General features: G+C 71.2%; 53 protein-coding genes and 1 pseudogene (1 of these 54 only partly in view). 11 read left to right on the plus strand and 43 right to left on the minus strand.

Annotated elements, in window-relative coordinates:
- Positions 1-224: 224 nt before the first annotated feature.
- The 7 genes from JW613_RS26560 to JW613_RS26590 all read right to left on the minus strand — a co-directional run bounded on the left by JW613_RS26560 (position 225) and on the right by JW613_RS26590 (position 9405).
- Positions 225-371: a hypothetical protein gene (locus tag JW613_RS26560; protein WP_209213438.1), complete on the minus strand. Its 147-nt coding sequence runs from the start codon at positions 369-371 to the stop codon at positions 225-227.
- A 105-nt stretch (positions 372-476) separates the two neighbouring features.
- Complete coding sequence (locus tag JW613_RS26565) at positions 477-1241, minus strand: metallophosphoesterase (protein ID WP_209213506.1); 765 nt, start codon at positions 1239-1241, stop codon at positions 477-479.
- Between the two features lie 165 nt (positions 1242-1406).
- Positions 1407-2396, minus strand: coding sequence for a phosphotriesterase family protein (locus JW613_RS26570; RefSeq protein ID WP_209213439.1), 990 nt, complete (start codon positions 2394-2396; stop codon positions 1407-1409).
- Positions 2393-2983: a TetR/AcrR family transcriptional regulator gene (locus JW613_RS26575; RefSeq protein WP_245226321.1), complete on the minus strand. Its 591-nt coding sequence runs from the start codon at positions 2981-2983 to the stop codon at positions 2393-2395. Before JW613_RS26575 ends, JW613_RS26570 begins: the two co-directional genes overlap by 4 nt.
- Before the next feature lie 221 nt (positions 2984-3204).
- Positions 3205-4659: an aldehyde dehydrogenase family protein gene (locus JW613_RS26580; protein ID WP_099884656.1), complete on the minus strand. Its 1455-nt coding sequence runs from the start codon at positions 4657-4659 to the stop codon at positions 3205-3207.
- A 264-nt stretch (positions 4660-4923) separates the two neighbouring features.
- Complete coding sequence (locus JW613_RS26585; RefSeq protein WP_209213441.1) at positions 4924-7047, minus strand: PucR family transcriptional regulator; 2124 nt, start codon at positions 7045-7047, stop codon at positions 4924-4926.
- Positions 7048-7119: 72 nt separating this feature from the next.
- Complete coding sequence (locus tag JW613_RS26590) at positions 7120-9405, minus strand: type IV secretory system conjugative DNA transfer family protein (protein WP_209213442.1); 2286 nt, start codon at positions 9403-9405, stop codon at positions 7120-7122.
- 419 nt (positions 9406-9824) lie between these two features.
- On the opposite strand from JW613_RS26590, the gene gabT reads away from it, so the two are divergent.
- A complete protein-coding gene (gene gabT, locus JW613_RS26595) occupies positions 9825-11183 on the plus strand; it encodes a 4-aminobutyrate--2-oxoglutarate transaminase (protein ID WP_209213443.1) in 1359 nt (452 codons plus the stop codon).
- Positions 11184-11828: 645 nt separating this feature from the next.
- Positions 11829-12401: a phosphatase PAP2 family protein gene (locus JW613_RS26600; protein ID WP_209213444.1), complete on the plus strand. Its 573-nt coding sequence runs from the start codon at positions 11829-11831 to the stop codon at positions 12399-12401.
- A gap of 37 nt (positions 12402-12438) precedes the next feature.
- Here JW613_RS26600 and JW613_RS26605 read toward each other — a convergent pair whose 3' ends face one another.
- The 7 genes from JW613_RS26605 to JW613_RS26635 all read right to left on the minus strand — a co-directional run bounded on the left by JW613_RS26605 (position 12439) and on the right by JW613_RS26635 (position 21178).
- The gene (locus JW613_RS26605) at positions 12439-13863 is read right to left on the minus strand and encodes an NAD(P)/FAD-dependent oxidoreductase (RefSeq protein WP_307866043.1); all 1425 of its coding nucleotides are present in this window, start codon (positions 13861-13863) and stop codon (positions 12439-12441) included.
- A 214-nt stretch (positions 13864-14077) separates the two neighbouring features.
- Positions 14078-14866, minus strand: a complete 789-nt coding sequence (locus JW613_RS26610; protein ID WP_307866050.1) for an ABC transporter permease — start codon at positions 14864-14866, stop codon at positions 14078-14080.
- A gap of 140 nt (positions 14867-15006) precedes the next feature.
- Positions 15007-15990: an ABC transporter permease gene (locus JW613_RS26615; protein ID WP_209213447.1), complete on the minus strand. Its 984-nt coding sequence runs from the start codon at positions 15988-15990 to the stop codon at positions 15007-15009.
- Positions 15987-17159 carry an ABC transporter ATP-binding protein gene (locus tag JW613_RS26620; RefSeq protein WP_209213448.1) on the minus strand — a complete coding sequence of 391 codons (1173 nt, stop codon included), beginning with the start codon at positions 17157-17159 and terminating at the stop codon, positions 15987-15989. Before JW613_RS26620 ends, JW613_RS26615 begins: the two co-directional genes overlap by 4 nt.
- A gap of 72 nt (positions 17160-17231) precedes the next feature.
- Positions 17232-18473 carry a polyamine ABC transporter substrate-binding protein gene (locus JW613_RS26625; RefSeq protein WP_209213449.1) on the minus strand — a complete coding sequence of 414 codons (1242 nt, stop codon included), beginning with the start codon at positions 18471-18473 and terminating at the stop codon, positions 17232-17234.
- 94 nt (positions 18474-18567) lie between these two features.
- Positions 18568-20091 (minus strand): gamma-aminobutyraldehyde dehydrogenase, encoded by a 1524-nt coding sequence (locus JW613_RS26630; RefSeq protein ID WP_209213450.1) that lies wholly within the window; start codon positions 20089-20091, stop codon positions 18568-18570.
- Between the two features lie 331 nt (positions 20092-20422).
- Positions 20423-21178, minus strand: coding sequence for a DUF4190 domain-containing protein (locus JW613_RS26635; RefSeq protein WP_209213451.1), 756 nt, complete (start codon positions 21176-21178; stop codon positions 20423-20425).
- 83 nt (positions 21179-21261) lie between these two features.
- Here JW613_RS26635 and JW613_RS26640 point away from each other — a divergent pair, with 83 nt between their 5' ends.
- The 3 genes from JW613_RS26640 (at position 21262) to JW613_RS26650 (ending at position 23514) form a co-directional block, all read left to right on the plus strand.
- Complete coding sequence (locus JW613_RS26640) at positions 21262-22335, plus strand: adenosine deaminase (RefSeq protein WP_209213452.1); 1074 nt, start codon at positions 21262-21264, stop codon at positions 22333-22335.
- Positions 22332-23084, plus strand: a complete 753-nt coding sequence (locus JW613_RS26645) for a glycerophosphodiester phosphodiesterase (RefSeq protein ID WP_209213453.1) — start codon at positions 22332-22334, stop codon at positions 23082-23084. The genes JW613_RS26640 and JW613_RS26645 overlap by 4 nt, the downstream gene beginning before the upstream one ends.
- Before the next feature lie 73 nt (positions 23085-23157).
- Entirely contained in the window at positions 23158-23514 is a 357-nt protein-coding gene (locus tag JW613_RS26650; protein ID WP_209213507.1) for a zinc-ribbon domain-containing protein, read from the plus strand.
- A 148-nt stretch (positions 23515-23662) separates the two neighbouring features.
- Here the strand turns inward: JW613_RS26650 and JW613_RS26655 are convergent, their stop codons facing one another.
- Positions 23663-25096, minus strand: coding sequence for a gamma-aminobutyraldehyde dehydrogenase (locus JW613_RS26655; protein WP_209213454.1), 1434 nt, complete (start codon positions 25094-25096; stop codon positions 23663-23665).
- Between the two features lie 171 nt (positions 25097-25267).
- Here JW613_RS26655 and JW613_RS26660 point away from each other — a divergent pair, with 171 nt between their 5' ends.
- The 4 genes from JW613_RS26660 (at position 25268) to JW613_RS26675 (ending at position 29371) form a co-directional block, all read left to right on the plus strand.
- Entirely contained in the window at positions 25268-25756 is a 489-nt protein-coding gene (locus tag JW613_RS26660; protein ID WP_099884642.1) for an Lrp/AsnC family transcriptional regulator, read from the plus strand.
- A complete protein-coding gene (locus JW613_RS26665) occupies positions 25741-27147 on the plus strand; it encodes an aspartate aminotransferase family protein (protein WP_209213455.1) in 1407 nt (468 codons plus the stop codon). Before JW613_RS26660 ends, JW613_RS26665 begins: the two co-directional genes overlap by 16 nt.
- Positions 27148-27341: 194 nt before the next feature.
- Positions 27342-28121, plus strand: coding sequence for an ABC transporter ATP-binding protein (locus JW613_RS26670; RefSeq protein WP_209213456.1), 780 nt, complete (start codon positions 27342-27344; stop codon positions 28119-28121).
- Positions 28103-29371 carry a hypothetical protein gene (locus JW613_RS26675; protein ID WP_209213457.1) on the plus strand — a complete coding sequence of 423 codons (1269 nt, stop codon included), beginning with the start codon at positions 28103-28105 and terminating at the stop codon, positions 29369-29371. Before JW613_RS26670 ends, JW613_RS26675 begins: the two co-directional genes overlap by 19 nt.
- 58 nt (positions 29372-29429) lie before the next feature.
- Here the strand turns inward: JW613_RS26675 and JW613_RS26680 are convergent, their stop codons facing one another.
- The 9 genes from JW613_RS26680 to rpsB form a co-directional block, all read right to left on the minus strand.
- Positions 29430-30509, minus strand: a complete 1080-nt coding sequence (locus tag JW613_RS26680) for an ABC transporter ATP-binding protein (RefSeq protein WP_209213458.1) — start codon at positions 30507-30509, stop codon at positions 29430-29432.
- A complete protein-coding gene (locus JW613_RS26685) occupies positions 30510-32171 on the minus strand; it encodes an ABC transporter permease (RefSeq protein WP_209213508.1) in 1662 nt (553 codons plus the stop codon). It lies immediately after the preceding gene.
- A 116-nt stretch (positions 32172-32287) separates the two neighbouring features.
- Positions 32288-33364, minus strand: coding sequence for a thiamine ABC transporter substrate-binding protein (locus JW613_RS26690; RefSeq protein WP_209213459.1), 1077 nt, complete (start codon positions 33362-33364; stop codon positions 32288-32290).
- A 226-nt stretch (positions 33365-33590) separates the two neighbouring features.
- Positions 33591-34703, minus strand: a complete 1113-nt coding sequence (gene rlmN, locus JW613_RS26695) for a dual-specificity RNA methyltransferase RlmN (protein WP_099884635.1) — start codon at positions 34701-34703, stop codon at positions 33591-33593.
- A gap of 144 nt (positions 34704-34847) precedes the next feature.
- Entirely contained in the window at positions 34848-36047 is a 1200-nt protein-coding gene (locus tag JW613_RS26700) for a phosphatidate cytidylyltransferase (RefSeq protein ID WP_209213460.1), read from the minus strand.
- 39 nt (positions 36048-36086) lie between these two features.
- Positions 36087-36644 carry a ribosome recycling factor gene (gene frr, locus JW613_RS26705; RefSeq protein ID WP_209213461.1) on the minus strand — a complete coding sequence of 186 codons (558 nt, stop codon included), beginning with the start codon at positions 36642-36644 and terminating at the stop codon, positions 36087-36089.
- Positions 36645-36871: 227 nt separating this feature from the next.
- Complete coding sequence (pyrH, locus tag JW613_RS26710) at positions 36872-37627, minus strand: UMP kinase (RefSeq protein WP_209213462.1); 756 nt, start codon at positions 37625-37627, stop codon at positions 36872-36874.
- Positions 37628-37824: 197 nt separating this feature from the next.
- Positions 37825-38661, minus strand: coding sequence for a translation elongation factor Ts (gene tsf / locus JW613_RS26715; RefSeq protein ID WP_099884629.1), 837 nt, complete (start codon positions 38659-38661; stop codon positions 37825-37827).
- Positions 38662-38830: 169 nt separating this feature from the next.
- Positions 38831-39727, minus strand: coding sequence for a 30S ribosomal protein S2 (rpsB, locus tag JW613_RS26720; protein WP_209213463.1), 897 nt, complete (start codon positions 39725-39727; stop codon positions 38831-38833).
- A gap of 410 nt (positions 39728-40137) precedes the next feature.
- Here rpsB and JW613_RS36635 point away from each other — a divergent pair.
- Positions 40138-40818 (plus strand): annotated as a pseudogene (locus JW613_RS36635) (peptidoglycan DD-metalloendopeptidase family protein); the annotation flags it as partial.
- On the opposite strand, the gene JW613_RS36640 reads toward JW613_RS36635, so the two are convergent.
- From JW613_RS36640 to JW613_RS26805, 17 genes are all read right to left on the minus strand, one after another.
- Entirely contained in the window at positions 40747-41133 is a 387-nt protein-coding gene (locus tag JW613_RS36640) for a hypothetical protein (RefSeq protein ID WP_307866045.1), read from the minus strand. The pseudogene JW613_RS36635 and the gene JW613_RS36640 sit on opposite strands and share 72 nt — an antisense overlap.
- 79 nt (positions 41134-41212) lie before the next feature.
- Positions 41213-41752, minus strand: coding sequence for a TetR/AcrR family transcriptional regulator (locus JW613_RS26730; protein WP_209213509.1), 540 nt, complete (start codon positions 41750-41752; stop codon positions 41213-41215).
- A 101-nt stretch (positions 41753-41853) separates the two neighbouring features.
- Entirely contained in the window at positions 41854-42708 is an 855-nt protein-coding gene (whiG, locus tag JW613_RS26735) for an RNA polymerase sigma factor WhiG (protein WP_099884626.1), read from the minus strand.
- Between the two features lie 298 nt (positions 42709-43006).
- On the minus strand, positions 43007-44206 hold the full coding sequence (gene dprA, locus JW613_RS26740; RefSeq protein ID WP_209213464.1) for a DNA-processing protein DprA: 1200 nt from the start codon (positions 44204-44206) through the stop codon (positions 43007-43009).
- Complete coding sequence (locus tag JW613_RS26745) at positions 44203-45819, minus strand: YifB family Mg chelatase-like AAA ATPase (RefSeq protein WP_209213465.1); 1617 nt, start codon at positions 45817-45819, stop codon at positions 44203-44205. Before JW613_RS26745 ends, dprA begins: the two co-directional genes overlap by 4 nt.
- Positions 45819-46175, minus strand: a complete 357-nt coding sequence (locus JW613_RS26750; protein ID WP_209213510.1) for a YraN family protein — start codon at positions 46173-46175, stop codon at positions 45819-45821. Before JW613_RS26750 ends, JW613_RS26745 begins: the two co-directional genes overlap by 1 nt.
- Before the next feature lie 452 nt (positions 46176-46627).
- Positions 46628-46951, minus strand: a complete 324-nt coding sequence (locus JW613_RS26755; protein WP_027735391.1) for a DUF2469 domain-containing protein — start codon at positions 46949-46951, stop codon at positions 46628-46630.
- Positions 46952-46990: 39 nt separating this feature from the next.
- A complete protein-coding gene (lepB, locus tag JW613_RS26760) occupies positions 46991-47731 on the minus strand; it encodes a signal peptidase I (RefSeq protein ID WP_209213466.1) in 741 nt (246 codons plus the stop codon).
- 86 nt (positions 47732-47817) lie between these two features.
- On the minus strand, positions 47818-48885 hold the full coding sequence (lepB, locus tag JW613_RS26765) for a signal peptidase I (protein ID WP_209213512.1): 1068 nt from the start codon (positions 48883-48885) through the stop codon (positions 47818-47820).
- Complete coding sequence (gene lepB / locus JW613_RS26770; RefSeq protein ID WP_209213511.1) at positions 48770-49768, minus strand: signal peptidase I; 999 nt, start codon at positions 49766-49768, stop codon at positions 48770-48772. Before lepB (JW613_RS26770) ends, lepB (JW613_RS26765) begins: the two co-directional genes overlap by 116 nt.
- 403 nt (positions 49769-50171) lie before the next feature.
- Positions 50172-50888, minus strand: a complete 717-nt coding sequence (lepB, locus tag JW613_RS26775) for a signal peptidase I (RefSeq protein WP_209213467.1) — start codon at positions 50886-50888, stop codon at positions 50172-50174.
- Positions 50889-50932: 44 nt separating this feature from the next.
- Complete coding sequence (gene rplS, locus JW613_RS26780) at positions 50933-51283, minus strand: 50S ribosomal protein L19 (protein ID WP_209213468.1); 351 nt, start codon at positions 51281-51283, stop codon at positions 50933-50935.
- A gap of 186 nt (positions 51284-51469) precedes the next feature.
- A complete protein-coding gene (trmD, locus tag JW613_RS26785; protein ID WP_307866047.1) occupies positions 51470-52378 on the minus strand; it encodes a tRNA (guanosine(37)-N1)-methyltransferase TrmD in 909 nt (302 codons plus the stop codon).
- Positions 52375-52980, minus strand: a complete 606-nt coding sequence (gene rimM, locus JW613_RS26790) for a ribosome maturation factor RimM (protein ID WP_209213469.1) — start codon at positions 52978-52980, stop codon at positions 52375-52377. The genes trmD and rimM overlap by 4 nt, the downstream gene beginning before the upstream one ends.
- A gap of 130 nt (positions 52981-53110) precedes the next feature.
- Positions 53111-53350 carry an RNA-binding protein gene (locus tag JW613_RS26795; RefSeq protein WP_099884612.1) on the minus strand — a complete coding sequence of 80 codons (240 nt, stop codon included), beginning with the start codon at positions 53348-53350 and terminating at the stop codon, positions 53111-53113.
- Between the two features lie 2 nt (positions 53351-53352).
- Positions 53353-53820: a 30S ribosomal protein S16 gene (gene rpsP, locus JW613_RS26800; RefSeq protein ID WP_209213470.1), complete on the minus strand. Its 468-nt coding sequence runs from the start codon at positions 53818-53820 to the stop codon at positions 53353-53355.
- A 274-nt stretch (positions 53821-54094) separates the two neighbouring features.
- The gene (locus JW613_RS26805) at positions 54095-54766 is read right to left on the minus strand and encodes a hypothetical protein (RefSeq protein WP_209213471.1); all 672 of its coding nucleotides are present in this window, start codon (positions 54764-54766) and stop codon (positions 54095-54097) included.
- 396 nt (positions 54767-55162) lie between these two features.
- Here JW613_RS26805 and JW613_RS26810 point away from each other — a divergent pair, with 396 nt between their 5' ends.
- Entirely contained in the window at positions 55163-56005 is an 843-nt protein-coding gene (locus tag JW613_RS26810; protein ID WP_209213472.1) for a class I SAM-dependent methyltransferase, read from the plus strand.
- A 56-nt stretch (positions 56006-56061) separates the two neighbouring features.
- Here the strand turns inward: JW613_RS26810 and JW613_RS26815 are convergent, their stop codons facing one another.
- A complete protein-coding gene (locus JW613_RS26815; protein WP_245226327.1) occupies positions 56062-56580 on the minus strand; it encodes a GNAT family N-acetyltransferase in 519 nt (172 codons plus the stop codon).
- Positions 56581-56612: 32 nt separating this feature from the next.
- Positions 56613-57671: the 3' portion of a signal recognition particle protein gene (gene ffh / locus JW613_RS26820; protein WP_099884603.1), read on the minus strand. It continues 501 nt past the right edge of the window; the window shows 1059 of its 1560 coding nt (coding positions 502-1560); its start codon lies beyond the right edge, outside the window; the stop codon is at positions 56613-56615.

The raw sequence follows: 57671 nt of genomic DNA on the forward strand, positions 1-57671 counted from the left end.
CCGGCGGCGCCCTCATCCACCGGACGCGCTGTGTGGGACACCGGCTGCCTACCGCGGTGGTACGACATGGGCAGTCGGCTACCGCAGAAGGACAGGTTCCACTTACCGCCGTGCGGTGACGACCCGCGGACGCCCGCGGCGTACCTTCGGAAACCAGGAAGAGCGCCACGCCCCGGGGGACGGGGGTGGGTCACGGTCGGGGGGGCCGTGGCCGCGAAGCAGCCTCAGGGCGTGGCGCTGTTCGACGCCGCCGCGTGACCGCTGAGCATCAGCACCACGGTGACGACCAACAGCAGCAGTGCGACAACCGCGACGACGACGGTCAGGGTGCGGCCGATCCGTCGCCGCTGCCACTCCTCGCGTAGGCGCATGGACCCACCTCCCCTGCGGGCTACCGCCCCGCGTGCGCGGACTTCCGATCTCGCGAGTCGCACACGAGTACCTCGGAATCACATTCCCAGGCACTGTAGTCGCGCTCAGGGGACGACGCGGAAATGGGTCGTCAGCCTGCCCTCGTCATGGATGTGGAAAGCGATCATCGGCGGCAGCCCGTAGTCGATGGGCCCGCCTTCCTCGCCCTCCCAGGGCATCTTCAGGGTCGAGACCACACCGGGCGCCGCCACCAGCGGCAGCCCGGCGAAGGAGGTCACGGCCGGGGTGTGGCTGTGACCGCACAGCAGCCCTGCCACATGGCCGTGCCTGCCGACCACCTCGGCCAACCGCTCCTCGCCAAACTGCCGGATCGGATCGACGTACTGGCCGTGCAGCGCAACGGGCGGGTGGTGGAAGCAGACGAAGGCCGGCTTGTTGGCCGGCGCCCCGGCCAGCGCCTGGTCGAGCCAGGTGAGGGTGGCGTCGTCGAGATAGCCGTGCCCCTTGCCCGGCACGCTGGAGTCGCACATCAAGAACGTAGCGCCCAGCAGTTGGTGCACCTGGTTGACCGGTGAGACGTCGGCCGCGTCTCCGTTCAGCAGTACGGAGCGGTAGGGGCCGCGCGCGTCGTGGTTGCCCGGGCAGATCAGCGGGAGCACCCCGTGGTCGGCGAAGAGCTTTGCCGCCAGGGTGTATTCGGCCTCCTCACCGTGATCGGCGATGTCCCCGGTGAGCAGGACGGCGTCGAGTTGGCCGGGCAGGCCGGCGAGACAGGCGAGCACGCGCTCGGCGCGCTCGCGGGCACGGGCTCCACCGTCGCCCCGGTCCTGGCCCAGGTGGATATCGCTGAACTGCGCGAAGGCGAACATCAAATGGTCCTCGCTGGGTCGATTGTTCCTGGTCACTGTGGTGTACCGCTCGGTCCTGCGCTGCTGGACCCCCATGCCGACCTTCCGGGCCCCTCATGCCGACTTCCAGGCCGGCTCGGGATCAGTCGTCCGCGTCCGTGTGTGTTGCCCGTCGGCCTGTCTTTGTCAGCTCTTCCAGTGGACGGCGAAAGCGCGAGCCGGGTTGTCCACGAAGAGCTGCCGCGCCGCCGCCTCGCCCAGCTCTCGGGCGACCCGCGGCCGCAGTACACGCGTGATGTACGGCACCCCCGTCTCCGCGCGGGCCGTCGCGGTGACCGTGTCGCCGCCCAGCAGCAGGCGGTCGCCGTAGCCCTGCTCCAGCAGCCGGCTCAGACTGTCGAACAGGCGCCAGTCCGTGGCGTGATGAGTGCGCGAGGGACCGTCGAAGACCAGCCACGCACCGGACCGTGCGGCCTCGCGCTGCATCCGCACATCCGGGCACCGCCCCAGATGCCCCAACAGCACGCTGGAGGGCGGCACCTCCCCCTGCTCGCACAGAAGCTCCAGTACGTCCGTCGCCCCGGTGCCCAGTTCGAGGTGTACCGCGATCGGCGCACCGGTCGCGTGGTGCGCCTCGGCCGCGGCAGCCATCGTCCGCCGCGCGTACGGGCCGAGCCCGTGGAAATCTCCCGCGACCTTGATCAGTCCGGCACGCGGTGGCTCGCCGCAGACACCACCGCGCACACCGCGCGTCAGCTCCTCCACGAACAGCTCCGCCGGATCGGACGGCAGCTCCTCGGTGTAGTGCTGAGCCTGGTGCAGCCCTGTCGCGGCGACGAGCCGCACTCCGGTGCGCCTGGCGAGCTCCACCAGCGCGCCGGAGCGCCGCCCCATCCCGTAGGGCGTCCACTGCACAAGGCTGCTCCCCCCGTGCTCGGCGAACGCGCGCAACTGCTGCTCGGCGGCTTCGGCGTCGGACAGCTCCTGACCGGGCAACCGGGGGCTGCGCAGGAACAGGTGGTCGTGGGCGTCGCAGACGCCCAGCTCCGAGCCGGGCAGGTCGCCTTCGACGGTACGGACAGCAGCACTCCGGGTCGGCGGGGCAGCCGCTGAGGGCGTGGATATGCGGGTGCCCTGATGAGAGGCCCGTACCGCTCGGCCCCCGTCGCGCGTCATGCGGGAGAGCCCGGTTCGGCGGCGTGGGCGTCCAAAAGCCGCAGCAGGCCGTCCACCGCTTCGTGGAAGGGCCCCGGATCCCCGGCCGAGCGGGCGAGCACATAGCCGCCCTGGACGACGGCGACGACGGTGGCGGCCGTACCGGCCGGGTCGAAGGCCGATCCGAACTCGCCACCGTTCTTCCCCTCTTCGAGCACCTCCGCCAGACGGGACCGCAGCCAGTCGAAGGTCTCCTGCAGCGGGGCGCGGAGCGCGGGGTCCGCGACCACGTCCGGGTCCTGGGCGAGCCCGCCGATCCGGCAGCCGCGCAGCACCGAGCGCTCGCGGCTCAGATAGGCGCGTACGCGCTGCCGGGCGCTCCCCTCGCAGGAGAGATCCGCGTCGGCCGTCGCGCGCATCTCCTCCGCGCTCTTGCGCACCGCGGCGCGCGCCAGGTCGGGCTTTCCGCCGAAGTGGTGGTACATGCTGCCTTGACCGGCGCCCGCCCGCTGTTGGATGGCGCGGGGGCTCGTCCCCACGTAACCGCGCTCCCACAGGAGCTCCTGGGTTGCCTCGATCAGTTTCCCGGCCGTGTCGGTCCCACTCATGAGCACACTGTACATACTAGTAGGTACGGAACTCCAGGAGTGGACGGTCCGGTCCGGCCACCGGAACACCACTGCCGGGCGCCCCGACAGCAGTGCGCTGTGCGAGACACCCGGCAGCAGTGCGCCCGGGGGAAGGAACGGGCTGGGGGGAGGGCTGAGGAAGAGGGAGGGCTGGAGCGGGGAGGCCGGGGCTGCGGACAGCCGGCCGGCCTTCCCCGGGCTCAGAGCGCGAGGCCGGTGAGCACCATGACGCGCTCGTAGGTGTAGTCCTCCATCGCGAACCGCACGCCCTCGCGGCCCACACCGGAGTCCTTGACACCGCCGTACGGCATCTGGTCGGCGCGGTAGGACGGTACGTCGCCGACGACGACACCGCCGACCTCCAGCGCGCGGTGCGCACGGAAGGCGGCCTGCACATCGTGGGTGAACAGCCCGGCCTGCAGGCCGTACTTGGAGTCGTTGACGGCCGCGAACGCCTCCTGCTCGCCGTTCACCTTCACGAACGACATGACCGGGCCGAAGACCTCCTCGCAGCCGATCTGGGTGTCGGCGGGCACGTTCTCCAGGACCGTCGGCTCCACCGTCGCACCGTCCCGCTTGCCGCCCGTGAGCACCTTGGCCCCGGCGGAGACGGCCTCGCCGATCCAGGACTCGACCCGGCGCGCGGCGTCCTCGCTCACCAGCGGACCGACGTCGGTGGACTCGTCCGAGGGGTCACCGGTGTTGAGCGCCTCGACAGCCGCCACCACCTTGGGCACCAGGCGGTCGTAGACCGAGGCGTCCGCGACGACCCGCTGCACGGAGATGCAGGACTGACCCGCCTGGTAGTTGGAGAAGGTGGCGATCCGCTGCGCGGCCCAGTCCAGGTCCGCCTCGGAGGAGTAGTCGCCCAGCACGACAGCCGCGCCGTTGCCGCCCAGCTCCAGGGTGACGCGCTTGCGCGGCGCGGAGTCCAGGATGGACCAGCCGACCGGCGCCGATCCCGTGAAGGAGATGATCGGCAGCCGCTCGTCCTGCACCAGGCCCGGCATCTGGTCGTTCGGCACCGGCAGCACCGACCAGGAGCCCGCCGGCAGCTCCGTCTCCGCCAGCAGCTCGCCCAGGATCAGCCCGGACAGCGGGGTGGCGGGCGCGGGCTTGAGAATGATCGGCGTACCGACCGCGAGCGCCGGGGCGACCTTGTGGGCACACAGGTTGAGGGGGAAGTTGAACGGCGCGATGCCCAGGACCGGGCCATAGGGGAAGCGGCGGGTGAAGGCGAGCCTGCCCGTGCCGCCCGCGTCCGAGTCGAGGCGCTGGGCCTCGCCCCCGTTGAAGCGGCGGGCCTCCTCCGCCGCCCAGCGGAAGACGGAGATGCAGCGGCCGACCTCGCCGCGCGCCCACTTCATGGGCTTGCCGTTCTCCGCCGAGATCAGCTGCGCGATCTCGTCCGTGCGCTCCACAAGACGGCGTGTGATGTGGTCGAGTGCCGCCGCGCGGACGTGCGCCGGGGTGGCGGAGAACTCGTCGGCGACCGCGGCGGCAGCGGCCACGGCCTCCTCCACCTGCTCGGGCGTGGGGATGCTGACGGTGCCGACGTTCCTGCCGTCCCAGGGCGAGGTGACATCGAGCGTGCTGTCGCCGGTGGCCTTGCGGCCGGCGAGCCAGAATGCGTGAGGAGAAGTCGCTGTCGTCACTGCGGATCGCCTTCCGGATGCGGGAGAGTGGCTCGGTTCGAGCTCCACGGTAGGGCGTCGGAGCCCGCCCGCTTCTTCGCCGGGATGGAGCACTTGCGCGGCGCGGTGCTACGGATTGTCGCTGTACGGCTTGTCCCCGTACGGCCGGAGACATGTGGGATGCCCGCGCCGAGGCTGCCGCGCAGGGGCTCCGCAGCGTACCGGCGTCTCACGGGCGCCGGTGAGGCGGCTGCCGCCGCCCAGCGGCAGCCGCAGCTTCCGGCCTCAGCCGGTCGCCTTCAGCGCCAGCCAGAGCTCCATGCGCACGTCCGGATCGTCGAGAGAGCGGCCCAGGATCTCCTCCACCCGGCGCATGCGGTAGCGCAGCGTGTGACGGTGCACCCCGAGTTCGGCTGCGGCGGCGTCCCACTGGCCGTGCCGCGACAGCCAGGCGCGCAGCGAGGCCACCAGATCGCCCCTGCCGTTGGCGTCGTGCTCGCGCAGCGAGCGCAGCAACCCGTCGGCGAAGGCCCGGACGGCGTCGTCGGCCAGCAGCGGCAGCACCGACCCGGCGGCGACGTCCTCGTGCTCCACGAGCGCCACACCACGCCGTCTGGCGACGGACAGCGCCTGGTCGGCCTGTTTGAAGGCGACAGCGGCGGCGGACAGCCCCACAGGTGCGGAGACACCGATCGCCAGCCCCTCGTCACCGCCCCCGCCGGGGCGCCGCCCGGGTTGTGCGGCGGACGCCGTCGCGGCGAACTCCGCGCACGCGGCCGCCGCGGCACCGCCGTCCGAGGCCAGCACCACCAGGCGGGCCCCGTCGGGCACCACGAGCACCGCCTCCCCGTTCCGCGCGGCAGCCGTCTCGACCGCGTCGGCCAGCTCCTCCAGCGGCCAGACGATACGGCTCAGCCGCCCCGTGTCGGACGCCTCGGCCTGCGGGCCACCGCCGCCCGCGCCGACCACGACACCGGAGGCCACCGAGGTCCCGGTCGGGGCGGAGGGGGAGGACACCGCCGCCGCACCGTCCCGGCCGACGGCGGCCGACGCCTGCACGGCGGATCTGGCCCCGCCGGCCTGGCCGGTACCGGCTCTCGCTCCGGTACCGGCTTTCGTGCCCGTTCCCGCTTTCGGGTCCGTTCCGGATTTCGGGTCCGTTCCGGCTTTCGTGGCGGACGGCTTGGCGGTCGGCCTCCCGGTCGGCTTCCCGGTCGGCTTGGGGACGGTGGACCGCGCCGTATCGGCCGTGGTGGAAGCGGTAGCCGACGTGCCGGTCGTGGCGGCCAGGTCGGACAGCCCGCACGGCTCCCCCGCCCGCGCCAGATAGCCGCTGGGCATCTGCGACGACGGACGTGCCGCGGACGCTGTGGGCACCGACGGCGCCGCGGCGGACCCCACCATCTGCGACGTGTGTGCCGCCGCGATGGACTCCTGCGCGAAACGCGCCGCCGCGGCCGACGCCGGCTCGGCGACGATCACCCGCATCGGAGCGTCCAACAGCCCGCCATACAGCTGCCCCGCCACGGCCCGCGCGTGCTCGCCCTCGCCGACGAGCAGCATCTTGAGCACGGCCGCACCCAGCCGCTGCTCGGCCTCCTGCAGCGCACGCGAACGCTCCATGGTGAGGGTCAGCAAGGCTATGGCCGAGTTCACGGCGTACCGCTCCGCCGTGCCGAGCGGCGCCGCCGTACCGACGGCCAGCACCGCCTTGGCGCGTCTGCCGCTGCCGATCGACTGGAGCTCGACGCGGTCGTCCCCGCTGTCCGCCTCGCTGACCACCGCGCTGGCCGGCGTGGGCCGGTCCCGCAGCCGCTCGGCGTCCCCGACGAAGCGGGCCGCCCGGCGCACCGCCCAGGCCGGAGCCGTGGCGACGACCGACCCGGAGGCGTCGTAGAGCGCGGCCCAGCCGTCGACCTGCGAGGCCAGCCTGGCCAGCAGCGCCGAGGGACCCTCCCGGGAGAGCGCGGCGCGCGTCATCTCGCGCTGCGCGTCGAACCCGGCGGTCACAGCGCGGTACTGCTCGGCGGCGATGTCCGCCGAGACCGCCTTGCTGATCGCGATGAAGGGGGTGCGTCTGGGCACCTCCAGCAGCGGGAGGTGCGCGCCCCGGCAGGCGTCGACAAGAGCCTGCGGTACCCCCTCGTAGTTCACGCCCGCCGCGAAGCCGAGCCCCACCACACCCTTGCTGACCAGCTTCTCCACGTAGGCGTGCATCGTCTCGGGGTCGGCCGCGTCCAGCTTGAGCCCCGTGAAGAGGATCAGCTCCCCGCCGTCCATGTACGGCGTCGGGTCGGCGAGCTCACTCGCGTGCGCCCACCGCACGGCGGAATCCAGCCGGTCGTGCCCCGCGAGCACGGAGAGGCGGAGCGCGGAGTTCTGGACGAGCGTGGCAAGAGTCGGTGGCATAACGCACTTCACCGTACAGCCGTCGGCCCGTATTCGGTCCCTCACACATGTGGCACCGTTCGGGGCCCGGGGTCACTCCCCCAGCTTTGTCAGGATCGGCGGCGTACGTTCCCCCCGGACCGTGGTGACGGAGAGCACAGCGTGCTCCGGCTGCAGCTCGTTGGCCAGGTCGGAGGCCGACCAGCGCTCCCGCTGCTCGCTGCGCACGGTCACCGACTCGGCCGTCACATGCTTGCCCGTCGCCAGCCGCCGCACCGCGTGCAGCACGCGGGTGACGGGCTCGTCCGAGACCAGCTGGCGATTGGTGACCGTACGGGTCTGCACCCACTCGGTGCCCCACACCTCGGCGAACCGCTCGGCATCCCACGGCGTGACCCCGGCGCACACCATCCGGCACCCGACGGCACCCAGCAGCGGACCGCGCAGCGGCTCGGGTACGTCGTCCAGCGCCCGCAGCGTCAGCAGGACACCCGCGTGCACCGAACGTAGCCGCTGAAGGCCGCGCAACGCCTGCGGGGTGATCGTCTGAGCCGCGTCGTCCAGCACCAGACAGGCGAACAGCGACTGGTCGCCGCGCGCCACCGCGCACTCGGTGAACTGCGCCAGGATCAGCCGGGCCAGGATGCGCGACGCCTCCGCGTGCCCCCGCTCCGGCAGATCGATACGGACCCGCAGCGGATGCTCCAACGCCCGCAGCGAGAACGGGCGCCGCCCCTCCGCGCTGGGGCTTCCCTCGGGCAGGAAGAAATCCGCGAAGGCGGGCCTGTCCAGCAGCGCGATACGGTCCGCCAGCAGCGCGGCCACGTCCCCCGCCCGCCCGGACTGCCGCTCGAAGGCGTCCAGCTCGCGCAGCTGGGCCTGCCGCCCGTCGGCGCGCAGCGCCTCCCGCAGCGCATCGAGGGCGCCCGGAGCGCCGTCCAGCAGCTCGCGCAGCTCCGGAACGGCGGGGAACCGGCCGTGCACCACGGCGAACGGCCCGATGAGCTGGGCCAGCGACGTCGCCGCGCGCCGGCTGTCGCCGCCCGGCAGCGCGGCCACCAGATCCCCCACCAGCGCCTCGGCCAGCATCCCGGCCGCCTCGTCCGGATCTGTCGTACCGCCGTAGAGGTCGAGATCATGACTGGAGCCCGGGTGCCCGAGCCGGACGACGAGATCGAACGAGTCGTCGGGCACGAAGTGCGAGCCCGCCGGACTCACCGCGATCACGGCTGTCTGACCGGCCAGCGCCTGCAGACACAACGACTCCACCACCGGGCGGGCCAACTTGCTCGTCTTGCCCGTACCCGGCGGGCCGACCGCCAGCGCGGACGTACCCAGCAGCGAGGGATCCAGCGCGATACCCGCGCCCCGGTACTCGTGCGGATTGCGCTCGGAGTCGGCCGCCCTGCCGATACGGACCTGGCGCAGCGGCAGATCGTGCCGCGCGGCACGCACCGGCAGGTCCCGGGCGCCCGACGGGTGCCCGCACGCCGCCGCCCCCTGCGCCAGCACACTCTCCACGAAAGCCTCCAGCCGCTGCGGCCGGGCCCGCACCGCCTGCCACGCCCGGTCGATACGGGCATGGTCCACATCCGTCATCCGCCCCGTCAGCAACTCCTGCGCCAACCGCTCGGCCGCCTCACCCGCACCCCCGGCACGCAGCTCGGGCCACTGGACGGGGTCGAGGTGGGGCGGGGGGACGGGCGCCTGCTGCGGCCCCGCCGCGGCCATCTCGTCCGGCACGAACCCACCCGACTGCGGCCCCCGATCCCCCTTCACCCGCGCCCAGACCCGCCGCGCGAGCTCGTCCCAGCGACCGATGCGGCCGAAGAAGATGGCGAGACCCAGCAGGATTGCGCCGCTGTACAGGTAGGTCGCGAAAAGATACAGCGTGTTGTCGGCCTCCCTCTCCCGCCAAGATTCAGGCATGACGGCAAGCAGGGGCCACCTCCAATAGCTGCCCAAATACCCGTTCCACAGCAGCGACCACAGCAGCCAGCCCATCAAGAACGAGATCAGGGCGCCGCTGACAAGTTGGCGGGCCGGGGTGCGTTCGGGGTCTTCCGGGGGGCGTTGCTTGTAGCCGCAGCGCCAGATGCCGGGGGCCGCCTCCGGGCGGGGCAGTCGCAGCCAGTCGGCCAGCGGGGGTCCGGCCTGCGGGGCGCTCGGCGGCATGGGCGGCGGCCCCGCCGATCCGGCCTCCATGCCGCGCGGGGCAGGAATGCTGCCGCTCCCGCCGGGCGGTGCAGTGGGCGGTGGGGGCAACGGGGCGGACGGCGCGGAGGGAGGGTGCGGCGTCGGGGGCTGACTGGTGGGGGCGGGGGCAGTGTGGTGCGTGCTGCCTGTGCCCTGCTTCCGGTGGGGAAGCCCCATGTCCATGTGCTGCCTCAGCTCCCTGACGCCCCGACGCGCCGGCCCTCGCGGGTCGACGCCCTCCTGCACCCAATCTAGCGGCCGACCACGTCAGTTGGCCCATGGCCGCGTCCCGCACTACGAGACAGCCCGCGCAGCAGACGCCGCAGGTACCCGAAGAGACCGAATAGACCGCCCGGCCCCCCGCCCCCCCGAAGGGCCGGGGGAGCGAGCCCCCGGGCGCGAGGGGCCGGCGGGAGGCACATGGAGCTGCCGTTGTGCGACATGGGGCGGAAGGCAGGCGGGGTCGGGGGTGGGACGGCGGGGCGTATGTCCGTGGTGGCCAACATGCGGGGCGTAGTTCTCCGGAGCGGTGCATGTGTCGGCCGTGCGCGTGCCCCTAGCCTGCGAAGTGCCAGACCCCCGTTCCTCCCGAGGAGTGCGCTATGACCGGAAAGACGGAATTGTCCGGAGGGCCTTCCCTCCCCCAGGAGCGGCGTGTCGTCACCGCCGTCCCCGGGCCCAAGTCGCAGGAGCTGATGGCCCGCAAGCAGGCGTCGGTGGCCAACGGCATCGGGACGGTGCTGCCGGTCTTCGCGCGGCGGGCGGGCGGCGGCGTGCTGGAGGACGTGGACGGCAACTCGTTCATCGACTTCGGCTCCGGTATCGCCGTGACCTCCGTCGGCAACAGCGCGGAGGCGGTCGTACGCCGGGCGACGGAGCAGCTCAACGATTTCACCCACACGTGTGCGATGGTCGTCCCCTACGAGCCGTACGTGCAGGTCTGTGAGGAGCTGGCCAAGGTCACGCCGGGCGACCACGAGAAGAAGAGCGCGCTGTTCAACTCGGGCGCCGAGGCGGTGGAGAACGCCGTCAAGATCGCCCGCGCGCACACCGGCCGTCAGGCCGTCGTGGTCTTCGACCACGGCTACCACGGGCGCACCAACCTCACGATGGCGCTCACCTCCAAGAACATGCCGTACAAGCACAGCTTCGGCCCGTTCGCGCCGGAGGTGTACCGCGTCCCGGTCGCCTACCCCTACCGCTGGCTGACCGGCCCGGAGAACTGCGCCGAGGAGGCCGCGGCCCAGGCCATCGACCAGATCACCAAGCAGATCGGCCCGGACAACGTCGCGGCGATCATCATCGAACCGGTGCTGGGCGAGGGCGGTTTCATCGTCCCGGCCAAGGGCTTCCTGCCGCGGATCCAGCAGTTCGCGCAGGACAACGGGATCGTCTTCGTCGCCGACGAGATCCAGTCCGGCTTCTGCCGTACGGGCCAGTGGTTCGCCTGCGAGGACGAGGGCCTGGTCCCTGACCTGATCACCACCGCAAAGGGCATCGCGGGCGGTATGCCGCTCGCCGCCGTCACCGGCCGGGCGGACATCATGGATTCCGCGCACAGCGGCGGCCTGGGCGGCACCTACGGCGGCAACCCGGTGGCCTGCGCCGCGGCGCTCGGCTCCATCGAGACGATGCGCGAGCTCGATCTGCCCGCCAAGGCGCGCCGCATCGAGGAGGTCATGAAGCCGCGGCTGGAGAAGCTGGCGGAGAAGTCCGACATCATCGGTGACGTCCGCGGCCGGGGCGCCATGCTCGCCATCGAGCTCGTGAAGCCGGGCGGCAAGGAGCCCGACCCGGAGGCCACCGCGGCGCTCGCCAAGGCCTGCCACCAGCAGGGCCTGCTCGTGCTGACGACCGGCACCTACGGCAACGTGGTGCGCTTCCTGCCGCCGCTGGTCATCGGTGAGGACCTGCTCAACGAGGGCCTCGACGTCCTGGAGGAGGCCGTCTCGGGCCTGTGACGACCCTCTCGCGGCTCTTATAGAGCCAAGCCTTGGAGCCTCGCGGGGGCGATGGTAGCCCCCGCGAGGTCCATGTCACCCGAAGTGCGGGCGTTCCGACGCCCGCTCTTTCGCGTTTCCGCTGCCCGCACTTTCGCGTTTCCGGCGCACCCAGGCGCCACTTCGACCACCCCTCTCCCGCGTCCCTCTCCCGTGTCCCCGTGGCCGGTAGCGTGGGGCCGCGGCAGCGGCGCGCACGCTACTCGATCGCGGGCCGAAGTGGGCGGTGACCAGCGAAGGAGCGGGTACCGGTGAAGAATGTGTGCGGGGGCGATGTTCGGTACGTAATGTGCCTGTCGGGTCCTGCTGTCCTGCCGTACGGTTTCTTGAGTCGCCGGGAGGCACGGAGGGCCACCTCCAGCATCCCGGCCCGAGCCGGTCTTTCCCCAAGGCGGGCCCGGTCGTGCCCTCGCGCACGTTCCTCACCGATCGGATAGCCGCTTGTCCCACACCCCCCGGGACCGGCGGGAACCCGGTCGACACGGCCGCCCTGGAACTGTCCCCCCGGTTCCCGGGCGGCCGGCCACGTCCGCGCCCGCGCCCCGTCCGCCGCGTACCCGCTCGCCGCGCACCCGGTCGGTGTTGTCGGCGGTCTGCTGTCTCTGCGTGCTCGTCCTGATCCTCGGCACCTGGCAGGTTCTCGTTCGAGGAGCGCTGGTCGACCGGGACGAGGACCTGGGCGTTGCCCTGCGCGACGCGGCTCCACCACGGGCCCTGGCCGAGGCGCTGGCGGACGTGGGCAACTTGGAGGTGGCCCTGCCGCTGCTCGCTGTGGCGATGGCGCTGTCCCTGTTGCGCTCTCGGGGCCGCACCTGGTGGCCGGTGCTGTGCTACGCGCTGGCGACAGGGCTGCTGGCGCCGCTCGTCTCAGCCGTGAAGGCGTGGACGGATCGCACCGGCCCGCTGGGCGGCGGAGGGTTCTACCCCTCCGGGCATGCGACCATCACGGCAGCGGCCCTGGGCGCCGCGCTGCTCCTCGTCCACTGCGGGCTCTCCCGTGCCGCCCGCTCGTCCGCGTACGTGGTGGTTGCCGTGCTCGTCCTCGGCAACGGGCTCGGGCTGGTGTGGCGGGGCTACCACTGGCCGCTGGATGTGGTGGCCGGCTGGTGTCTGAGCGTGCTGCTGCTGTGCGCGGCCTTCGCCGCCTCCGGTCGGGGACCCGGACGGCTGTCCAGCTGACCACCACGGCTGCCCGCCGGGCGGACGGCCGTGGTGGTCAGCTGTCGAAGCCCAGGCCGACCTTGTCCATCGTCTTCAGCCACAGATTGCGCCGTCCCGCCTGGGCGTCGGAGCGGGCCAGCGACCACTGGGTGAGGCCGATTCCGGCCCAGCGCACCGGCTCCGGGGGGAACGGGAGCGGCTTCTTGCGCACCATCGTCAACGCGGTGCGCTCCGTCCGTTCGCCCGCGAGCAGGTCGAGCATCACCTCGGCGCCGAAGCGGGTCGCGCCGACGCCGAGCCCGGTGAAGCCTGCCGCATAGCTGACGCGGCCGTCCATGGCGGTGCCGAAGAAGGGGGAGAAGCGGGAGCAGGTGTCGATGGCGCCGCCCCAGGTGTGGGTGAAGCGAAGGCCTTCGAGCTGCGGGAAGCAGCGGAAGAAGTGCTGGGCGAGCTTGGCGAAGGTCTCGGGGCGCTGGTGGTAGTCGCGGGAGATGCGGCTGCCGTAGTGGTAGAGGACGTCGTAGCCGCCCCACAGGATGCGGTTGTCCGTGGTGATGCGGAAGTAGTGGAAGTGGTTGGCGTTGTCGCTGAGGCCTTGGCGGTTGTGCCAGCCGATTGCGGCCCGCTGCTCGTCGCTGAGGGGCTCGGTCATCAGCGCGTAGTCGTAGACGGGGACGACGTACGGCCGCACCCGGCGCAGCAGTGAGGGGAAGGCGTTGGTGCCGAGCGCGATGTGCTGGGCGTGGACGCGGCCGTACGGGGTGGCGACGGCGACCTCGGCGTCGCGGGCGCCCAGCCGGGTGGCCGGGGTGTGCTCGTAGACGCGGACACCGGCCTGTTCGCAGGCCCGCTTCAGGCCCCAGGCGAGGCGTGCGGGGTTGACCATGGCCACGCCCGTACGGTCCCAGAGTCCGGCCAGGAAGGTCGGGGAGTCGGCCTCGGCGCGTACCGCGTCGCGGTCCAGCAGGGTCAGCCCGTCCCCCACTCCGAGGGCGTGCGCCTGCTGCTCCCATTCCTCCAGTTCGGCCACATGGTGGGGTTCGGTGGCCACGGCGATCTCGCCGGTGCGTTCGAAGTCGCAGTCGATGCCGTAGCGTTCGACAGCTTCCTCGATGGCGTCCAGGTTGCGCCGCCCCAGCCGCTCCAGTTCGGCGAGTTCGTCGGGCCAGCGGGCGAGGCCGTTGCCGAAGCCGTGGGTGAGGGAGGCCGCGCAGAAGCCGCCGTTGCGCCCGGAGGCGGCCCAGCCGACCTCCTCGCTCTCGACGAGCACGACGTCGCGTCCGGGGTCGCGCTCCTTGGCGAGCAGCGCGGTCCACAGTCCGCTGTAGCCGCCCCCGACGACCAGCAGGTCGCACTGTTCGTCGCCGACGAGTGCCGGGCGGGGGGCGGGGCGGTGGTCGGGGTCGTCCAGCCAGAAGGGGGTGGGCCGGGCGTCGGCGAGGGAGCGGAGGGCAGCTTGAGAGGCCACGGCATCGCTCACGGTTATCGGCTCCTCGTTGCACTCACGACAGTACTCATGGTCATCGGCCAGGCAGTCCTTGTCGCCTTCGTGGTTCGGGCTCGTTCGGGGTTCGTGGTTCGGGGTTCGTGGTCGTTCTTCTGCGCCGCTCGCCATTCATCGCGGCTCATCATCATTTTTCACTGTTCGTCATGTCCGCTTCCCGCCGCGGTGGCGTGGTAGCGCGGCGGCGCGGTCACGACTTCTTGCGGCGGTTGGCCGCGATCTGCCCTCCCAGCACGATGGCGAGCGCCAGTACGAACATGGCCGAGCCGATCACGTTGACCTGCACCGGAACCCCGCGCTGTGCCGCGCCCCAGACGAACATGGGGAAGGTCACCGTCGAGGGGCCGGCGTTGAACTGGGTGATGATGAAGTCGTCGAACGACAGGGCGAAGCTGAGCATGGCGCCGGCGGCTATTCCGGGGGCGGCGAGCGGCAGTGTGACGCGCCAGAACGTCTGGAAGGGCCCCGCGTACAGATCGCGAGCGGCCTCTTCGAGGCGGGGGTCCATGCTCATCACGCGCGCCTTGACGGCGACCACGACAAAGCTCAGGCAGAACATGACGTGCGCGATCAGAATGGTCACGAACCCGAACTGCACACGTGTATTGAGGAAGAGGGTGCCGAGCGAGGCGCCCATCACCACCTCGGGCATGGCCATCGGGAGGAAGATGAGCGCGTTGGTGGTGCTCTTGCCGCGGAAGCGGTAGCGGGCCAGCGCGAAGGCCGCGAAGGTACCGAACGCGGTCGCGAAGAGCGTGGCCAGCACCGCGATCCGCAGGCTGAGCCCCAGCGAGCCGCACAGGTTGGCGACGCCGCACGGGTCGGTCCAGGCGTCGGTCGAGAAGGTGCGCCAGGCGTAGTTGAAGCGACCGGCGGGCTTGTTGAAGGAGAACGCCAGTACGACCAGGTTGGGCACCAGCAGATACGCCAGGGCGGCGCACCCCACCAGGACGACGGCATTTCTGCGCAGCCAGCGCACCGGCGCGGGCGACGGCCGGGAGCGTCCCCCGGACCCGGACCCAGCGCCGGAGCCGGAGGAGCCGGACCCGGCACCGGAACCGGGGGCGGACCCGGAGCCGGCGGAATCGGAGCGGGGGGAGACGCGAACGGTGGTGGACATCAGACGAGCTCCTCCGTTCCGGCCTTGCGCATATAGACGCTGACCATGATCAGGATGAGCGCCATCAGGATGAAGGACATCGCCGCAGCCGTCGGGTAGTCGAGGACGTTGAGGAACTGCTTCTGGATGGCGTTGCCGACCATCTGCTCGTTGGGGGAGCCCAGCAGTTGGGCGTTGATGTAGTCGCCGGACGCCGGGATGAAGGTGAGCAGCGTGCCGGCCACCACACCGGGCAGTGACAGCGGGAAGGTCACCTTACGGAAGGTGGTCGCGGGCTTGGCGTACAGGTCGCGGGCCGCTTCGAGCAGCGAGGTGTCGATCCGCTCCAGCGAGCTGTAGAGCGGCAGGATCATGAAGGGCAGGAAGTTGTAGGTCAGCCCGCAGACCACCGCCAGCGGCGTGGCCAGTACGCGGTCGTCCGCGGTCAGCCCCAGCCAGCTGGTCACATCGAGGACGTGCAGGGAGCCGAGGGCACCGACGACCGGGCCGCCGTCGGAGAGGATCGTCTTCCAGGCCAGGGTGCGGATGAGGAAGCTGGTGAAGAACGGCGCGATCACCAGCACCAGCAGCAGGTTGCGCCATCGGCCGGCCCGCAGGGCGATCATGTAGGCGAGCGGGTAGCCGATGAGCAGGCACAGCCCTGTGGCGACGGCCGCGTAGCCGAACGAACGGACGAAGTGCTCCCCGTAGGTCCCCAGCGCGTCGGTGTAGTTCGAGAACTGCCAGGTGACGCGGAAGCCTTCCTCCAGTGAGCCGCTCTGCACGGAGGTGGACGCCTGGTAGAAGAGCGGGGCGACGAAGAAGACCGCGAGCCAGAGCCCGGCGGGCAGCAGCAGCCAGTACGGGGTCAGCCTCCGGCGCGACCTTCTGGTGCCGGTTCCGGTGCCCGCGCCGTCCGGCTCCTTGCCCGGGCCGGACGCGGCCTCGTCGGCCGCGCCGGTGGGAGGCCGCCCGGAGGGCGAGAGCGGTGCCACGGCGGTCATACGGCCTCCTCGCCGGCCGCCGCGTCCTGGGTCGCGTCCAGCGCGAAGGTGTGCTCGGGCCGCCAGTGCACCACGACCTGTGCGCCGGGCGTGAGGCGGTCGTCGCGGGAGACGTTCTGCTCATAGACGGTGAGTTCGGAGCACGCCGGGGTCTCGACGAGGTACTGCCACGAGACGCCGAGGTAGCTGGCGTCGGTGATCCGTCCCGTGAGCCGGTTGCGGCCCTCGGGAACGCCTGCCCGGCCGTCCGCCGAGCCGCCCTGAGAAGCGGAGTCCGCGCCGTCGGTACGGGTCAGGGAGATCTTCTCCGGGCGCACGCCGACCAGCACCTTCGTGCCGGCGTCCACGCCTTCGGCGGCGCACCTGGCCCTCGGCAGCCGCAGGGTGGCGTCGTCGCCCACCACATGGACCCGTAGCTCGTCCGGTTCGTCGGTGCCTTCGGAGTCCACCTCCGCCTCGATGAGGTTCGAGGTGCCCAGGAAGTTGGCGACGAAGGTGGAGCGGGGGTTCTCGTACAGCTCGGCCGGCTCTCCGAGCTGCACGACGCGTCCGCCGTACATCACGGCGACGCTGTCGGCCATGGTCATGGCCTCTTCCTGGTCGTGGGTGACGTGCACGAAGGTGATGCCGACCTCCGTCTGGATGCGTTTGAGTTCCAGCTGCATCTGGCGGCGCAGCTTGAGGTCGAGGGCGCCCAGCGGTTCGTCGAGGAGGAGGACCTGGGGGCGGTTGATCAGTGCGCGGGCGAGGGCGACGCGCTGCTGCTGGCCGCCGGAGAGCTGGCGCGGCTTGCGGCGGGCCATGTCGCCCAGCTGGACGAGGTCGAGCATCTCCTCGACCTGTTTCTTCACCGACTTCACTCCGCGGCGGCGCAGCCCGAAGGCGATGTTCTCGGTGACGTCCAGATGCGGGAAGAGCGCGTAGTTCTGGAAGACCGTGTTGACGGGGCGCTTGTGGGGCGGGAGGTGGGTGATGTCGTCGTCGCCGAGCAGGATGCTGCCGGACGTCGGCTCCTCCAGCCCCGCGATCATGCGCAGCGTGGTGGTCTTGCCGCAGCCGGAGGCGCCCAGCAGCGCGAAGAACGAGCCCTCGGGGATGGTCAGGTCGAGCGGATGGACGGCGGTGAAGTCGCCGAAGGTCTTGGCTGTACCGGAAAGAGTGATGGTCATGGCCGGTCCTCGGGGAGGCGGGGCCGGTCCCGGCGGAGGGGAGCAGGCCCGGCGGGCAGGGACTCGGGCGGCTCAGGCCCCGATGAGCTTGGAGAACTTCTCCTCGTACCGTGCTTCTTCCTTGGCGCTCATCGGCCGGAAGTTCTTGCCCTTGGCGATCATCCGCGCGTCGGGGAAGATCAACGGGGCCTCGGCCAGCTCCTTGTCGATCTTCTCCATCTCGGCCTGGGCGCCCGAGACCGGGCAGATGTAGTTGACCCACGCGGCCAGTTCGGCGGCTTCCTTGGGCTGGTAGTAGTAGTCGATCAGCGCCTCGGCGTTGCTGCGGTGCCGGGCCTTGGCGGGTACGAGCAGGTCGTCCGTACCGAAGAGGTAGCCGCGTTCCGGGACGGCGAACTCCACATCGGGGTTGTCCATCTGGAGTTGCACCACGTCACCGGCCCAGGCCAGACAGGCGGCGATGTCACCGGAGTTGAGCTCGTCCATGTAGTCGTTGCCGCTGAAGCGGCGGAGCTGTTTGCGGTCGACGGCCTTCTGGATGCGGGCGATGGCCGCGTCGAAGTCGTCCGCCGAGAAGTGTTCGGAGTCCACACCCATGTCGAGCATGGTCAGACCGATGGTGTCGGTCATCTCCGTCAGCATGGATATCCGGCCCTTGAGGGACTCGTCCTCCAGCAGCTGTGTGACGCTGGTGACCTTTTTCCCCTTGGTGGCCTTCTTGTTGTACGCGACGATGCAGGCGGTGCCCGCCCATGGATAGCTGTACTGCCGCCCGGGGTCGTGGGCCGCGGCGCGGAAGCGGTCCTCCAGATTGGTGACGGCGTGCGGCAGGTTGGCCGGGTCGAGGCGCTGCGCCCAGCCCTGCCGGATGATGCGGCCCGCCATCCAGTCGGAGAGGCACACCAGATCCCGGCCGGTGTCCTGTCCTGCGGCGAGCTGCGGCTTGATCTTGCCGTAGAACTCGTTGTTGTCGTTGATGTCCTCGACGTACTTGACCTTGATGCCGCTCTCGCGTTCGAAGCGGTCGAGCGTGGGGCGCTTCTTCTTGTTCTTCTCGTCGACGTCGATGTAGAGCGGCCAGTTGGCGAAGTTGAGGACCTTCTCCTCGCGGGAGTGGTCGGGGGTGTCCTCGGGGCCGTTGCCGCCCTTGTTCCCCGCCGCGGGCGGGATTCCGCAGGCGGCGAGGGTGGAACCGGCCGCTGCGAGGGAGGCGGCTCGCAGCAGTCTGCGCCGGGACATCGCGGCGCGGCCACTGGTCAGACCGCGTTCCCACGCCTTGGCGACGGGCTCCGGCAGTCCTTCGTACAGGTCCATGGGGAGCGCCTTCCTGAAGGGAGAACGGGGAAGGGGTGCGGGGGTGCGAAATGCGGGGGGGGGAAGAGGGAGGGGACGGGTGCGGCGGATGCTGTCAGCGGTCGCCGAAGACGGTGCGGTGCCAGTCCTTGCGCACCACGCCGGTCGTCTCCGACATGACGTGCTTGACCTGCGTGTACTCCTCGAAGGAGTAGGCGGACATGTCCTTGCCGTAGCCGGAGGCCTTGTAGCCGCCGTGCGGCATCTCGCTGATGATCGGGATGTGGTCGTTGAGCCACACACAGCCGGCCTGGAGCTCCCGCGCGGCGCGCCCGGTGCGGAAGACGGAACGGCTCCAGGCGGAGGCGGCGAGTCCGTAGGGGGTGTCGTTGGCCAGGGCGATGCCCTCGTCGTCGGAGTCGAAGGGGAGAACGACCAGGACGGGGCCGAAGATCTCCTGCTGGACGACCTCGCTGTCCTGCGGCGCGTCGGTGATGAGCGTCGGCCGGTAGTACGCGCCCTTGGCCAGTTCCCCGCCAGGAGCCTCACCGCCGGTGACGACGGTGGCGTAGGAGCGGGCCCGGTCCACGAAACCGGCCACCCGGTCGCGCTGTGCGTGGGAGATGAGCGGCCCCAGGTCCGTACCGTCGGCGAACGGATCACCGACGCGCACGTCGCTCATGAGGTCGGCGACGGCGGAGACGAACGCGTCGAACAGTGGGCGCTGGACGTAGGCGCGGGTCGCCGCTGTGCAGTCCTGCCCGGTGTTGATCAGCGCACCCGCAACCGCGCCGTGGGCCGCGGCCTGGAGGTCGGCGTCGTCGAACACCAGGAAGGGGGCCTTGCCGCCCAGTTCCAGATGGAGGCGCTTGGCGGGCCGGGAGGCCGTGGTGGCGATCTCGGCGACGCGCCTGCCGACCGCGGTGGAGCCGGTGAAGGAGGTCATGGCGACGCCGGGATGCGCGACGAGCGCCTCACCCGCGTCCCGGCCCGCGCCCGTGACGATGTTGATGACACCGGCCGGGATGCCCGCCTCGTGTGCGGCCTGCGCGAACATCAGGGAGGTGAGCGGGGTGAGCTCGGAGGGCTTGAGGACGATGGTGTTGCCTGCCGCCACAGCCGGGAGGATCTTCCAGGCCGCCATCTGGAGCGGATAGTTCCACGGGGCGATGGAGCCGATGACGCCGAGCGGTTCCCGGCGGATGGAGGAGGTGTGTTCGCCGCTGTACTCGGCCGCCGCCGCACCGGTGAGGTGACGGGCGGCGCCCGCGAAGAAGGCGACGTTGTCGAAGGAGCCGGGGACGTCGAACTCGGCGGAGAGCTTGAGCGGCTTGCCGCACTGGAGCGACTCGGCGTGGACGAACTCGTCGGTCAGCTCCGTCAGCCGGGCCGCCCAGCGGTGCATGGCCTCGGAGCGCTCGGCGGGGGTGGCACCCGCCCAGCCGGGCAGGGCCTCGGCGGCCGCGCTCACGGCGGTGTCGACGTCGGCTGCGCCGGCCAGCTCGTACGTGTGGAGCTCCTGGCCGGTCGCCGGGTCGACGACCGCGTGCGTACGGCCGGAGGTGCCGGGCCCCAGCCTGCCCGCGACGTACTGGGCGCCCGCGGCGAACCGTTCGGACACATCGAAGCGCTGGACCATCGGGACTCCTGACCACTACGGCGTACGGCGTGCTCCGGCGGCCTCAGGCCACGGTTCCCCTGACACGGCACCGTGGCCCGGACCACTGTTGGCAGCCGATCCTGACAGGGGTTCGACCATCCAACAAGGGATTCCGTAGTTATCTTTTGATTACGCCACGGAATCGATACTCCGGCGGAGCTTTCACCTCGCGATGGGAGAGCCCGCGGCGGCGCGAGGGCGGATTCCGGCCCGGCACATACGAAAGGCGGCCCTCCCCGCATCCAGCGGGAGGGCCGCCTCTGGCACAACTGGCGTACGGCTGCTCGGCGTTGGAGCGGCGGCTCGGCCTCTACAGCGTCAGAGCCGCCGGAGCCCGCGCGCCCCGCGCATCGTAGGAGTCACCGCTGCCGCCGCCGCCCGAACCACTCCCCGAGTCGTCCGACCAGACCGTCAGCCCGAGGATCAGCAGCGTGCTGATGACCACCGAGAGCACGAGTCCGACGATGCCGAGGATGAACCCGGCCGTCGCCTGTCCGCCGCCGCCCAGCTCGCCCCGGTCCACTCCGCGCCGGGCACTGACGCCCAGGACCAGCGCGACGACGGAGGAGAAGACGGCGAGGAAGCTGCCCCAGCAGGTGATGACGAGCACCACGCTGGCGATGCCGACCACCATTGCCGCCACGGACTTGCCGACCGGCGGAGGCGGCCCCTGCCATCCGTACCCGTAGGGCCCGTACGCCCCGGCACCGTAACCGTCGTGACCGGGCCGGCCGCCGTAACCGGCCGGGCCGCCCTGACCCGCGTAACCGCCCTGGCCCGCGTAGCCGTCGTAGCCCCCGGTCCAGCCGGTGGCTCCAGGCCCGGGATGTCCGGGGTAGCCGGGGTAGCCGACCGGTCCGCCGCCGTATCCGTCCTGCGCCCCCTGTCCCGCCGAGCCGCTCTGCGGGCCGTGGCCCGGCGTGTACCGACCGCCGTAGGAGCGGCCCGGTCCGTCCGGCGCGGTCGGTATCGGGGGCGGTTTCTCCTCCCCCGGGCCGGCGCCGTTGCCCGCGCCCCCGTGCCCGGGCGCTCCGGCGGACGGCATCTGCCCTGCCCCCTGGTCCATCGCGTCCCCCCTCCTGTGCTCCGTTCCCTGTCCCTCATGCTAAGCGGCAGCTCGGACATCACTCGGTGCGGCAGCCGCCTACGATGTTGCGGACCCGCAACCAGCCGGAGGCCCCCTTGTCCCATCCTTCCGACGATCTGGCCGCCTTCATCGCAGGGCTGCCCAAGGCGGAGCTGCACGTGCACCACGTCGGCTCCGCCTCGCCACGGATCGTGGCCGAGCTCGCGGCCCGCCACCCGGAGGCGGGAGTGCCGGCGGACGCCGACGCGCTCTCGGAGTACTTCACCTTCACCGACTTCGCCCACTTCATCCAGGTCTATCTGTCGGTCGTGGATCTGATCAGGGACGCCGAGGACGTGCGCCTGCTGACGTACGAGATCGCCCGCGACATGGCGCGGCAGTCGATCCGGTACGCGGAGCTGACCGTCACCCCCTACAGCTCGGTGAGCCGCGGCATTCCCGACGGCGCCTTCCTGGAAGCCATCGAGGACGCCCGCCGCGCCGCCGAGCGGGAGCTCGGCGTGGTGCTGCGCTGGACGTTCGACATCCCCGGCGAGGCCGGACTCGCGGCGGCGGAGGAGACCACCCGGATCGCCACCGAGCTGGCACCGGACGGGTTGATCTCCTTCGGACTCGGCGGACCGGAGATCGGTGTGCCGCGGCCGCAGTTCAAGCCCTACTTCGACCGTGCGCTGGCCGCCGGGCTGCACAGCGTCCCGCACGCGGGCGAGACGACGGGGCCGGGCACGATCTGGGACGCGCTCACCTCGCTGCGTGCCGAGCGCATCGGCCACGGCACCAGCGCCGTCCAGGACCCGCGGCTGCTGGAGCACCTGGCCGAGCGCGGCATTCCGCTGGAGGTCTGCCCGACCTCGAACATCGCGACCCGGGCCGTGGACACGCTGGAGAGCCATCCCATCGGCGAGATGGCCAAGTCGGGCGTGCTGGTGACGGTCAACAGCGACGACCCGCCGATGTTCGGCACCGACCTCAACACCGAGTACGGCATCGCGGCACGGCTGCTGGGCCTGGACGCACCCGGCGTCGCGACGCTCGCCAGGAACGCGGTGAAGGTGTCCTTCCTGGACGAGGCGGGCAAGGCGCGACTGTGCGAGGAGATCGACACCTATCTGGCGACCTGGCAGCGCACCGGGTGACCGACGAGACGGCTCCGGCCGCACCACAGGCCGGCCCTCCGCGTGGGCGGCCGGCCGCGGTGGCGCACCGGGGCGCGCCCTTCGCGGCGCGGGAGAACACCCTGCCCTCCTTCCGTGCCGCCGTGGCCGCGGGTGCGGACGCCGTGGAACTCGACGTACGGCTCACCCGTGACGGGGTCCCCGTGGTGCTGCACGACCGCACGCTGGAGCGGTTGTGGGGCCACGAGGTCGCGCTCGCCGCGCTCACCCACGAGCGGCTGACCGCCCTGGCCGAGGGCGTGCCCTCGCTCGACGACGCGCTGGCCGTCACCGACACGGTCCGTACGCTCATCGACCTGCCGGATCCGGCGGCGGTGCCGGCCACCGTCGCCGCAGTGCGCGCTGCCGACGCGGCCGAACGCGTCTACTACTGCGGCGGCCCGGAAGCGATGCGGCGGGTGCGCGCGGCGGAGCCGGGCGCCGAGCTGGCGCTCACCTGGGAGCGTGCGGCACCGGTGCGGCCGACCCTGCTGGAAGAACTGCGGCCCCGCTGGCTCAACTACGGCTTCGGTTTGCTCACCCCGGAACTGATCGCCCGCGCGCACGCCGACGGACGACTGGTCTCCGCCTGGACGGTCGATCGGGTGCGCACCATGCGCAGGCTCGCCGTACTGGGCGTCGACGCGATCACCACCAATCACATCGCCCGGCTGGTGAGCGCCTTGGAGTCCTCGCCCGCCCGCGGGAGTTGGGGCAGGCTTGTTACATGAGGTGCCTTACGCGGGGCACCTGCGAATGATTGGCTCGTACACGCCGTCTACGCACTCGTGAATGGATACCGCTGTGATCATTTTCGGTACCAGCAGCAAGCTGGTGCAGCTGGCGATGCTGAACCTCCTCTGCGGCTTCTGCGGCAACCCGTCCGCGCACCCGCTGCGCAAGCGCGTGACGAAGTTCTCGCTGTTCTTCATCCCGCTCTTCCCGATCGCACCTGCGAAGCACTCGATCCAGTGCACCTTCTGCGGAGCGCAGACGGAGGTCTCCAAGGAGTCGGCCGAACAACTGCTGGCCCAGGGCGCCGCTCCGGCCGGCGGGCCCGGCCCGCAGCAGGGCGCGGGCGGCATGCCGCCGCAGCCGGGCGGCGCCCACAGCGGCAACCCCTTCGCGGGCCAGCAGCCCCGGAACCCGTACCAGTCCTGAGCCCGGGACCGCGCACCGTAGGCGCCTGGGACCGCGCACCGTACGACGATCGCGTGTGCGTACGACGGGGCCCGCACCCTGCGGCAGAGTGCGGGCCCCGAGGTGCGAGACGGCGCCCACCGGGGCGGCGCTCACCGCGCGAGCGGGGTCACATCGCCGTCATGACGTGCTTGACGCGGGTGTAGTCCTCCAGCCCGTACATCGACAGGTCCTTGCCGTAGCCGGACTTCTTGAAGCCGCCGTGCGGCATCTCGGCGACGAGCGGGATGTGGGTGTTGATCCACACACAGCCGAAGTCCAGCGCCTTGGACATCCGCATCGCGGTGCCGTGGTTGGTCGTCCACACCGACGACGCCAGCGCGTACTCCACGTCGTTGGCCCAGGTGACCGCCTGCGCCTCGTCCGTGAACTTCTGGACTGTGATCACCGGGCCGAAGACCTCGTTCTGGATGATCTCGTCGTCCTGCTTGAGCCCGGAGACGACGGTCGGCGCGTAGAAGTACCCCTTGTCACCCACGCGCTCGCCGCCCGCCTCGACCTTGGCGTGGGCCGGCAGGCGGTCGATGAAGCCCTCGACCTTCTCCAGGTGGGTGGGGTTGTTCAGCGGGCCGTAGAAGCAGTCCTCGTCGCTCAGGTCGCCGGTCTTCACCTCGGCTGCGGCCTTGGCAAGGGCCTGCACGAACTCCTCGTAGACGCCCTCCTGGACGAGTACGCGGGTCGCGGCGGTGCAGTCCTGCCCGGCGTTGAAGAAGCCGCCGTCCCTGATGCCCTCCACGGCCGCCGGGATGTCCGCGTCGTCGAAGACGACACAGGGGGCCTTGCCGCCCAGCTCCAGGTGGACCCGCTTGAGGTCCTTGGCGCCGCTGGCCGCGACCTCCATACCGGCGCGCACCGAACCGGTGATCGAGGCCATCGCCGGGGTCTTGTGCTCGACGAGCAGCCGACCGGTGTCCCGGTCACCGCACACCACGTTGAAGACGCCCTTGGGCAGGATCTCGCCCATCACCTCGGCCATGAAGACCGTGGAGGCCGGGGTGGTGTCCGAGGGCTTGAGCACGACCGTGTTGCCCGCCGCGAGGGCCGGGGCGAACTTCCACACGGCCATCATCGCCGGGTAGTTCCACGGCGCCACCTGGGCGCACACGCCGATCGGCTCGCGCCGCACGAAGGAGGTCAGGCCCTCCATGTACTCGCCGGCCGACTTGCCGTCCAGCATCCGGGCGGCGCCCGCGAAGAAGCGGATCTGGTCGAGCATCATCGGCAGCTCCTCCTGCCGGGTCAGCTCCAGCGGCTTGCCGCAGTTCTCGCACTCGGCGGCCAGCAGCTCGTCGGCCCGTGCCTCCAGGGCGTCGGCGATCTTGAGGATGGCCTGCTGACGGGTCCCGGGCGTGGCGTCCCGCCAGGCGGGAAAGGCGGCCTCGGCGGCGGCCATCGCGGCGTCGACATCGGCGGCGCCGGACAGCGGTGCCGTGGCGTACGCCTCACCCGTCGCCGGGTTGACCACCTCGGTGGTCCGGCCGTCAGCGGCGTCCCTGAACTCCCCGTCGATGTAGTTGCGCAGTCGACGCAGCTCGGTGGTCACTTCGCACCCCTCCTGCTCCGTTGTCCATTGGGTGAGACTGCCACCCTAACCGGCCGACCAACGTTTTCGATATGCCCAACGCCACCGAACAACGGAATCAGTGTTTAGCCGCCCGATTGGCTGCGGATTACATCGCTCAAGGGTTGCGGGACGGAGGATGTCTCATGCACAGTGGCACCCGTGGCTCGCGACTCGAAGAAGACAGCCGGCTCCTCATCCCTGGATGCCGTGTCCCTGGCAATCATCGAACAGCTCCAGGAGGACGGACGACGTCCGTACGCCGCCATCGGCAAGGCCGTGGGCCTGTCGGAGGCGGCCGTGCGCCAGCGCGTCCAGAAACTCCAGGAGCAGGGCGTCATGCAGATCGTCGCCGTGACGGATCCGCTCACCGTCGGCTTCATGCGCCAGGCGATGCTCGGCGTCACGGTCGACGGTGACGTCGAACCGGTCGCCGACGCGCTCGCCGAGATCGACGAGGTCGACTACGTCGTGATCGCGGCGGGCTCGTTCGACCTGCTCGTCGAGATCGTGTGCCACGACGACGACCATCTCCTCGAACTGATCAACAAACGCATCCGGACCCTGCCGGGCGTGCGGTCGACGGAGAGCTTCGTCTACCTCAAGCTGCGCAAGCAGACCTACACATGGGGAACGCGATAACAGTGAGCAAGGACAGTCACGCCAGCCAGGGGAGCAAGGACCTCTCCCGCACCGCGAACGACCACCTGTGGATGCACTTCACCCGCATGTCGTCGTACCAGCACGCGCCGGTTCCGACCATCGCCCGGGGCGAGGGCGTCTACATCTACGACACCGACGGCAAGCGCTACCTCGACGGCCTGGCGGGCCTGTTCGTCGTCCAGGCGGGGCACGGCCGCGCCGAGCTGGCGGAGGCCGCCAACAAGCAGGCCCAGGACCTCGCCTTCTTCCCCATCTGGTCCTACGCGCACCCCAAGGCGATCGAGCTGGCCGAACGGCTGGCGAACCACGCGCCCGGCGACCTGAACAAGGTCTTCTTCACCACGGGCGGCGGCGAGGCGGTCGAGACGGCGTGGAAGCTGGCCAAGCAGTACCACAAGCTGACCGGCAACCCGATGAAGCACAAGGTCATCTCGCGGGCCGTCGCCTACCACGGCACCCCGCAGGGCGCCCTGGCCATCACCGGGCTGCCGGCCCTCAAGGCACCCTTCGAGCCGCTGGTCCCCGGCGCGCACAAGGTGCCCAACACCAACATCTACCGCGCACCGATCCACGGCGACGACCCGGAGGCGTTCGGCCGCTGGGCCGCCGACCAGATCGAGCAGCAGATCCTCTTCGAGGGCCCGGAGACCGTCGCCGCGGTCTTCCTGGAGCCGGTGCAGAACGCCGGCGGCTGCTTCCCGCCGCCGCCCGGATACTTCCAGCGGGTCCGCGAGATCTGCGACAAGTACGAGGTGCTGCTCGTCTCCGACGAGGTCATCTGCGCCTTCGGCCGGCTGGGCACCGTCTTCGCCTGCGACAAGTTCGGCTACGTGCCCGACATCATCACCTGCGCCAAGGGCATGACGTCCGGCTACTCCCCGATAGGAGCCGCGATCATCTCCGATCGCCTCGCCGAGCCCTTCTACAACGGTGACAACACCTTCCTGCACGGCTACACCTTCGGCGGCCACCCGGTCTCGGCCGCCGTCGCACTGGCCAACCTCGACATCTTCGAACGCGAGGGCCTCAACCAGCACGTGCTGGACAACGAGGGCAACTTCTACAGCACCCTCCAGAAGCTGCACGACCTGCCGATCGTCGGCGACGTGCGCGGCAACGGCTTCTTCTACGGCATCGAACTCGTCAAGGACAAGGCCACCAAGGAGACGTTCACGGAGGAGGAGTCCGAGCGCGTCCTGTACGGCTTCCTGTCCAAGGCGCTGTACGAGAACGGTCTGTACTGCCGCGCCGACGACCGTGGCGACCCGGTCGTCCAGCTCGCCCCGCCGCTGATCTCCGACCAGAAGGTGTTCGACGAGGCCGAGCAGATCCTGCGCTCCGTGCTGACGGAGGCGTGGACCAAGCTGTAGGCCTCGGTGAGCTGTACGCGTGAGCGCAGCTGAGAGCGCGGGCGCAGCTGTGAGCAGCGACGGGCCCGGAATCCGCAGGCCACCCGGCACGGCCGCATGAGGGGCGGTGGCATCGGTCCAGTGACCGATGCCACCGCCCCTCGTTTCACCCTCCAGAGGGAATGACGGCTCGCGATGTTGAGTGGAGGTGCCCCATGGCCGCCCCGCCGGACGACGTGCTCTGGGCGCGAGGAGTGCACTACGCCTACGACGGTTCACCCGCGCTGCAGGGCGTCTCGATCGGTGTCCGGGAGGGCGAGATCGTCGCCCTCACAGGCCCTCGGGGGAGCGGAAAGACCACACTGCTGCGCTGTCTGTCCGGTCAGGTGCTGCCCGAACAGGGCGAAGTCTGGTTCAACAGCGCCCCTGTGCACACCCTCGGCCGGGCCGCCCGTGAGCGACTGCGGCTGCACCGCTTCGGCTGGATCGACAGCAGCCCCCGCCTCGTCCCCGAACTGACCGCCTGGGAGAACGCCGCGCTCCCTCTCCTGCTGCACGGCAGCGGCTACCGTGCCGCCCGCCGGGCAGCCCGCTCCTGGCTGGACCGGCTGGACGTGGGCGACTGTGCGAGCAAGCGGCCCGACGCGCTCCGCCAAGCACAGCGCCAGCGCGTCGCGGTGGCCCGCGCCCTCGTCCACTCCCCCACCGTGCTCTTCGCCGACGAACCCACCGCCCCGCTGCACCAGAGCGACCGCGCGCAAGTGCTGCGGGCGCTCAGCGCGGCAGCCCGTTCGCACGGCATCACCGTCCTCCTGGCCTCCCACGACTTCACCCTCGACCAGGCGGCACGCACCTCCGACGCGACCGGCGCCGCGCTCGCGGACCGCATCGTCACACTCACCGACGGGCGGCGGTCCCGCACCCCCGCCCACAGCGGCGCTGCCGCACGATCCGCAGGACCGGAAGGCGCGGCAGCGTGCTCACTCTCCGTCTGACACTCACCGCACCGCCCCTGGCGCTCCTGCTCCGGCTGCTGCTCCTGTGCGCCTCGGCAGGCATCGGTCTGCTGCTGCTCGCCACCCTCTCCTACGCCCTGGAACACCCCGGCCACCGGGCCGCCGCCCTGGTGCGCCTGCTGTGGTGCCTGGTCCCGCTCGCCGTCGCCGCACAGCTCGCCGCGGCCCTCGGACGCACCGAGCCGCGCCCCGAGGCCCGCTCCGGGCTGGACGCGGCCGGGCTGGGGCCCGCCCGGCTGCCGCTGCTGGCCGCGCGCACCGCCGCGGCCCCCGGCCTGGCGGGCAGCGCACTGGTACTGCTGGTGACCGCACGGGGCGACATCGGCGGTCTCTTCGGCACCGACGGCTCGGTGCACGGGTTGACGCTGCCGGGAGCCGCCACCGGGCTCCCGCTTCCCGAGCAGCCGCTGCCCGCGCCCGCCGTCGTGACACTGCTGAGCACCGTTCCCCTGCTGACCGCCCTCGCCGCCGCCTGGGGGGCCAGGTCCAGCGCCCCGGCACCGGCAGCGGGCGCGGCGGCGGAACCTGGGACATCGGCACGGAGCCACCGGGGGCCGGCCGGATCCGAGCAGACCCTCGCCGGACGCCGGGACGATTCCGGACCCTCCTGCCGAGCGGGGCTGCTGTGGGGGGCCGTGCTGACTTCCGGCGGGCTGCTGCTGGCCGCCTACGCGCCACAGATGGCAACCGTGACCGGCACCGCACGGCTCGAGGACCGGGCAGTGCGCATCGAGGACCTGGCGACCTCACCGCTGGCCGCCGGGTGGCTGCTCGCCGCGTTCGGGCTGATGCTGACCGGTCCCGGTCTGGCAGCGCTGAGCGGCCGCCTGCTGGGCGCCCTGCGGCCGGGGCCGGTACGGCTGCTGGCAGGACGCACACTGGTACGCGAAGCACCCTTGCTGGGCCGCTCGCTGGGCGCGCTCAGCGCTGTTGCGGCGGCGCTGTTGGCCCTCGCCCGTGCGCGGCTCACCGGTGACGCGCCGCTCGCGCCCGGCCCGCTGGTGGGGGCGACGGCGACGCTCACCGGATGCTGTGTGGCCGGTGCCGTGCTGGCGGCGCTCACCCGGGCCCGGCACGCCCGTGCGCCGCTGGGGGAGCTGCTGGACCGGATCGGGGCGCCCCGCCGGCTGGGGCGGGCTGTGACGCTGCTGCGGGCCGGCGTGCTGTGGGCGGTGTTCACGGCACTCGCCACGACGGCCGGGATGCTCACTCCGCTCCCACCGCACTGAGGCGGCACGCCGGACGGCCCCGGGAGGGCTGTCCGAACCGCGGATCGGTGTCCTACGGCTACGAGCGGCTGCTGACCGGCTCTGTGGGCGGTTCGGCGTCCGCCCGGTCCCCGCCGTGCAGTGCGACCACCTCGCGCGGGTCGAAGACCACACCCACCTCGATGCCCTCTTCCGGAGCGTCCCGCAGCGTGCAGGCGGCCTCCAGGGCCGGCCCCTCGTGCGGACGCAGCAGGACGGTCACCGTGGAGGCGTCCCCGCCCCGGAACGTCCGCGCCTCCACCGTGCAGCGCAGCCCCTCATCCGGTGGGCGCAGCAGCACCCCTCCGGGGCGTACGAGCAGCAGGGTGCTGCCCTGGGGAGTGCCCTGGGGGACGGCGATGTGGCCCCAGCCGGTGGCCGCCCTCTCCCCGTGGACGGTGGCCGCGGTGATGTTGTCGAAGCCCAGGAAGCGGGCCACGAACGCGGAGGCGGGGCGCTGCCAGACCTCCAGCGGGGTGCCGGCCTGCGCGATGCGTCCGTTCTCCATGACCACCACGCGGTCGGCGAGTGCGAAGGCCTCCCCGTGGTCGTGCGTGACAGCGAGCACCGTCGTACCCAGTCGCCGGAAGAGGCTCCGCAGCTCCACGACGAGGCGCTCGCGCAGTCCGCGGTCGAGCTGGCCCAGCGGTTCGTCCAGCATCAGCAGCTTCGGCTCGGGCGCCAGCGCGCGGGCGAGCGCGACGCGCTGCTGCTCACCGCCGGACAGCGCGGTGACGGCGCGCCCTCCGGCGCCCGGCAGTCCCACCAGGTCCAGCAGTTCGGCCACCCGGCGCCCGGTCTCGGCCCGGTCCGTGCGGTGCATGCGCGGTCCGAAGGCGACGTTTCCCGCGACATCGCGCTGGGGGAAGAGCTGGTGGTCCTGGAACATCAGCCCGACGCCCCGCCGGTGCGGCGGCACCCCGCTCTGGTCCCGCCCCGACAGCAGCACCCGTCCCGCGTCGGCCTGTTGCAGCCCGGCGACGACACGCAAAAGGGTGGACTTCCCGCTGCCGCTCGGCCCCAGTACGCACACCGTCTCGTGTGCGGCCACCTCCAGGTCGACCGCGTCCAGCGCGGTCCGCTCCCCGAAGCGTACGGTGACACCGTCCAGCCGCAGCATCTACAACTCCCCCTGGCGGTCGATTCGGACGCGCTCCAGCGCGAGCAGTACGCCCGCGCAGACAAGCATCAGGATGGTGCTCAGGGCCATCGCCTGGCCGTAGTACGACTCCCCGGCGCGGCCCAGCATCCTGGCCACCGCGACCGGCAGGGTGGGAGCGTCCGGACGGGCGATGAAAACTGTCGCCCCGAACTCGCCCAGCGAGACGGTGAAGGCGAACCCGGCGGCCACCACCAGTGCCCGCCGCACGAGCGGGAAGTCGACCTCCCGCCAGGCGCGCAGCGGGGAGGCGCCCAGCACGGCAGCGGCCTCACGCAGCCGTACGTCCACAGCGCGCAGTACCGGCAGCATGGTGCGGATGACGAACGGCACGCCCACCAGTGCCTGCGCGAGGGGCACCAGGATCCAGGTGGAGCGCAGATCGAGCGGAGGCTCGTCCAGCGCGACGAGGAAACCGAAGCCGACAGTGACGGCAGAGGTGCCCAGCGGCAGCATCAGCAGCGCATCGAAACCGCGCACCAGCTGTGCCAGCCCGAAGGCCCCTCCGCCCGGACGGCGCCGGGTATCGGGGAGAGTGAGCGCGGCAGCGGCCGATCCACCCACCACCAGGGCGATGACCGTCGCGACGGCGGCGTAGGCCAGTGAGTTGCCGACGGCCTCGACAGGCGCGACGACAAAGGTCGCACTGTCGGACTGTGCCGCCAGTGCGCGGAAAAAGGTGAGCCCGTATCCGTCCGGCCCCCCGAATGCCCGCTGTACCAGCACCAGCAGCGGCACAACAGTCAGCACAAGGATCACGCCCAGCACGGAGCACAGCAGCACCCACTGGCCGGCACCTGCGGGACGCCGCGCGGTGTGTTCCGCGGGGACGAGGCTGAGCGCGCTCTCCCGCTTGCGCAGCGACCAGGCGTGCACCGCCAGCAGCGCGGCGACGGCGGCGAACTGGACGAGCGTCAGCACAGCCGCCGTCGGCAGGTCCAGCAAGGTGGCGGTCTGCCGGTAGATCTCCACCTCCAGTGTGGCGTAGCGCGGCCCGCCCAGTACCTGGATGACGCCGAAGCTGGTGAAGGTGAAAAGGAAGACGATCAGCGCGGCAGCTGCCACGGAGGGGGCCAGCGCCGGCAGGGTGACCCGCCGCCAGGCGGTGAGGCGACCGGCCCCCAGCACCCGTGCGGCCTCCTCCTGGCGCGGGTCGAGCTGGGACCACAGGCCGCCCACGGTGCGCACCACGACCGCGTAGTTGAAGAAGACGTGCGCGAGCAGGATCGCCCACACACTGGTGTCCAGCCGTACCCCGAACCATTCGTCCAGCACTCCCCCGCGCCCCGCCAGTGCGAGAAAGGCGGAGCCGACCACGACGGTCGGCAGCACGAACGGCACGGTGACCACGGCGCGCAGCATCCGCTTGCCCGGAAAGTCGAACCGCGCGAACACATAGGCACCCGGCAGTGCCAACGCGAGAGTGAGTGCTGTCGAGGCGGCGGCCTGCCAGAGGGTGAACCACACCACCTGGAGGATGTCCGGGTCGCTCAGCACCTGCCCGATCCGGCCGAGCTGCCACTGTCCGCCCTCGCGCAGCCCGCGCCCGACGATGGCGACCACCGGGTAGCCGAAGAAGACGGCGAAGAAGGCCGCCGGCACAGCCATCAGAGCGAGCCGCACCCAGCCGACCCTCGAACGGGGCGCCACCGCGGTGGCGTCCGGCTCCGGCCCGGCCGGGCCGCGCACCAGGTCCGCGACGTCCGGCACCTCAGGGGCGTCCGCGGCGTCCGGGGCGGCTACTTCACGGCGAGCGAGGTCCACGTCTTGATCCACTGCTCACGGTGTTCAGCGATCTTCTTCGGGGCGACGGTGGCCGGGTCGTCGACGGTCTCGCCGTACTTGGAGAACAGCTTCGGCAGCCGGGCGTCCTCGCGGACCGGGTTGACGAACATCTGCAGCGGCAGGTCCTCCTGGAACCGCTTGCTGAGCAGGAAGTCCAGCAGCGCCTTGCCGCCCTTGGTGTTCTCGGCGCCGCTGAGCAGCCCGGCGTACTCGGTCTGCCGGAAGCAGGTGCCCTTGGCGACGCCGGTCGGCGCCTTCTCGGGCGGGTTCTCGACGCCCATCACCTCGGCGGGCGGGCTGGAGGCGTAGGAGACGACGAGCGGCTTGTCGCCCTTGCCCTTGCCCTCGCGCGAGCCGGTGAAGCGGTCGTTGTAGGCCTGCTCCCAGCTGCTCGCCACCTCCACGCCGTTGGCGCGCAGCTTCTTCCAGTAGCCCTGCCAGCCGTCCTCGCCGAACTCGGCGACGCTCGCCAGCAGGAACGCCAGTCCGGGTGAGGAGCCCGCGGCGTCCTCGGTCACCAGGAGGTTCTTGTAGCGGGGCTTCGTCAGGTCATCGAGGGTGCGCGGCGGGTCGAGCTTCTTGTCGGCGAACCACTTGCGGTCGTAGTTGACGCACACGTCGCCGGTGTCGACCGGGGTGACCCGGTGCTTGTCGGGGTCGGCCTGCAGCCGCTGCGGCACCTTGTCGAGGCCCTTGGCCTTGTAGGGCGCGAAGACGCCCTTGTCGAGGGGGCGGGAGAGCAGGGTGTTGTCGACGCCGAAGAAGACGTCGCCCTGAGGATTGCCCTTGTTGAGCACCGCCTGGTTCACGGCGGCTCCGGCGTCACCACCGCGCAGCACCTTGACCTTGTAGCCGCTGCGCTTCTCGAAGTCCTTGAGAACAGGCTTGGAGACGGCGAACGAGTCGTGGGTGACGAGGGTGACGGTCTTGGCGTCTCCGCTGCCGCCCGAGCCGCCGCAGGCGGTGGCGAGGAGGGCGAGGGTGAGGACAGCGGTGGTTGCGGCAGCAGCGCGCCGCGCGTGCTTCTTCATCAGTGCATCGACTTCCTACCCGGCATGACCCGGGCGAGGTTCGAGGGTCTGCGGCGCGTACGGAGGTACTGCCGCACTCTCAGCGCTGTGAGCGCTCCCCTGTCGGCTGTTCGGTTTTCACGGGCCGCACGGACGGCCCGTTCGAACACTATCAGTCAGGCCCCGACGCCGGTCGGGCGTCGGCGCACCCCAGCGGTCGGGTGATCGGCGGTCGGCGGTCGGGTCGTCAGCGCTCGGTGGCCGCGAGCTGGCCGCACGCACCGTCGATCTCCTGGCCCCGGGTATCCCGAACGGTCACCGGCACACCATGCGACTCCAGCGTCCGTACGAACTCGGCCTCGTCCTCCGGCCGGGAGGCGGTCCACTTGGAGCCGGGAGTCGGGTTGAGCGGGATGAGATTGACGTGCACCCGCTTGTTCTTCAGCAGCCGGCCCAGCAGGTCGGCCCGCCAGGCCTGGTCGTTGATGTCCTTGATCAGCGCGTACTCGATCGACACCCGGCGGCCGGACTTGGCCGCGTACTCCCAGGCCGCGTCCAGCACCTCGCGCACCTTCCAGCGGGTGTTGACCGGGACGAGGGTGTCGCGCAGCTCGTCGTCGGGCGCGTGCAGGGAGAGTGCCAGCCGGCACTTGAAGCCCTCGTCGGCGAAGCGCAGCATCGCGGGCACGAGCCCCACCGTGGAGACGGTGATGCCGCGCTGGGAGAGCCCGAGACCGTCCGGCTCGGGGTCGGTCAGCCGCCTGATGGCGCCGACCACCCGCTTGTAGTTGGCCAGCGGCTCGCCCATGCCCATGAAGACGATGTTGGACAGCCGTGCCGGTCCCCCGGGCACCTCACCGTCCCGCAGGGCGCGCATACCGTCGACGATCTGGTGGACGATCTCCGCCGTGGACAGGTTCCGGTCCAGTCCGGCCTGGCCCGTGGCGCAGAACGGGCAGTTCATCCCGCAGCCGGCCTGCGAGCTGATGCACATGGTGACCCGGTCCGGGTAGCGCATCAGCACCGACTCCACGAGCGTCCCGTCGTGCAGCCGCCACAGCGTCTTGCGGGTGGTGTCGTCGTCACAGCTGATGTGCCGCACCACGTTCATCAGGTCGGGCAGCAGCCCCGCCGCCAGCTTCTCGCGGGCAGCGGCCGGGATGTCGGTCCACTGCTGGGGGTCGTGCGCCAGCCGCGAGAAGTAGTGCTGCGAGAGCTGCTTGGCGCGGAAGGGCTTCTCCCCGATCTCCGCGACCGCCTCCCGGCGCTCCTGAGGGCTGAGATCGGCAAGATGACGGGGCGGCTTCTTCGCGCCACGCGGGGCGACGAACGTCAGTTCTCCAGGGGCAGGCCCCGACATGAGCAGGTACTCCTCAAAGCTGCACGGGTGGTGATCCCCGCGGACACGGGGACAACGGCACGGCGATGCCTGCGCCGGGAGATCTCACCGGACGATCCCCGCCGCGGCGGGGACGCAGACCCATCCAGCGTAACCGGTGCGCTTTCAGCCCGCGCCGACGAAGACCACCAGCAGCAGCCACACCACCGGAGCCGTCGGCAGCAGGGAGTCGAGGCGGTCCATGATGCCGCCGTGTCCGGGCAGCAGGGTGCCCATGTCCTTGATGCCCAGGTCCCGCTTCATCATCGATTCGCCCAGGTCGCCCAGGGTGGCGCTGACCGAGACCGCCAGCCCCAGCAGCAGCCCCTGCCACCAGCTCCCCCCGTCGATCAGGAACTGGGTGCACAGCGCCCCGGCCCCCATGGCGAAGGTCACCGCGCCGATCAGCCCCTCGCGGGTCTTGCCGGGGCTGATGCGGGGGGCCAGCTTCCGCCGGCCGAAGCGCCAGCCCACCGCGTAGGCGCCGGTGTCGCTGACCACGGTGAGGATCAGGAACGTCAGCACCCGCCACGGCCCGTCGTCCGCGGCCAGCATCAGGGCCACGAAGGTGGCCAGGAAGGGTACGTAGAAGGCGGCGAAGAGGCCTGCCGTCACATCCCGCAGATAGTCGGCGGGGGGCTGCGTCATCCGCCACGCCAGGACGGCGAGGGCCGTGAGCGCCATGGCCACCCACGCGCCCTCCGCGCCCCGCACGTACCCGGCGATGGTCATGGCGGCGCCGCCGAGGGCCAGCGGCACCAACGGGGCCCGGATGCCCTTGCGCTCGCGCAGCCGCGAGGTCAGCTCCCACAGACCGACGACGACCGCCAGCACGATCACGCCCAGGAAGACCGGCTTGTAGAAGAAGAGCGCGGCCAGGATGACCGCGCCGAGCCCCAGGCCGACTCCTATCGCGGCGCGCAGATCCCGCCCCGCGCGCTTCTTGCCCTCCCCCGACGGCGCGGTACCGGCTGACGGGGCAGCCGGCTGCCCGGGGGTGGGCTCCGGCTCGTCGTGGCCGTACGGCTGCGCACCGCCGGGTGGGCCGGCGGGGCCTGTGAAACCGGGGCCTTCGGGACGGTGCCGGCCGTCACGGCCGTCTCCCCCGCCGGCGGGACCCCCTGGGTCGGACACAATGGGCATACGCCGAGTCTGCGACGCTTCGCCCCCCACATCGTGCACGGGGACACTCACGTCGTGGGCGGGCACCTGACCATCGCCCGGGCGGGGCAGCGCCGAAGGGGTGGCGTAGCCCTGCTCGGGCGGACCCCAGTACCGGGCGTCCCCGGCGTTCGGTTGCGGCGCTCCCCAGGATGAGTCGTTCACAGATTGCAGCCTTCGACCTCGGACCTTGAGACGGTGAGCTCAGACTTCGAGCAGCTCGGACTCCTTGTGCTTGAGCAGCTCGTCCACCTGCGTGACGTACTTGGCGGTGGTGTCGTCGAGCTCCTTCTCGCCCCTGCGGCCCTCGTCCTCACCGACCTCGCCGTCCTTGATGGCCTTGTCGATGGTCTCCTTGGCCTTGCGCCGGATGCTGCGAATGGAGATCTTGGCGTCCTCGCCCTTGCTCTTGGCGACCTTGATGTACTCCCGGCGGCGCTCCTCGGTCAGCTCGGGGAACGTCACCCGGATGATATTGCCGTCGTTCGACGGGTTGACGCCCAGGTCCGAGTCGCGGATGGCCTGTTCGATGTTGCGCAGCGAGCTCTTGTCGAACGGAGTCACCACGGCCATCCGGGGCTCCGGGACGGAGAACGACGCGAGCTGGTTGATCGGCGTCATCGTGCCGTAGTACTCCGCCACGATCTTGTTGAACATCGCCGGGTGCGCACGGCCGGTGCGGATAGCGGCGAAGTCCTCCTTGGCGACGACGACCGCCTTCTCCATCTTTTCCTCGGCTTCGAGGAGGGTCTCTTCGATCACCACGTGCTCCTGGTTCGATGAATGAGCCTGACTGCTTCATCCGGGGCTGTGAGCTGACGGCCGCCCCGCGGGCCGCCCCGGCCCCCGCGATGCCCTGATTCCTGCACGGTGTCCGACCGGCAGGCTGTTGTCCATCCCCGTACCGTGCCGTTCGTACGCCGCCGTGTTGCCGACGGCACCGGGCGGGCGCGGACCGGTCGCGCCCGCGAGGACCGTCGGCGGGACGATCAGACCCGGGTGCCCTGGTTGCTCACCAGGGTGCCGATCTTCTCACCCTTGACCGCGCGGGCGATATTGCCTTCGGCGAGCAGCTCGAAGACGAGGATCGGCAACTTGTTGTCGCGGCAGAGCGTGATCGCGGTCATGTCGGCGACCTTGAGGTCGCGGGTGATGACCTCGCCGTACTCGAGCGCGTCGAACTTCTCCGCCGCCGGATTGCGCGCGGGGTCCGAGTCGTAGACGCCGTCCACGCCGTTCTTGCCCATGAGCATCACCTCGGCGTTGATCTCCAGGGCACGCTGGGCCGCGGTGGTGTCGGTGGAGAAGTACGGCATGCCCATACCGGCGCCGAAGATGACGACGCGGCCCTTCTCCAGGTGCCGGATGGCGCGCAGCGGAATGTACGGCTCGGCGACCTGGCCCATCGTGATGGCGGTCTGCACCCGCGAGTCGATGCCTTCCTTCTCCAGGAAGTCCTGGAGCGCCAGGCAGTTCATGACGGTGCCGAGCATGCCCATGTAGTCGGAGCGGGCCCGGTCCATACCGCGCTGCTGGAGCTCGGCGCCGCGGAAGAAGTTGCCGCCCCCGATGACGACGGCCATCTCGGCACCGTCGCGGACGACCGAGGCGATCTCCCGGGCCATCTTGTGCACGACGTCGGGGTCGACACCGAGCCCACCGCCGCCGGCGAACGCCTCGCCGGAGAGCTTCAGCAGGAAGCGCCGGCGCATTTTACTCTCTTTGCCGGTGTCATTGCAGGTCATGGAGATCTCCTCGTGCACATACGAAAGAGGCCATTGCCGTCGGATCCTCGCGGTTCCCTCTGCGGCAATGGCCTCCTCGTCACAACTGCCCTGTGCCCGACCTTATCGGGCCCGTGCCGGTTCTGTACGCGGTGCTGGGTGTGCTCCACCTCTGGGCGAACAGAACCGGCCTGCGGGATGCGTCAGGAACGGGGCTCTCAGGCGCCGACGCGGAAGCGTGCGAAGCGCTTCAGCGAGACACCGGCCTCCTCCAGGACCTTCTGCACGGACTTCTTGTTGTCCTTGGCGAAGGGCTGGTCGAGGAGGGTGTTCTCCTTGAAGAAGCCGTTGACCCGGCCTTCGATGATCTTCGGCAGGGCCTGCTCCGGCTTGCCCTCCTCGCGGGCGGTCTCCTCGGCGATACGACGCTCGTTGGCGACCGTCTCCTCCGGGATGTCCTCGCGGGTCAGGTACGCCGGGGCGAAGGCGGCGATGTGCTGCGCGACGTCCTTGGCGATCTCCTCGTTCGCCGAGTCCAGCTCGACCAGCACGCCGACCTGCGGGGGCAGGTCGGGGCTGGTGCGGTGCAGGTAGGAGCCGACGTACGCGCCGGAGAACTGCGCGAAGCGGTCCAGCACGATCTTCTCGCCGAGGCTCGCGTTGGCCTCGTCGACGTACGCCTGGACGGTCTTGCCGGACTCGATCTCGGAGGAGAGGAGCGCGTCGATGTCGGCGGGGGAGGTGGCCTCGACGTGCGCGGCGATGGCCTCGGCGACGGCGAGGAACTTCTCACCCTTGGCGACGAAGTCGGTCTCGCACTTCAGCTCGACGAGCACGCCGGCGGTGTTGTCGTCGGCGATACGGGCGATGACCGCGCCGTTCTCGGCCGTGCGGCTCTCGCGCTTGGCGACGCCCTTCTGGCCCTTGACACGCAGGATCTCCACGGCCTTGTCGACGCTGCCCTCGGCCTCGTCCAGCGCCTTCTTGCAGTCCATCATGCCGGCGCCGGTCAGCTCCCGGAGCTTCTTGACGTCGGCGGCGGTGTAGTTCGCCATGGTCTGTGAATCTCTTCTCGGAAAGTCGGTGAGAAAGTCGGTGAGGTTGGATCGGAGTCACATGGGGCCGGTGGGACCGGCTCAGCTCACGGCTGGACGGCGGGGGCGCTCGGCCCCCGCCGTCTCACCGTGAACCTGTGGGGCCCACGTGATCCACGTGGCCCGTGAGTCAGCCCTGCTCGGCGGGGGCCGCCGCCTGCTCGCCCTCGGCGGCCGGCTGCGCCTCGGCGGCGGGCTCGGCCTCGGCCTCTGCGGGCTTCTCGGCCTCGGCAGCCGGCTTCTCGGCGGCCTTCTCGCCCTCCAGGAGGTCACGCTCCCACTCGGCCAGCGGCTCACCGGCGGCCTTCTCGCCCTTGCTTTCGCCGGAGCCGCCCGAGGAGCGGGCGATGAGGCCCTCGGCCACGGCGTCGGCGATCACGCGGGTCAGCAGGGTGACGGAGCGGATCGCGTCGTCGTTGCCCGGGATCTTGTAGTCGACCTCGTCGGGGTCGCAGTTGGTGTCGAGGATCGCGACCACCGGGATGTTGAGCTTGCGCGCCTCGCCGACGGCGATGTGCTCCTTCTTGGTGTCCACGATCCAGACGGCGCTGGGCACCTTCTGCATCTCGCGGATACCGCCGAGGGTCTTCTCCAGCTTGGCCTTCTCGCGGGAGAGGACCAGCAGCTCCTTCTTGGTGAGGCCGGAGGCGGCCACGTCCTCGAAGTCGATCTGCTCCAGCTCCTTGAGGCGCTGCAGCCGCTTGTAGACCGTCGAGAAGTTGGTCAGCATGCCGCCGAGCCAGCGCTGGTTCACGTAGGGCATGCCCACGCGGGTGGCCTGCTCGGCGATGGCCTCCTGGGCCTGCTTCTTGGTGCCGACGAACATGATGGAGCCGCCGTGCGCGACGGTCTCCTTGACGAACTCGTAGGCGCGGTCGATGTACGACAGCGACTGGAGCAGGTCGATGATGTAAATGCCGTTGCGCTCGGTGAAGATGAAGCGCTTCATCTTCGGGTTCCAGCGGCGGGTCTGGTGCCCGAAGTGGACGCCGCTCTCCAGCAGCTCCCGCATCGTGACGACGGCCATGGCCGTTCTCCTTGGGTTACTCGGTTGTCGTCAGCGAAGGCCGGACGGCCCCCGCTTGCCTGACGCCCCTGGCGCGCCGCCCGGGAAGTCCGGCCGGGAGACCGGGCCTTTCCTGGGACCGAGATGCGCGGCCACCGGGTGAGGGTGGCGGGGCGTGCGAAGTCAGCCCGGTCACCCGGGCCGCACCAGCAGTGTACGGGACCGGCGAGGGGCGCCGCGCCCGGCGGGGGCCGGGGGCCGCTCGGCAGGAGCCGGAAGCGGCCCGGCGGGGGCCGGAAGCGGGTGTGGAGGGTTTCACGGAAGGCCCGGCGACCGCTCGCAGGGGTGACGGCGTTGTCCACAACTGGGCAGTTACCCACAGATCCTGGCCAAGATCCCCGCCGGAGGGCAAACCGCGTCACCGTTCCCGCATGGAAGAGCACAGGCAGCTGAAGGACGGGGATGGGGCGAGCTGCGGGCTGGGCCCTCCCCTGGCACGTGAGGCACGCGGGCCACGACGGCGCGGTGCGGCTGTGCGGCGTACTGCCCGCTGGGGAGCGGTGCTGGTCGCGCTGCTGCTCGCGCTGCCGGGCTGGCGGCTGCCGGTGGGAGGGGACGCTCTGCTCGGTGCGGCCGGGACCGGGAAACCTCCCGCACCCGACGATCACCTCTCCCTCGTCGGCGCGGGAGCAGGCTCAGGTCAGCAGCGCGTTGCCGCGCACCGGGACGCCGAGGACCGGGACGGCGAGGACCGGGACGGCGAGGACCCCGACGGCGGGGCCCCGGTGGCCGGGCGGACCTGGCCGGTGGAGGGGACGAACGGAGCCCGGCGGCCGTGGGTTTCCCGTGGTTGGGACCCGCCGCCCGAGCCCTGGGCCGCGGGGCACCGTGGAGTCGACCTCGCGGCCCACCCGGGCCAACAGGTGCGGGCCGTGGCGGCGGGCCGGGTCTCCTTCGCGGGGGAGGTGGCGGGCCGCGGGGTGGTGTCCATCGAGCTCAGCGGCACCGGAAGACCTCCGCTGCGGACGACGTATCAGCCACTACGGCCCTCCGTACGCAAGGGCGACCGGGTGCGGGCGGGCCAGCAGGTGGGCACGGCCGTCAGCAGTCGTCACTGCCCGCACACCTGTCTGCACTGGGGGCTGCTGCGCGGGAAGCAGTACCTCGACCCGCTCTCCCTGCTGCCCGCCGCGCTCCTCGGCGGCCCCGTACGGCTGCTTCCGGTCCACGGCGTACCGCTGCCCTGCTCCGGCAGCGGGCGGGACGAAGGAGACGAGGAACAAGACGAGGAAGGGGACAGCACGCCGCAGCGCCCGGACCGCGTGCGCCTCCGGGTGGCCGGCGTCGCGGGCACTGCGGGCGCTGCGGAGGAGCGGGCCGGCTGGATGGGGGCGACCGCTCTGGCGCTGGCCGCGGTCTGGGCGCACCGACGGCTACGAGGCTCGGCGCAACCCACTGCCATCGGACGTCCGCCGTGCCGAGAAGACCGGCGTCCAGGCCTCGTGGTCAGCCTCGGACGCCGTTCAGAGCCATGGAGACGGCGGCCTCGGCGATCTGTTCCGGGTCCTCGGCGGCGCCGATCTCGATGCGGCGCACGCCCGCGTCCACCACGCCCTGGAGCAGCATGGCCGCGAGCCGCGGCTGGACGTGGCCGAGGTCGCCGAGCGCCTCGACGACCATGGAGATCAGCCCGCCGTGCGCGGCGCGGATCCGCTCGCGGGCCCCCGCGTCCAGCTCCCCGGCGGAGATCGCCACGACGGCGCGGTGCCGGCGGTCGCCCACCAGGGCGAGCTGCCTGCGCACGTACGCCTCGACCTTGCCCTCCGGCGTCGCAGCCGCCTGCATCGCCGACTCCACCTCGGCGGCCCACACCGGGAAGTCGACGGCGCACAGCTCTTCGACGACCGCGGCGCGGGAACGGAAGTACTCGTAGACGGAGGAGCGCGCGAGGCCGGTGCGCTGGGCGAGGGCGGGGAAGGTCAGGGCTTCCGTGCCGCCCTCGGACAGCAGTGACCTGGCGGCGTCCAGCAGGGCCGCGCGCTGCATCGTCCGGTGCTCGGCCACGGAGGCCGCTCGAATCCTGGGCACGCCACCAGCTTACGGAGAGGAGGTCGAGAGTTGCACGGGTCCCGGGCGACCGGACTCGGTCAGCGGCCCGCGTCGGCGAGTTTGGCGCGAAGCTGCAGAACCGATTTGGTGTGGATCTGGCTGACTCTGCTCTCGGTGACGCCGAGCACCTGGCCGATCTCGGCGAGGGTGAGCCCCTCGTAGTAGTAGAGCGTCACGACGGTCTTCTCGCGCTCGGGCAGCGTGTTGATGGCCCGCGCCAGTAGCCGCCGCAGCTCGCGGTCCTCGGCGACCTCGACGGGATTGTCGGCGGCCGTGTCCTCCAGGGTGTCCACCAGGCTGAGCCGGTCACCGCCGTCACCGCCGACGTGCAGCAGCTCCTCCAGGGCCACGACGTTGGCCAGGGACAACTGGCTGAAGACGCCGTGCAGTTCCTCCGTCTCGATGCCCATCTCCTCGGCGACCTCCGCCTCGGAAGGGCTGCGCCGGAGCCTGGCCTCCAAGGTGGCGTAGGCGCGTTCCACCGCACGGGCCTTCTGCCGTACCGAGCGGGGGATCCAGTCCAGGGCGCGCAGTTCGTCGATCATGGCGCCCCGGATGCGTGTGATGGCGTAGGTCTCGAACTTGATCGAGCGGGAGGGGTCGAACTTCTCGATGGCGTCGATGAGTCCGAAGACTCCGGAGGAGACGAAGTCGGCCTGCTCGACGTTGGGCGGCAGGCCCACACTCACCCTGCCCGCGACGTATTTGACCAGCGGCGAGTAGTGCAGGATGAGCTGTTCGCGCAGCCTGCTGTCCGCCGTGGCCTTGTAGGACCGCCAGAGTTCATCCAGCGAGCTGGGCGCAGTCCTGGGCGTGTCGTCATCGACCACGGTGCGTGCGGCTGCGGCGGCCGCTGCGGCTGTGCGGTCGGGCCCGGAGATGTGCTGAGGCATACGTCGCCTTGAGCCGTTCTGCTGGGTAGTGGTGGTCTGTCGGTGTGCGGAATCGTGTGTCTCGTTGGAGATGATGTGAGCGTAGCGTGACCGCAGCGTCGCAGTGTGCGACGTAACGTTCTTTCCCCTCCGCGCTGGCGTGCTCCTTTCCGCGGTGGCTCGGCATGGCCGGGAGCGGGCGCGGTGCGGATGACCGGGCACGGGGCCAGGGTGCGGTGCCCCACGAGGCCCATGCCGCCCCGGCGGGCGCGCACAGCTCAGCCTTTCACCCGATAGCCCCAGGTCAAGGACCGCCTCATCACCCGATGGAGTGCCCCTTACGGCGCGGCGTCAACTGCCAGCGGTCGCCGTCGCGTTCGACGAAGCCGAGCGCCCGCAGCTCATGGAGCCGGGCGAGGGCCTCGCCCGGCGGCACACCCGCGGAGCACGCGATGCGGGCGGGGTCGCTCGTGCCACGCCCGGGAAGCGCTTCAAGTACCCGCGCCGCACCGGGACTCAGCGCGTCGCGCGGCACGGCCGGCCCGCGCCGCTCGGGAGCCAGCTCCCCCATCATGCCCACCTGCTCGATCACTTCGGCGACGTCGGTGACCACAGTGGCCTCACCTCGCAGGAGTTCGTGCACCCCCTGGGAGAGCCCTGAGGTGACCGGCCCGGGCACCCCCATCAGCTGCCGGCCCAACCCGAGGGCGCGGCGGGCCGTGACCAGCGCCCCGCTGCGCAGGGCCGCCTCCACCACAACCGTTCCCCGGGTCAGCGCGGCGATCACCCGGTTCCGCAGCACGAACCGGCTGCGGGTCGGATGGTCCCCCGGCGGCAGCTCGGCGACGAGCAACCCGCGCTCCGCCAGCGTGCGGATCAACTCCTGGTTGCCGGGGGGATAGGCGACGTCGACGCCGCACGCGAGCACCCCGACAGTGGGCCCCCGCACGGCCAGGGCTCCGCGATGCGCGGCGGCGTCGACGCCGTAGGCGGCACCGGACACCACCGTCCAGCCCCGTTCGGCGAGCCCCGCGCCCAGCACGGCCGCGCAGTGCGCGCCGTACTCGGTGCAGGACCGGGCGCCGACGACGGCCACCGAGCGCAGCGCCCACACACGCAGCGAGGCCGCTCCCCGCACCCACAGCCCGAACGGTCCGGCATGGCCCAGGTCGTCGAGCTGACGCGGCCACTCGGTGTCCCCCGGACAGATGAAGCGGCCACCGTGCTCGGCGATCGCGGCCAGGTCCTGGTGCGGCCGGGCGCGGGCCGCGCGCAGCCGCAGCCCGGCCCACCGTCGCTCCCCCGCCCCGCTGAGTGGCGGTCCGCTCCCGCTCACCGCCTCCACCACCTCGCAGGCGCCGTATGTGGCGAGCCACCGCCCGACGAGTTCGTCACCCGGCTCGGCGATCCGCGTCAACGCCGCCCGCGCCAGGCGCTCCGGCTCGGCCCCTCCCAGGGCGGTTCCCGCACCCTCGGGGCCGGGGAATCCGGCGGCCGGTCGCAGGTGCTCGGCCGTCATACCGGGATCTCCCGCGCCCGGGCGCCCCGGCGGACACCGGTTCTCAGCTCCAGGGCGCAGTTGACGTCGTCACGGGTGGGCCGGGGGTGGCCCGCGAGGTCGGCGACCGTCCAGGCGACCCGCAGTACCCGGTCCAGACCGCGCGCGGTGAGCAGGCCGCGTTCCAGGTCGTCCTCGGCTTCGGCCAGCGCGCCGGGTAGGACGGGGTGGCGGGTGCGCAGTTCGTGGCCGGGGACCTCGCTGTTGGTCTTCCACGGGGTTTCGGCGTACCGCGCCGCCGCGCGCTCCCTGGCCTCCAGCACGCGGGCGGCCACCACGGCGGTGGACTCGGCCCGGCCGTCGACGGCGGCCAGTTCGGAGCGGGAGAGAGGTTCCACACCGACCCGGAGGTCGACGCGGTCGAGCAGCGGGCCGGACAGCCGTGCACGGTAGCGGCGCACCGAGGCGGGCCGGCACTCGCATCCGCCGACGGTGCTGCCGTGCCGTCCGCACGGACAGGGATTCGCCGCCAGCGCGAGCAGGAACCGGGCGGGCATCCGCATCATCCCCGCCGCCCGGGCCACGACGATGTACCCCGACTCCAAGGGCTGCCGCATGGCATCCAGGACCTGGGCCCCGCATTCCGCGGCCTCGTCCAGAAAGAGCACTCCGTGGTGAGCGAGGGAGACGGCGCCGGGACGGGGCAGGCCGGAGCCGCCGCCGACGAGCGCCGCCATGGTGGCCGAGTGGTGAGGAGCGCAGTACGGCGGCCGGGCCACCAGTGGCTGCCCCGGAGGCAGGGCGCCCGCGACGGAGTGCACGGCCGTCACCTCCAGCGACTCCTTCCGGCTGAGCGGTGGCAGCAGCCCGGGCAGCCGTTCGGCGAGCATGGTCTTCCCGGCCCCCGGTGGCCCTTTGAAATAGATGTGGTGCCGTCCGGCCGCGGCGATCTCCAGGGCGCGGCGCGCATGGTGCTGCCCTGCGACATCCGCGAGGTCCACGGGGCGCTCCTCACCCAGCAGGCCGGTCAGTCCCGGCGCCGCCATGGGCAGTCCGGCCGGCCCGGCGCGGGCGGCGTCCGGCAGACCGTCACCGGCCCGTTCGGGCTCCTCCGGGACCGGCTCGTCGGTCAGCACCGCGATCAGCTGGCGCAGGCTGCGTACTCCGAGCACCGAAACGTCCGGGACCAGCGCCGCCTCCGCCGCCGTCTGCTCGGGGACGACCACCTGCCGGTACCCCGCGTCGGCCGCCGCCAGCACGGCGGGAAGAACTCCGCGCACCGGCAGCACCCTGCCGTCCAGTCCCAGCTCGCCGATCATCACGACGTCGGCGATCTCCCGCGGGTCGATCCGTTCCGCCGCCGCGAGCACAGCGCAGGCGACCGCGATGTCGAATCCGCTGCCGCCCTTGGGCACCGAGGCCGGGCTGAGACCGACGGTGAGCTTCTTCTGCGGCCAGGGGACGTCCGAGTTCACCACCGCCGCCCGCACCCGGTCCCGGCTCTCCGTCAGGCTCTTGTCGGGCAGTCCGACGAGGGTGAAGGCGGCGACGCCCGGCTCCAGATCCGCCTGGACCTCGACCAGTACGCCCTCGACCCCCACCAGTGCGACCGCGCACGTACGTGCGAATCCCATCAGCCGATCCCCCGTACGTGCTGTACGACAGGGGCGCCTCGGTCGGGCAGTACGACGCCGACCAGATCGATCCGCACCCCGCCGGTGGGCGGGCGGCCGTAGCGGGCGACCCAGCACTCGGTGAGCCAGCGCGCCGCCAGTCGGCGCAGCCGGGCCGTCTTCGCCGGCGGCAGACTCTCCATGGGGTCCTGGAAGGGGGTGGCCCTGCGGGTCTTGACCTCGCAGATCACCACGGCATCCGCATCGCGGGCGATGATGTCGATCTCGCCCTCCGCGCGGCGCCAGTTGCGTTCGAGGATCGCCATGCCCGCTTGGCGCATCCGGCGGGCCGCCAGGTCTTCCCCGTACCGCCCCAGGGCTCCCTTCGCGCAGGTCGGAGCCGGGGTCCGCGGTGGCTCCGCACTCCGCTGCCCGGCGCCCCGGCGCTGTGCACCGCGCCGCCCGTGACCGGTGCGCTTCCTGCCCGGGCGGGCCCTGCGCGGATGTTCCCTGCCCGGATTCTCCCCGTGCGGGGCTTCCCGATGCGGGGCTTCCCTGTGCGGGGCTTCCCTGTGCGGGGCTTCCTCGTGCGGCGGGTGTTGTCCGCTCCGGTGTTCTTCTTCTGTGCGAGCCGTGCTCGTCCGTTCGGCACCAAGGTGCTCGCTACCAGGGAGCTCGGTGCTCCGCGCTTGGCCGGTGTTCATACGGCACCACCTCCGACGCCGACTGTGACGGCATCGGAGGTGGCTCAGGGATCTTGCTCGTTTTCTGTGGAGAACCCGGCGGTTGTGGACAACTCCGTCACTCGCCCGGGTGAGGCCCGGCGGCGCTACCCCTTGAAGCCCGAGTCCTCCGGCAGGTCCAGTTCGCTCTTGTTGAGCTCCTCGATATTCACGTCCTTGAATGTGAGTACCCGTACCTGTTTGACGAACCGGGCCGGCCTGTACATGTCCCAGACCCAGGCGTCCGCCATCGACACCTCGAAGAAGACCTCGCCCTGTACCGAGTGGACCTGCATCTCGTAGTCGTTGGTCAGATAGAAACGCCGGTCGGTCTCGATCACGTATTTGAACAGCCCGACGACGTCTCTGTACTCCCTGTAGAGCTTGAGCTCCATCTCGGTCTCGTACTTTTCGAGGTCCTCGGCGCTCATGGCATGTTCCCCTTCAGCCGTGCGTCCCCCCATTGTGCGTCACCCCGGACGGCGTCGGGCCGAAGTCGCGCGGCGCCGCGCGAGCGGTCCGTACGCGGCACCGCCCAGTACCAGGACGGCGCCCACGATCACGGCCGTCAGCGCCAGCGGGAGCGGTCCGCGATCCGAGGTGCCGCCGGGCATGTCGGCGAACCCGTCGGCCTTCGGCAGCATGCCGAAGGCACCGACGGGCCAGGCTATGGCGTCGACCCGGGCCTGGACGGCGGAGCGTGGAACGGCGCCGTGGTCGGCGTCCTTCAGATGCACCCGGGAGTCGAGGGACGCCTCCCTGTTGTCCCCCAGCAGGAAGAGCTTGCCCTCGGGTACCCGGGTGGCTTCGAAGGGGCTCTGCGCGTCACGGCCGTGTGCACGCAGATAGGGCTCGTCGACGGGCTCGCCGTTGACGGTGAGCCGTCCGTCCCGGTCGCAGCACGCCACCTTGTCGCCGCCGACCCCCACGACCCGCTTGACCATGGGCACCGCACCCCACACCGAGTCCCGGAAGACCACGACGTCGCCGCGCCGCACCTCGTTGCCGTCCACGCGCTCGGCCAGTACCCGGGCACCGGACTGCACCGTCGGGTCCATGGAGTCGGTGGGCACCGTGTACGGCTGGTAGAGCACGGCGCCCCAGACGAAGCCGCCGAGGAAGAGGACACACCCGAGGGCCACCGCCACTCCGGACAGTCGGTTGCCCAGGCGGCTGCGGCCCTCGTCGGTACGTTCTTCTGCCTTGCTCACTTCCGTACTCCCGGATCTCCCGCAGCGGCCCCGACGGTCTGCGCTGGCGCAGATCCGCCGACCTTACCGGGCAGTACTGGAAGCCGTCAGCCCTCGGAGGACGCGGACTGCTCCACAGCAGCGGAACCCGCCGGGCGAGCGGGCCGTGCCTTCAGCTCCAGCCGTCGGCGCCGCCACAGCACCAGCGGGACGGCGCCCGCGAGGCCGAGTGCGCCGGGCGCGGCGCTCAGCGCGCGGGACTGCACACCCTGCTGGTCGAAGGTCTCGGGCACCGGCAGCGTGCCCCAGCGGTTGATCGGCCACGCCTTGACGATCGCCCGGCCCACCACCTGCTTCTCCGGAACGAAACCGTCACCGGGCTGGTTCTGGTGGTAGCGGGAGTCGAGGGAGTCCTGGCGGTGGTCGCCCATCACCCACAGCTTGCCCTTGGGCACCTTGACCGGGCCGAACGGCTTGTCGTCGCAAGGAGTGTTGCCGGGGTAGATGTACGACGACTCGTTCAAAGCGGTGCCGTTGACGTGGATCTTCCCGCCCTTCTTGCACTCCACGGTGTCCCCGCCGACCGCGATGACCCGCTTGATCAGGTCCTTCTCATTGGCCGACGGCATCAGCCCGATGAAGCTGAGCGCCGTCTGGACGAAGTTCTCCTCCACGTGGGCCTCGGGGAGCCAGCCGCCCGGATCGTGGAAGACGACGACCTCGCCGCGCTCGGGGGTGGACCCGAACCACGGCGTCAGCTTGTCGACCAGGACCCGGTCGCCGCGCTCGAGCGTCGGCTGCATCGAGTCGGAGGGAATGGAGAACGCCTGGACCAGGAAGGTCTTGATGATCAGGGCGAGGATGAGCGCGATGCCGATGAGCATCGGCAGTTCCTTCCAGAACGCGCGCTGCTTCTTCACCGGCTTCTTCTCACCCCGATCGTCGGCTCCGGTGTCCGGGTCGGACGCCTCGTGTCCGGGCTTCGCGTCGGAGCCCCACGGGCCGTCCCCGTCGGCGCCGGAGCTCGCTGCCGTCCCGTCAGTATCGGCGGTCACACTGTCACTCTCTCTTTCCACGGCCGGTGGTCCTGCGTCGTCCGTCCTGCCATCCGTACCGTCCGTACCAGGACGTCCGTCCTCCGGGTACTCGGAACCGGAGCGCTTGCCGACCGCCAAGTCCCCCACGTCCACTCCTCACGCTGCGCATTCGCCTGTTCCGCCACCGGGACAGGCCCACCATTCCCATAACGAGCGGAAGTTCCGCGGAGAACGGGAGTTGCGCCACTCGATTGTCCCGGTTCACGTAGCCGGCGGCTGCCACGCCACCGGGTTCGGGCACCGAAGCGTAGGTTTCCGGCTCCTCGAGCCGCCTCCAGTGGTCGAACGGCCAAGCGATGACAATCGCTCTGCCAACGATTCGGTCCTCCCCGATCGTTCCTCGATCGGGTTCCTTCAAGTGGTAACGGGAGTCGGCGGAGTTGGCCCGGTGGTCACCCATCACAAAGACGCGTCCCACGGGAACGGTCACCTTGAACTTCATCCGGGAGGGTTTGTTGCCCGGATGGATGTACGGCTCGTTCAGCGGTTCGCCGTTCACCGTGATACGGCCCTGCTTGTCGCAGCAGCGTACGGTGTCCCCGCCGACGCCGACGACCCGCTTGATCAGATCCTGCTCGTCGTCCGAGGGCAGCAGTCCGATGAACGTCAGGAATTCCTTGCCCTGCTTGATCCCCGCCGGTGGGTCCTGGGGGTCCTCCTTCTCGTCCTCCAGCCAACCGCCGGGGTCCTGGAAGACGACCACGTCGCCGCGCTGCGGCTTGGAGCCGAACCATGGGGTGAGCTTGTCCACCAGCACCCGGTCCCCGATCCGGATGGTCTGCTCCATGGATCCGGAGGGGATCACGAACGCCTGGACGAGGAAGGTCTTGAGCACCCACGCGATCAGCAGCGCGACACCGACGAGTAGCGGGATCTCCTTGGTCGCGGAGAGCCTGCGGCGGCGTTTGATGCGCTTGGCGGCCCGCCTGCGGTCGGCCCGGCCCTGTCCGGGGCGGCGCAGCGGCGATTCCTCGGCGCCCGCGCCCCCGGCTTCGCTCTCCGCTCCGTCGGCCGCTGCTGCGGCGGGGTCGGGAGGCGAGGGCGGCGCCTCGGTCTCGGGAAGGTCGTACGGCCCGGAGGAGTAGTGGGGCTGGTGGGCGGCACCGGACGGGTGGGGCGGCGGGTAGCTGTTCGGGGCGGAGTAGTCGTACGGCTCCGTGTACGGGTACGACGTGTCGCTCGGCTCCGGGTACGGGTACGGCTGGTCGCTCGGCCCCGCGTACGGGTAGGGCTGGCCGTACGGGTCCGCGCCAGGAACGCCGGGCCCCTGGTGGCCGGGTGACGAGTGCCCGTATCCGGAGTGACCCGGTCCGGAGTGCCCCCGAGCAGCCCCGTGCCCGACCTCCCCGGCAGGGCGCTCGGGGTCAGCCATGGCCGCCGCCCGCTCCCGCCGACACCGAGCCGATGCGGGCAGGTGGCCAGCCGATCCAGTCGGCGCGCCCGATCACCCGTTCCACGGGGACGGTGCCGCCACCGGGTTCACCGAGGTGGTCGCGGGAGTCGCTGGACCGGGAGCGGTGGTCGCCCATCACCCACAGGCGTCCCTCGGGGACCCGTACATCGAAGGGCACGGCGGAGGGGGCGTTGCCGGAGTGCAGGTAGTCCTCGTCCACGGGCCGGCCGTTCACCTCGATCCTTCCCCGCTTGTCGCAGCAGCGCACGCGGTCGCCGCCGACCCCGATCACGCGCTTCACATAGTCGGTCTCGGAGGGCTGCGCCAGACCGGTCGCGGCACCGGCCTCGCGCAGCGCCGTGACCACCGGGTTGGCGTCGGGGTCGGCCTCTCCCGCGAAGGAGTTGGTGCCGTCGAAGACCACGACGTCCCCGCGCCGCGGACCGTCGCCGAAGCGGTAGGCCAGCTTGTTGACCAGCACCCGGTCCCCGACACGCAGGGTCGGATCCATCGAGGAGCTCGGGATCAGAAAAGGTTGCACGATGAAGGCGCTCGTCAGCAAGAGCGCCACCAGTACGGACCCCGCCGACAGGCCCAGACGCACGGAGCGCGACCTGCCCTTCTTTCCCTGGTCGGGAACGGAAGAACGGTCGCGCTCCGGTTTGTCGTGCTGTTCCTCGGTCTCCATCGAGCGGAAGCCTAACCGGCCCGCCGGGCGCCGAGGACGCGAGCTCAGCTCTCGCGCTTCTCCTTGATCTTGGCGGCCTTGCCGCGCAGCTCACGCAGGTAGTACAGCTTGGCGCGGCGGACGTCACCGCGGGTCACGACCTCGATCTTCTCGACGATCGGGGTGTGCACCGGGAAGGTGCGCTCGACGCCGACGCTGAAGCTGACCTTGCGGACCGTGAAGGTCTCGCGCACACCGGAGCCCTGGCGGCGGATGCAGACGCCCTTGAACTGCTGGACGCGGGAGCGGTTGCCCTCGATGACGCGGACGTGCACGTTGACCGTGTCGCCCGGGCGGAAGGCCGGTACGTCCTTGCGCAGGGAGGCGGAGTCGACGCTGTCGAGAAGGTGGGACATGTCCGTCTGCTTTCTTCGCTGATGCCACAGGTCATCAACGGAATCGTGGTGTGATCCGAGGAGCCGCCACTCTCGGCGGGCGTCGGTCCCCCTGTGGCAGGGTCGCGCGCCTGAGGTGAGGCAGCGGCCCATTCTTCCACGGGCCGGCCGCCCGGCCCAAATCGGCCACCCGTTCTTCACGGGGAGCTACTTTCCGGGACCGTCCTGGCCACGGTCCTGGTGCCGGTCCTGATCAAGGCCCCGCTCCGACTCTGGCTCCGGCTCCGGCGGCTGCTCCGGACCCGCCGCCTCCTCGGGACCCGGGTGCCAGCGGCCGTCCGTGCCCTGCTGCCAGCCCAGCGCCTCCAGGGTCGCCCTGTCGTGTTTGTCGAGGGCTTCCGGGGCGCAGCGTTCGATCAGGTCGGGCCGGTTGGCGACCGTGCGTGCGAACGCCTGATCGCGGCGCCACCTGGCGATCCTGCCGTGGTGACCGCTCAGCAGCACTTCCGGGATGCCACGGCCGCGCCACTCGGGCGGCTTGGTGTAGACGGGCCCCTCCAGCAGGTTCGCCATGGTGCCGGGGGCGAACGAGTCGTCCTGGTGGGAGGCGGCGTTGCCGAGCACTCCGGGCAGCAGCCGGGCGATGGCCTCGACCATGACGAGGACGGGTGCTTCGCCGCCGGCGAGTACGTAGTCGCCGATGGAGACCTCGCGCACGTCCAGCCGGTCGGCGTACTCGTCGACGACGCGGCGGTCGATGCCCTCGTAGCGGGCCGGGGTGAACACCAGCCACGGCTTGTCCGCCAGCTCGACGGCCAGTTCCTGGGTGAAGGGGCGGCCACTGGGGGTGGGGACGACGAGCACGGGCGGCTCCTGGTCCGGCTCTTTCGTGGCCAGGACCGTATCCAGTGCCTCGCCCCAGGGTTCGGGCTTCATGACCATGCCGGGGCCGCCGCCGTAGGGGGTGTCGTCGACGGTGTGGTGCCGGTCGTACGTCCAGCTGCGCAGGTCGTGGATGCGGACATCCAGTACGCCGCGCGCGCGGGCCTTGCCGACCAGCGAGACGTTGAGCGGCTCCAGATACTCGGGAAAGATCGTGACGACGTCGAGTCTCACCGGGAGCTCTCCTGGCCGCCGTCCCGACCGCGCTCCCGCCCGTGCTCCGCTCCGGCCCCCTCGGCCTCCTCGATCTCCTCGGACTCCTCGGACTCCTCGCCGAGCAGACCGGGCGGCGGGTCGACGACGGCCCGCTGGGCCTCCAGGTCGATCTCGGGGACGATCTCGCCGACGAACGGGATCAGGACCTCGCCGCCGTCCTCACGCCGTACGACCAGCAGGTCCTGCGCGGGCAGGTGCGCGACGCTCTCGATCCGGCCGACGACCGCGCCGTCCACCGTGACGACCTCCAGGTCCTCCAGCTGGTGGTCGTAGAACTCCTCGGGGTCCTCGGGGCTCTCGTCCGGGTCGACCTCGGCGATGAGCAGGGTGTTGCGCAGGGCCTCGGCGGCGGTGCGGTCGCTCACCCCCTCGAAGCGCAGCAGCAGCCGTCCGCTGTGCACCCGCCCGGCGGCGATGGTGAGCGGCCCGACGGTGGGCGGGTCGGTGGCCAGCACGGCGCCGGGGGCGAGCCGCAGTTCGGGCTCGTCGGTCCTGACCTCGACCGTGACGTCGCCCTTGATGCCGTGGGCGCGACCGATCCGCGCGACGACTAGCTGCACTGTGCTTCTCCGTGCTCGGTTCCGTGCTCGGTGGGTTCGTGTGGCCCGCGGACCGGGGTGCGGGCGCGACAACGGGCCGGGGACGGCTTGGCTGCCGTCCCCGGCCCGTGCCGGTGCTGCATGCTGCGCTTCAGCGGACCTGGTCCACATCGACGAGGTCGACGCGGATACCCCGGCCGCCGAGCGCTCCCACGACGGTGCGCAGAGCACGCGCGGTGCGGCCGTTACGGCCGATCACCTTGCCGAGGTCGTCGGGGTGCACCCGGACCTCCAGCACACGCCCGCGACGGAGGTTGCGGGACGCGATCTGCACTTCGTCGGGGTGGTCGACGATGCCCTTCACAAGGTGCTCGAGGGCCTCCTCGAGCATCCTCAGGCCTCGGTCGACTCGGTGGTGGCCGAAGCGTCGGCAGACTCGCCGGCGTCTGCCTTCTTGTCGGCCTTGTCAGCCTTGTCGGCCTTCTTCGCCTTGGGGGTGATGGCCTCACCCTTCGGCTCGTCGGCGGACTCCTTGGCGGCGGCCTCGAAGAGAACGCGCTTGTCGGCCTTCGGCTCGGCGACCTTCATCGGCTCCGGCGCGGGCAGGCCCTTGAACTTCTGCCAGTCACCGGTGACCTTGAGGATGGCCTCGACCGGCTCGGTCGGCTGGGCGCCGACGCTGAGCCAGTACTGCACCCGCTCCGAGTCGACCTCGATGCGCGAGGGGTTCTGCACCGGGTGGTACAGGCCGATCTCCTCGATGGCCCGGCCGTCGCGGCGGGTACGGGAGTCGGCGACGATGATGCGGTAGTGAGGCGAACGGATCTTGCCCAGACGCTTCAGCTTGATCTTGACTGCCACTGGTGTGGTGTCTCCTGGTCTTGACGTGGGTGGACACGACGGGATGCCACGTGGGGTTGTAGCGCCGGGTGTCCGAATGGACGCGTCAGCCGGAGGAGAGAGGGGTCCTGTGCGGCTGCCGAGTTCAGCCGACCATGATGCCACACCGCACGGGTCCCACAGAAACCGCCCCCGGCCCACCCACCTGCCGCAGGCCTGACCGCACGCGTCCGCCCGCACGCGCCCCGGGCCCGCCGCACGGCACGGCTCCCGGGCGCGCGAACGCGAGGGGGTGTCAGCCGACGGCCATCGGCTCGGCTGCCGTCGCCGGTGCCGCTGTCGGCTCGACGGGGATGCGGAACTGCTTTCCGCAGGCTCCGCACATGATCGGGGCCTGGGCCAGCACGGACGGGACGACGCGGACGTTGCGCCCGCAGTCGCAGACGGCCTTGACGCGGACACCGCCCCCGGAGGAGCCGTGCCGGGCTGCGGGCCCGCGGAAGCTGCGGCCGGTATCCGTCTCGGTGGCCGCGCTGTACGCCTTCAGCGCCCGCTGGAGGCGCTCGATAGTGGGGCGATAACGCCGTCGGGTCTCGGGCGTGAGCACCACGAGGGAGAAGCCGCTGCTGGGATGCGGCTCCTCGGGGTGATCAAGGCCGAGCTCCTCGGCGATCGCCAGGAATCGGCGGTTGTGGTAACGGCCGGCCCGTGAGGTGTCCCGGATGCCGCGGGCCGCGGCGATGCCGTGGACTGCCTCGTGGAGCAGCCGTTCGAACGAGAGCCCGGTGCCGCAGGCGGACGAGGACTCTCCGATGAGTGATTCGGGCGCGGCCAGATCCGGCAGCTCGGGGTGGTGCCGTTGAATGTCGGCCCAGGCGGCTGCCAGCTCGGCGGCGAGAACTGGTGGTGTCGTGCTCACGTCGTTCCCAACGAGCGGAGGTGCCTCGGTGTTCCGATTACGGGGCATCGCAAATATTTTGCACGTACCAGTCAGTTCTCGGTGATGCACGAGGAGATGGGTGCGGGTACGCAGATCTGCGCCCAAGTCGCGCAGCCACCCCAAGCCGGGACGTATCACCGAGCGGAACGCGACATCCGGCCGGGCCTCGACCGATCTCCTGTGATGGTACGGACGTTTGTCGCGTACTGCTGGATCGGGCGACGGAAGTAGACGTTCTGAGCATCCGTCTGCTGGGGCGGCTGTCCGGCGCGCGGCAGTTGAGGGGCGCACACAGGGGGCGCGGAAGACAACCCGGCGCACCCCCTGGACTCCCGGAAGGATACGCAGTTCCCTGGCATACGGGGCACGAGCACCACTCGGGGGACCAAACGGCTGGACGGATCTTCGGATTGGGGCGTTGCGATGACACCCACGCTCGTACACCACCAGCACCGGACCCGCCTCCCGGCCGCCGGAAGCGCGGCCAGGATGCGGGACTGGGCGGAGATCCAGGAACGGATGCTGGTTCCGCTCTACGAAGCGGTGTACGAACGGATGGAGACCGGGCCGGGGACACGCGTGCTCGGTCTCGGCTGCGGCACGGGGCTCGCGCTGCTGCTGGCGGCCGACCGGGGCGCGGACGTACACGGCGCGGACGCGGACGCGGCCCGCCTCGAACTCGCCGGGCAGCGTCTGCCCGGCGCCGACGGGACGCCCGACCAGGCGCCCCGGCTCACCCACGGCACCGCCCTGGAAGCGATCGAGGAGATCGAGGCGGCGGAGGCGGTCGACACGTCGGGCACCGGGCTGCGGCCGACACTGGTGACGGCTTTCGGCGCACTGCCGCAGCCGGACGAGCTCGTACGGCTGCGGGCGGCACTCGGCCGCGGCGTCCCCGTCGTGGTGGCCGGCTGGGGCCCGGCGGAGCGGTGCGCCGCCGCGCCCGCGCTGCGGGTGGCGAACCGGCTGGCCGGGCCGGCCGAGGCCGGGCCCGACTGGTGCGGCCGGGACGACCTGGAAGAGCTGGCGGTGCGCGGCGGGCTGCGGCTGGAAGGGTCCGGCCGGGTGGCCTGCCCGTTCGGATACGCGGACATGGAGAGCGCGGTGCGCGGACTGCTGTCGACCGGGCTGTACGACAGTGCGGTCCGCGCGGCCGACGAGGAGCAGGTGCTCAAGGAGCTGGTGGAGGCGCTCCATCCGCACCTGCGCGCGGACGGCACCGTGTGGATGCCGAACCTGTTCCGCTACGTCGTCGCCCGTACCTGACGACTGCCCCGGCCTTGCCGGCAGTGGGGCGGGCAGGGGCCGGCAGGGGCGGGCCGTCAGCCCAGGCCCGGCCACTCCTCGGCGGTGAGCGCGAAGCGCTCGTGGTCGCGCCAGGCGTCGTTGATGAAGAGCATCCGGGGCGAGAACCCCTCGTGCCGGAAACCGAGCCGCTTGGCCATGGCCAGGGAGCGCTCGTTCTCCGGCTGGACGTTGATCTCCAGCCGGTGCAGGCCCAGTCCGTCGGGTCCCGGCTGGAAGCAGCGGTCGACGACCAGCCGCAGCCCCTCGGTCATCCGCCCTGTTCCGGCATAGGGGACGTAACTGTCGTAGCCCAGCGAGCCGTTGCGGAAGCGGGCCCGGACGATGTTGGCCACGTTCACCCGGCCGACGAGCCCCTCGTCCTCGCGGTCGAGGATGAGGAAGGTACGCAACGCGGGCCCCTGGCGGCGCAGCAGATCGGGGAAGCCGTCCGGCTCGACCGGGTTCCACGGGCGAAGGTGGTCTGCCGAGCGGACGACGGCCTCACTGTAGAGCTGCTCGTCGGCAGGCCGCGGGGGGCGGATGTATACGCGCATGGACGACATCATCCGCCTTTGCCGCGGCACGCTCACTTCGGGGGCAGGATGTCCTTGAACTCCTGGGGGAGCTCGAAGTCGCCCGGGTCCTGACCGGCACCCGGGACACCGAAGGCGCCGCCCTCGCCGGCCTGGGCCCGGCGGGCCGCCGCGGCCTGCTCCTCCTGCTTGCGCTTCATCGGGTTGCCCGACTGGCGCTTGCCCTTGGCCTTCTTCTGCTTGCCCTTCTTCTTACCCCCGCCCCCACCGGGCATCCCCGGCATGCCGGGCATCCCAGGCATACCGCCGCCCTGGGCCATCTTGGACATCATCTTGCGGGCGTCGAAGAACCGCTCCACCAGATTCTTGACGGCGCTGACATCCACCCCGGAGCCGCGGGCGATACGGGCCCGCCGCGAGCCGTTGATGATCGTCGGCTCGGCGCGCTCCGCGGGGGTCATCGACTTGATGATGGCGGCGGTGCGGTCGACCTCGCGCTCGTCCAGGTTGTTGATCTGGTCCTTCATCTGCCCCATGCCGGGCATCATGCCGAGCAGCTTGGAGAGCGAGCCCATCTTGCGGACCTGCTCCATCTGGGCCAGGAAGTCGTCGAGCGTGAACTCCTTGGGTCCCTTCGCCAGCTTGGCGGCCATCTTCTCGGCCTCTTGCTGGCTGAAGGTCTGCTCCGCCTTCTCGATCAGCGTGAGCATGTCGCCCATCCCGAGGATGCGCGAGGCCATCCGGTCGGGGTGGAAGGCGTCGAAGTCGTCCAGCTTCTCGCCGTTGGAGGCGAACATGATCTGCTTGCCGGTGACCTGCGCGACCGAGAGGGCCGCACCGCCGCGCGCGTCGCCGTCGAGCTTGGAGAGTACGACGCCGTCGAAGCCGACGCCCTCCTGGAAGGCCTCCGCCGTGGTGACCGCGTCCTGACCGATCATGGCGTCGACGACGAAGAGGACCTCGTCCGGGCTGACCGCGTCACGGATGTCGGCGGCCTGCTGCATCAGTTCCTGGTCGATGCCCAGGCGGCCGGCGGTGTCGACGATGACCACGTCGTGCTGCTTGTCGCGCGCGTGGGTGATCGAGTCCTTGGCGACCTTGACCGGGTCCCC

The sequence above is a fragment of the Streptomyces smyrnaeus genome (assembly GCF_017676345.1).
GTDB lineage: Bacteria > Actinomycetota > Actinomycetes > Streptomycetales > Streptomycetaceae > Streptomyces > Streptomyces smyrnaeus.

What these genes read in the sequence shown, in the direction of transcription:
- JW613_RS26560 (WP_209213438.1), bottom strand. Translation starts at nt 371, where the DNA reads ATGCGCCTACGCGAGGAGTGGCAGCGGCGACGGATCGGCCGCACCCTG.
- JW613_RS26565 (WP_209213506.1), bottom strand. Translation starts at nt 1,241, where the DNA reads ATGTTCGCCTTCGCGCAGTTCAGCGATATCCACCTGGGCCAGGACCGG.
- JW613_RS26570 (WP_209213439.1), bottom strand. Translation starts at nt 2,396, where the DNA reads ATGACGCGCGACGGGGGCCGAGCGGTACGGGCCTCTCATCAGGGCACC.
- JW613_RS26575 (WP_245226321.1), bottom strand. Translation starts at nt 2,983, where the DNA reads ATGAGTGGGACCGACACGGCCGGGAAACTGATCGAGGCAACCCAGGAG.
- JW613_RS26585 (WP_209213441.1), bottom strand. Translation starts at nt 7,047, where the DNA reads ATGCCACCGACTCTTGCCACGCTCGTCCAGAACTCCGCGCTCCGCCTC.
- JW613_RS26590 (WP_209213442.1), bottom strand. Translation starts at nt 9,405, where the DNA reads ATGGACATGGGGCTTCCCCACCGGAAGCAGGGCACAGGCAGCACGCAC.
- gabT (WP_209213443.1), top strand. Translation starts at nt 9,825, where the DNA reads ATGACCGGAAAGACGGAATTGTCCGGAGGGCCTTCCCTCCCCCAGGAG.
- JW613_RS26615 (WP_209213447.1), bottom strand. Translation starts at nt 15,990, where the DNA reads ATGACCGCCGTGGCACCGCTCTCGCCCTCCGGGCGGCCTCCCACCGGC.
- JW613_RS26620 (WP_209213448.1), bottom strand. Translation starts at nt 17,159, where the DNA reads ATGACCATCACTCTTTCCGGTACAGCCAAGACCTTCGGCGACTTCACC.
- JW613_RS26625 (WP_209213449.1), bottom strand. Translation starts at nt 18,473, where the DNA reads ATGGACCTGTACGAAGGACTGCCGGAGCCCGTCGCCAAGGCGTGGGAA.
- JW613_RS26630 (WP_209213450.1), bottom strand. Translation starts at nt 20,091, where the DNA reads ATGGTCCAGCGCTTCGATGTGTCCGAACGGTTCGCCGCGGGCGCCCAG.
- JW613_RS26635 (WP_209213451.1), bottom strand. Translation starts at nt 21,178, where the DNA reads ATGGACCAGGGGGCAGGGCAGATGCCGTCCGCCGGAGCGCCCGGGCAC.
- JW613_RS26640 (WP_209213452.1), top strand. Translation starts at nt 21,262, where the DNA reads ATGTTGCGGACCCGCAACCAGCCGGAGGCCCCCTTGTCCCATCCTTCC.
- JW613_RS26665 (WP_209213455.1), top strand. Translation starts at nt 25,741, where the DNA reads ATGGGGAACGCGATAACAGTGAGCAAGGACAGTCACGCCAGCCAGGGG.
- JW613_RS26670 (WP_209213456.1), top strand. Translation starts at nt 27,342, where the DNA reads ATGGCCGCCCCGCCGGACGACGTGCTCTGGGCGCGAGGAGTGCACTAC.
- JW613_RS26680 (WP_209213458.1), bottom strand. Translation starts at nt 30,509, where the DNA reads ATGCTGCGGCTGGACGGTGTCACCGTACGCTTCGGGGAGCGGACCGCG.
- JW613_RS26690 (WP_209213459.1), bottom strand. Translation starts at nt 33,364, where the DNA reads ATGAAGAAGCACGCGCGGCGCGCTGCTGCCGCAACCACCGCTGTCCTC.
- rlmN (WP_099884635.1), bottom strand. Translation starts at nt 34,703, where the DNA reads ATGTCGGGGCCTGCCCCTGGAGAACTGACGTTCGTCGCCCCGCGTGGC.
- pyrH (WP_209213462.1), bottom strand. Translation starts at nt 37,627, where the DNA reads ATGACCTGCAATGACACCGGCAAAGAGAGTAAAATGCGCCGGCGCTTC.
- tsf (WP_099884629.1), bottom strand. Translation starts at nt 38,661, where the DNA reads ATGGCGAACTACACCGCCGCCGACGTCAAGAAGCTCCGGGAGCTGACC.
- rpsB (WP_209213463.1), bottom strand. Translation starts at nt 39,727, where the DNA reads ATGGCCGTCGTCACGATGCGGGAGCTGCTGGAGAGCGGCGTCCACTTC.
- JW613_RS26730 (WP_209213509.1), bottom strand. Translation starts at nt 41,752, where the DNA reads ATGCAGCGCGCGGCCCTGCTGGACGCCGCCAGGTCACTGCTGTCCGAG.
- whiG (WP_099884626.1), bottom strand. Translation starts at nt 42,708, where the DNA reads ATGCCTCAGCACATCTCCGGGCCCGACCGCACAGCCGCAGCGGCCGCC.
- dprA (WP_209213464.1), bottom strand. Translation starts at nt 44,206, where the DNA reads ATGACGGCCGAGCACCTGCGACCGGCCGCCGGATTCCCCGGCCCCGAG.
- JW613_RS26745 (WP_209213465.1), bottom strand. Translation starts at nt 45,819, where the DNA reads ATGGGATTCGCACGTACGTGCGCGGTCGCACTGGTGGGGGTCGAGGGC.
- JW613_RS26755 (WP_027735391.1), bottom strand. Translation starts at nt 46,951, where the DNA reads ATGAGCGCCGAGGACCTCGAAAAGTACGAGACCGAGATGGAGCTCAAG.
- lepB (WP_209213467.1), bottom strand. Translation starts at nt 50,888, where the DNA reads ATGGAGACCGAGGAACAGCACGACAAACCGGAGCGCGACCGTTCTTCC.
- rplS (WP_209213468.1), bottom strand. Translation starts at nt 51,283, where the DNA reads ATGTCCCACCTTCTCGACAGCGTCGACTCCGCCTCCCTGCGCAAGGAC.
- JW613_RS26795 (WP_099884612.1), bottom strand. Translation starts at nt 53,350, where the DNA reads ATGCTCGAGGAGGCCCTCGAGCACCTTGTGAAGGGCATCGTCGACCAC.
- JW613_RS26805 (WP_209213471.1), bottom strand. Translation starts at nt 54,766, where the DNA reads ATGCCCCGTAATCGGAACACCGAGGCACCTCCGCTCGTTGGGAACGAC.
- JW613_RS26810 (WP_209213472.1), top strand. Translation starts at nt 55,163, where the DNA reads ATGACACCCACGCTCGTACACCACCAGCACCGGACCCGCCTCCCGGCC.
- JW613_RS26815 (WP_245226327.1), bottom strand. Translation starts at nt 56,580, where the DNA reads ATGCGCGTATACATCCGCCCCCCGCGGCCTGCCGACGAGCAGCTCTAC.